The 57,671-nt window shown below is 43.2% G+C and carries 41 protein-coding genes, 2 tRNA genes, 1 other RNA gene and 1 pseudogene (2 of these 45 only partly in view); 31 read left to right on the top strand and 14 right to left on the bottom strand.

Annotated elements, in window-relative coordinates; genetic code table 11:
• From V6252_RS01125 to V6252_RS01115, 3 genes are all read right to left on the bottom strand, one after another.
• Positions 1-273, bottom strand: partial view of a 3-oxoacid CoA-transferase subunit B gene (locus V6252_RS01125; protein WP_341608942.1) — the 5' portion only. The gene continues 357 nt to the left of window position 1, outside the view; the window shows 273 of its 630 coding nt (coding positions 1-273); it begins with the start codon at positions 271-273; the stop codon falls past the left edge of the window.
• A 142-nt stretch (positions 274-415) separates the two neighbouring features.
• The gene (locus tag V6252_RS01120; protein ID WP_341608941.1) at positions 416-1,129 is read right to left on the bottom strand and encodes a CoA transferase subunit A; all 714 of its coding nucleotides are present in this window, start codon (positions 1,127-1,129) and stop codon (positions 416-418) included.
• 263 nt (positions 1,130-1,392) lie between these two features.
• Entirely contained in the window at positions 1,393-2,733 is a 1,341-nt protein-coding gene (locus V6252_RS01115) for a short-chain fatty acid transporter (RefSeq protein ID WP_341608940.1), read from the bottom strand.
• A 409-nt stretch (positions 2,734-3,142) separates the two neighbouring features.
• Here V6252_RS01115 and V6252_RS01110 point away from each other — a divergent pair, with 409 nt between their 5' ends.
• Both V6252_RS01110 and metG read left to right on the top strand, forming a co-directional pair.
• Entirely contained in the window at positions 3,143-4,558 is a 1,416-nt protein-coding gene (locus tag V6252_RS01110) for a GntP family permease (RefSeq protein ID WP_191115025.1), read from the top strand.
• A 365-nt stretch (positions 4,559-4,923) separates the two neighbouring features.
• Positions 4,924-7,017 (top strand): methionine--tRNA ligase, encoded by a 2,094-nt coding sequence (metG, locus tag V6252_RS01105; RefSeq protein WP_341608939.1) that lies wholly within the window; start codon positions 4,924-4,926, stop codon positions 7,015-7,017.
• A gap of 113 nt (positions 7,018-7,130) precedes the next feature.
• Here metG and V6252_RS01100 read toward each other — a convergent pair whose 3' ends face one another.
• On the bottom strand, positions 7,131-7,532 hold the full coding sequence (locus V6252_RS01100; protein ID WP_341608938.1) for a hypothetical protein: 402 nt from the start codon (positions 7,530-7,532) through the stop codon (positions 7,131-7,133).
• 604 nt (positions 7,533-8,136) lie between these two features.
• Between V6252_RS01100 and V6252_RS01095 the strand changes: the two genes are divergently transcribed.
• The 10 genes from V6252_RS01095 (at position 8,137) to V6252_RS01050 (ending at position 19,338) form a co-directional block, all read left to right on the top strand.
• Positions 8,137-9,186 (top strand): ABC transporter substrate-binding protein, encoded by a 1,050-nt coding sequence (locus V6252_RS01095; protein WP_102094939.1) that lies wholly within the window; start codon positions 8,137-8,139, stop codon positions 9,184-9,186.
• Between the two features lie 77 nt (positions 9,187-9,263).
• Positions 9,264-10,304, top strand: a complete 1,041-nt coding sequence (locus tag V6252_RS01090) for an ABC transporter substrate-binding protein (RefSeq protein ID WP_341608937.1) — start codon at positions 9,264-9,266, stop codon at positions 10,302-10,304.
• Positions 10,305-10,745: 441 nt separating this feature from the next.
• Complete coding sequence (locus V6252_RS01085; protein ID WP_101204314.1) at positions 10,746-11,645, top strand: ABC transporter permease; 900 nt, start codon at positions 10,746-10,748, stop codon at positions 11,643-11,645.
• Between the two features lie 64 nt (positions 11,646-11,709).
• Complete coding sequence (locus V6252_RS01080; protein ID WP_057759272.1) at positions 11,710-12,504, top strand: ABC transporter ATP-binding protein; 795 nt, start codon at positions 11,710-11,712, stop codon at positions 12,502-12,504.
• Between the two features lie 216 nt (positions 12,505-12,720).
• Entirely contained in the window at positions 12,721-15,042 is a 2,322-nt protein-coding gene (locus tag V6252_RS01075; protein ID WP_341608936.1) for an FdhF/YdeP family oxidoreductase, read from the top strand.
• Positions 15,043-15,136: 94 nt separating this feature from the next.
• Positions 15,137-16,219 (top strand): formate dehydrogenase accessory sulfurtransferase FdhD, encoded by a 1,083-nt coding sequence (fdhD, locus tag V6252_RS01070; RefSeq protein ID WP_341608935.1) that lies wholly within the window; start codon positions 15,137-15,139, stop codon positions 16,217-16,219.
• Positions 16,220-17,003: 784 nt separating this feature from the next.
• Entirely contained in the window at positions 17,004-18,653 is a 1,650-nt protein-coding gene (locus V6252_RS01065) for a sodium:solute symporter family protein (protein WP_341609149.1), read from the top strand.
• Between the two features lie 84 nt (positions 18,654-18,737).
• On the top strand, positions 18,738-18,872 hold the full coding sequence (locus tag V6252_RS01060) for a putative transporter small subunit (protein ID WP_211181310.1): 135 nt from the start codon (positions 18,738-18,740) through the stop codon (positions 18,870-18,872).
• A gap of 181 nt (positions 18,873-19,053) precedes the next feature.
• Positions 19,054-19,127 (top strand) — tRNA-Cys (locus V6252_RS01055).
• A gap of 124 nt (positions 19,128-19,251) precedes the next feature.
• A tRNA-Leu gene (locus V6252_RS01050) sits at positions 19,252-19,338 on the top strand.
• A gap of 277 nt (positions 19,339-19,615) precedes the next feature.
• Here V6252_RS01050 and V6252_RS13845 read toward each other — a convergent pair.
• The gene (locus V6252_RS13845) at positions 19,616-19,798 is read right to left on the bottom strand and encodes an AlpA family phage regulatory protein (RefSeq protein WP_394124242.1); all 183 of its coding nucleotides are present in this window, start codon (positions 19,796-19,798) and stop codon (positions 19,616-19,618) included.
• 782 nt (positions 19,799-20,580) lie between these two features.
• Here V6252_RS13845 and V6252_RS01045 point away from each other — a divergent pair.
• The 4 genes from V6252_RS01045 to V6252_RS01030 are packed head-to-tail and all read left to right on the top strand — an operon-like array spanning position 20,581 to position 25,244.
• The gene (locus V6252_RS01045; protein ID WP_341608934.1) at positions 20,581-21,087 is read left to right on the top strand and encodes a Csu type fimbrial protein; all 507 of its coding nucleotides are present in this window, start codon (positions 20,581-20,583) and stop codon (positions 21,085-21,087) included.
• Positions 21,088-21,092: 5 nt separating this feature from the next.
• Positions 21,093-21,854 carry a fimbrial biogenesis chaperone gene (locus tag V6252_RS01040; protein ID WP_341608933.1) on the top strand — a complete coding sequence of 254 codons (762 nt, stop codon included), beginning with the start codon at positions 21,093-21,095 and terminating at the stop codon, positions 21,852-21,854.
• Complete coding sequence (locus tag V6252_RS01035; protein ID WP_341608932.1) at positions 21,805-24,249, top strand: fimbria/pilus outer membrane usher protein; 2,445 nt, start codon at positions 21,805-21,807, stop codon at positions 24,247-24,249. Before V6252_RS01040 ends, V6252_RS01035 begins: the two co-directional genes overlap by 50 nt.
• On the top strand, positions 24,246-25,244 hold the full coding sequence (locus V6252_RS01030; protein WP_341608931.1) for a Csu type fimbrial protein: 999 nt from the start codon (positions 24,246-24,248) through the stop codon (positions 25,242-25,244). Before V6252_RS01035 ends, V6252_RS01030 begins: the two co-directional genes overlap by 4 nt.
• 438 nt (positions 25,245-25,682) lie before the next feature.
• On the opposite strand, the gene V6252_RS01025 is transcribed toward V6252_RS01030, so the two are convergent.
• From V6252_RS01025 to V6252_RS01015, 3 genes are all read right to left on the bottom strand, one after another.
• Complete coding sequence (locus tag V6252_RS01025) at positions 25,683-27,311, bottom strand: long-chain-fatty-acid--CoA ligase (RefSeq protein ID WP_341608930.1); 1,629 nt, start codon at positions 27,309-27,311, stop codon at positions 25,683-25,685.
• A gap of 291 nt (positions 27,312-27,602) precedes the next feature.
• Positions 27,603-27,961, bottom strand: a transfer-messenger RNA (tmRNA) gene (gene ssrA / locus V6252_RS01020).
• Positions 27,962-28,046: 85 nt separating this feature from the next.
• Positions 28,047-28,718, bottom strand: a complete 672-nt coding sequence (locus tag V6252_RS01015; RefSeq protein WP_341608929.1) for an alpha/beta hydrolase — start codon at positions 28,716-28,718, stop codon at positions 28,047-28,049.
• Positions 28,719-29,163: 445 nt separating this feature from the next.
• Between V6252_RS01015 and V6252_RS01010 the strand changes: the two genes are divergently transcribed.
• The 4 genes from V6252_RS01010 to V6252_RS00995 all read left to right on the top strand — a co-directional run bounded on the left by V6252_RS01010 (position 29,164) and on the right by V6252_RS00995 (position 33,683).
• Entirely contained in the window at positions 29,164-30,528 is a 1,365-nt protein-coding gene (locus tag V6252_RS01010; protein ID WP_341608928.1) for a glycerophosphodiester phosphodiesterase family protein, read from the top strand.
• A 231-nt stretch (positions 30,529-30,759) separates the two neighbouring features.
• Positions 30,760-31,539: a response regulator gene (locus V6252_RS01005; RefSeq protein WP_341608927.1), complete on the top strand. Its 780-nt coding sequence runs from the start codon at positions 30,760-30,762 to the stop codon at positions 31,537-31,539.
• Between the two features lie 16 nt (positions 31,540-31,555).
• The gene (gene creC / locus V6252_RS01000; protein WP_341608926.1) at positions 31,556-33,352 is read left to right on the top strand and encodes a two-component system sensor histidine kinase CreC; all 1,797 of its coding nucleotides are present in this window, start codon (positions 31,556-31,558) and stop codon (positions 33,350-33,352) included.
• Positions 33,353-33,482: 130 nt separating this feature from the next.
• Entirely contained in the window at positions 33,483-33,683 is a 201-nt protein-coding gene (locus V6252_RS00995) for a hypothetical protein (RefSeq protein ID WP_191114958.1), read from the top strand.
• Between the two features lie 134 nt (positions 33,684-33,817).
• On the opposite strand, the gene aroC is transcribed toward V6252_RS00995, so the two are convergent.
• Positions 33,818-34,921, bottom strand: a complete 1,104-nt coding sequence (gene aroC / locus V6252_RS00990) for a chorismate synthase (RefSeq protein ID WP_341608925.1) — start codon at positions 34,919-34,921, stop codon at positions 33,818-33,820.
• 145 nt (positions 34,922-35,066) lie between these two features.
• On the bottom strand, positions 35,067-36,239 hold the full coding sequence (gene prmB, locus V6252_RS00985) for a 50S ribosomal protein L3 N(5)-glutamine methyltransferase (RefSeq protein WP_341608924.1): 1,173 nt from the start codon (positions 36,237-36,239) through the stop codon (positions 35,067-35,069).
• Positions 36,240-36,579: 340 nt separating this feature from the next.
• Here prmB and V6252_RS00980 point away from each other — a divergent pair, with 340 nt between their 5' ends.
• Positions 36,580-37,983 carry a L,D-transpeptidase family protein gene (locus tag V6252_RS00980; protein ID WP_341608923.1) on the top strand — a complete coding sequence of 468 codons (1,404 nt, stop codon included), beginning with the start codon at positions 36,580-36,582 and terminating at the stop codon, positions 37,981-37,983.
• Between the two features lie 152 nt (positions 37,984-38,135).
• Here V6252_RS00980 and V6252_RS00975 read toward each other — a convergent pair whose 3' ends face one another.
• Entirely contained in the window at positions 38,136-38,348 is a 213-nt protein-coding gene (locus V6252_RS00975) for a hypothetical protein (protein ID WP_238053175.1), read from the bottom strand.
• 275 nt (positions 38,349-38,623) lie between these two features.
• Between V6252_RS00975 and V6252_RS00970 the strand changes: the two genes are divergently transcribed.
• From V6252_RS00970 to V6252_RS00950, 5 genes and pseudogenes are all read left to right on the top strand, one after another.
• Entirely contained in the window at positions 38,624-40,339 is a 1,716-nt protein-coding gene (locus V6252_RS00970) for a DUF389 domain-containing protein (protein WP_341608922.1), read from the top strand.
• A gap of 154 nt (positions 40,340-40,493) precedes the next feature.
• Positions 40,494-43,166 (top strand): alanine--tRNA ligase, encoded by a 2,673-nt coding sequence (gene alaS, locus V6252_RS00965; protein ID WP_341608921.1) that lies wholly within the window; start codon positions 40,494-40,496, stop codon positions 43,164-43,166.
• Between the two features lie 357 nt (positions 43,167-43,523).
• Positions 43,524-44,810, top strand: coding sequence for an aspartate kinase (locus V6252_RS00960; RefSeq protein ID WP_057759246.1), 1,287 nt, complete (start codon positions 43,524-43,526; stop codon positions 44,808-44,810).
• Between the two features lie 423 nt (positions 44,811-45,233).
• Positions 45,234-45,401 (top strand): annotated as a pseudogene (csrA, locus tag V6252_RS00955) (carbon storage regulator CsrA); the annotation flags it as partial.
• A gap of 179 nt (positions 45,402-45,580) precedes the next feature.
• Positions 45,581-45,955, top strand: coding sequence for a HopJ type III effector protein (locus tag V6252_RS00950; protein WP_057759243.1), 375 nt, complete (start codon positions 45,581-45,583; stop codon positions 45,953-45,955).
• Positions 45,956-46,086: 131 nt separating this feature from the next.
• On the opposite strand, the gene V6252_RS00945 is transcribed toward V6252_RS00950, so the two are convergent.
• The gene (locus V6252_RS00945; RefSeq protein ID WP_102094259.1) at positions 46,087-46,398 is read right to left on the bottom strand and encodes a YeaC family protein; all 312 of its coding nucleotides are present in this window, start codon (positions 46,396-46,398) and stop codon (positions 46,087-46,089) included.
• A 55-nt stretch (positions 46,399-46,453) separates the two neighbouring features.
• Positions 46,454-47,458 carry an NAD(+) kinase gene (locus V6252_RS00940; protein WP_179798759.1) on the bottom strand — a complete coding sequence of 335 codons (1,005 nt, stop codon included), beginning with the start codon at positions 47,456-47,458 and terminating at the stop codon, positions 46,454-46,456.
• Between the two features lie 319 nt (positions 47,459-47,777).
• On the opposite strand from V6252_RS00940, the gene V6252_RS00935 reads away from it, so the two are divergent.
• Positions 47,778-48,500: a Bax inhibitor-1/YccA family protein gene (locus V6252_RS00935; protein ID WP_057759239.1), complete on the top strand. Its 723-nt coding sequence runs from the start codon at positions 47,778-47,780 to the stop codon at positions 48,498-48,500.
• A 119-nt stretch (positions 48,501-48,619) separates the two neighbouring features.
• Here the strand turns inward: V6252_RS00935 and V6252_RS00930 are convergent, their stop codons facing one another.
• Entirely contained in the window at positions 48,620-51,433 is a 2,814-nt protein-coding gene (locus V6252_RS00930) for a heavy metal translocating P-type ATPase (RefSeq protein WP_341608920.1), read from the bottom strand.
• A 437-nt stretch (positions 51,434-51,870) separates the two neighbouring features.
• Here V6252_RS00930 and mrcB point away from each other — a divergent pair, with 437 nt between their 5' ends.
• The 4 genes from mrcB to V6252_RS00910 form a co-directional block, all read left to right on the top strand.
• Complete coding sequence (mrcB, locus tag V6252_RS00925; protein WP_425355834.1) at positions 51,871-54,375, top strand: penicillin-binding protein 1B; 2,505 nt, start codon at positions 51,871-51,873, stop codon at positions 54,373-54,375.
• Positions 54,376-54,438: 63 nt separating this feature from the next.
• Entirely contained in the window at positions 54,439-55,251 is an 813-nt protein-coding gene (locus V6252_RS00920) for a tetratricopeptide repeat protein (RefSeq protein WP_341608919.1), read from the top strand.
• Between the two features lie 133 nt (positions 55,252-55,384).
• Positions 55,385-56,311, top strand: a complete 927-nt coding sequence (gene prmA / locus V6252_RS00915; protein ID WP_341608918.1) for a 50S ribosomal protein L11 methyltransferase — start codon at positions 55,385-55,387, stop codon at positions 56,309-56,311.
• A 307-nt stretch (positions 56,312-56,618) separates the two neighbouring features.
• A protein-coding gene (locus tag V6252_RS00910) for a DUF3426 domain-containing protein (RefSeq protein ID WP_341608917.1) crosses the window boundary here: on the top strand, positions 56,619-57,671 show its 5' portion. Its footprint extends 69 nt past the window's final position; only the first 1,053 of its 1,122 coding nucleotides appear in the window; the start codon lies at positions 56,619-56,621; its stop codon lies beyond the right edge, outside the window.

The following is a 57,671-nucleotide window of genomic DNA, read 5'->3' as shown; positions in this document are numbered from 1 at the left end:
CATTGAAAAAGACTCTGAGCTACTAAAATAGCTAGCACCAGCTTCTGCGGTTACTGTTTGCTTGCCCGCATTAATCAAGTCCGCATCTACGTTTTCTGCTGTAGGGAACTCACCAATACCTAGCAAGCCATTCTCTGATTGTAGCCATACGTCCACGCCTTCAGGAATGTAGTTGGCGACCAACGTTGGTAGACCGATGCCTAGGTTCACATAGTAGCCATCTTGTAGCTCTTTTGCAGCGCGTTGCGCCATTTGCTCTCTTGTCCATGCCATGCTGATTTCCTTATTTTTTTACGATATTCTATTTTTATTCATTTAGACAGCCAGTTATTTAATCAATTGGCTGTCTAAACTATTATCCATCTAAAATTAACTGTTGATTTCACGTATGATTAAGCTCCGACCACGTTTTTATTTACGCGCCTTCTACAGCTTTAGTCGTGGTTTTTTCGATACGTTTTTCAGGGCTAGTGTTCAATACAATGCGTTGAACAAAGATACCCGGTAGATGCACTTCGTCTGGATCAAACGTACCTGTTTCGACGATTTCTTCGACTTCAACGATCGTGATTTTACCGGCCATCGCACAGTCTGGGTTGAAGTTACGAGCGGTTTTGTTAAAGATTAGGTTGCCCGCTTTGTCAGCCTTTTGCGCTTTTATCAAGGCGACATCAGCACGTAACGAATGCTCTAGCACATAAGTACGACCATCAAAATCACGCGTCTCTTTACCTTCAGCAACTAATGTACCCACGCCTGTTGCGGTATAAAACGCAGGAATACCAGCGCCGCCTGAGCGCAGTTTTTCAGCCAATGTCCCTTGCGGAGTCAATTCAACCTCTAGCTCGCCTGCCAAATACTGGCGCTCAAACTCTTTGTTTTCACCCACATAAGACGAAATCATTTTTTTGATTTGGCGTGTCTGTAGTAACAGACCAAGACCGAAGTCATCGACACCAGCGTTATTACTGATACAAGTCAGCTCTTTAACTTTGCTATCACGCAGCGCTGCAATTAATGCTTCTGGAATACCGCATAGACCAAAGCCACCGATCGCGAGCGTTTGCCCGTCACTAACGACGCCTTTTAGCGCTTCTTCGGCATTGTTGTATACTTTTGACTGACTCATGCTTGTCTCCTATGACTGTTATTTATATTTTTAATCCGTGCATAACCTAATGCTGAATTAAGTGTCTCAATTATCCGTTTGATTGTTGATTGTTATAAAAAATTAAGAACTAAAAGCGAAAATAAACCACGCTTATTTTTCTTTTGAGCGTTATAACGCCATATAGTCGATTCAATTTAAAAATAGTACAAGGCAACCGAGTGTAGATGTATATCTAATACTTCAAGCGAGGTTAACGCAGTAATATTTTTATAGTGGAATGACTATACCAATAGCCAAAACACACTCATGATAATGGCACCCGATACTGCCAGTACTATCAGACAGTAACCCATGATAGCGCGTGCATCCAAACCTGCTATACCTAGTAATGGCAAGGCCCAAAACGGCTGAATCATGTTGGTCCATGCATCACCCCACGCAATCGCCATCGCAGTAATAGCTGGACTAACACCTAGCTCAATACCAGCAGGAATCATAACAGGACCCTGTACCGCAAACTGTCCACCGCCCGACGGTACAAAGACGTTGACCAAGCCAGCACTTAAAAATGCAAAGATCGGAAAGCTGTCTGCGGAAGCGGAATTGACAAAAAACTCGGTCACTTGCGTACTGATAGAGTTACCATCCGCATTTGCTCCCGTCATGATGCCCATGATGCCGCCGTAGAACGGGAACAATAGCACAATACCTGTGATGCCACCTATCCCTGAGTGTACGGCACGATAATAACGCTCTAGCGTGCCATGCGATAGCAAACCTATGAATAAGAATAGCCCAATGACGATGTTTAGCCCGAGGTTAAAACCGTTACTACCAAACTCGCTGATATAGTACATCAGTGCTAAGGCCAATAAGATGACAGCAATAATACGGCTATCATCTAATTTTTGTGCAGGCGTGTCTCTTTGTGGCGCGACGTAGATCTCTTCTTTGATCAGCTTAGGATCAATAACTGTAGGGTTTTTTGGATGCATAAAGCGATTGACGAGTGGCAAAATAACGATAAGCAAACCTACTAGCAGCATGTTGTAGCCTGCAAATACCGTCTGCGACAAAGGTACCGCTTCCGTCATGGTATTGCCTGACAGCGTCAGTAGCGTATCACCGCCCGAGCTAAGTGTCAGCGGTATCGAACCTGAAAAACCACCATGCCAAATTACAAAACCTGAATAGGCAGCCGCGACAAGCAAAGGGTAGTCGACATTAGCCACTTTTCTAGCCAGTGCCTTTGCAAAGATTGCCCCGATGATTAAACCAAAGCCCCAGTTTATCCATGAGCCGACTAGCCCAACCAAGGTTGATACGATAATGGCGGTCGTAGGAGAGTGAACTCTACTAGCGAGATTGTCCAATAAGCGCTGAATAAATGGTGCGCTAGCAAAGGCATAACCGGTCACTAGGACCAACGCCATTTGCATGGCAAAGCTATGCAGTGACCACAGTCCGTTGCCCCAGTGCCCTGCCATAGCAATCATGTCCTGGCCAGTAGTAGCCAGTCCTACAGCAAACGCGATAAGGGTCAAAACGATCGAAAATACGAATGGGGATGGTAGATAGCGATTGACTAACTGCACGCTCATATTAGTGATGGCACTAAACATATTCACATTCCTTGTAAATTTGATGTTTGGTTTTGAGAGTTGTTATTAGCGCTTTGTTAAACGCTTATCAGATTTAAGTGAGGTTACTGCCACTACGTCTGATAAAGGGCAAGCATTATATTTTACATTGGCGTTCATAACAATACATTCTATCTCGCTATATCATGCGTGAAACACTTGTGCTAACTTAACATATTATTTTCGTAGCGACTAGAAAATAACCATCAGCGCATGTGAGTCAACGCTGTGCAGGAGTTAAATTGTCGAGATATTAATGATTAGCAGTCTATGAGTCTAGATTTATGTTTGATAAAACAGATGACATAGGCTTATTTTGATTAATTTTATTGACCTACATCGACAAGCACGGCATACTCGCTGCCTTATTTTTTTGCCAAGGAGGGCCGTCATGTTTAGTACACTTGCTATTGTCATTACCCTATTATTACTCATGTTCTTTGCTTATCGCGGTTATTCTGTGCTGATCCTAGCACCGATTATGGCGACATTAGCAGTCTTACTGTCAGGTGACTTCTTAAGCACCATACCCGCTTATACCGATGTCTTTATGGGCGCGTTGAGTGGATTCTTACTCAAATTCTTCCCGATATTCTTGCTAGGCGCACTATTTGGACGCTTAATGGCAGACTCTGGCGCAGCAACCGCCATTGCCAATACGGTCGTCGAAAAACTCGGTGCTAGCAAAGCCATTCTTGCGGTAATTTTGGTCTGTGCTATTTTGACCTATGGCGGCGTATCGTTGTTCGTTGTGGCTTTTGCTATCTATCCAATCGCCAAAGACTTGTTTAGAGCAGCAGATATTCCAAAACGTTTGATTCCAGCAGCGATTGCTTTAGGGTCATTTACGTTTACGATGACTGCACTGCCAGGCACGCCAGCTATCCAGAACGCTATTCCAATTCCTTATTACAACACCAATGTATTTGCCGCGCCTATTTTGGGCATCATCGGTGGTACGATCATGTTTGTTTGTGGTTGGATGTGGCTTCAGTCACGCGCCAGAAAAGCCAATGCAGCGGGCGAAGGTTATGGTCAGCATGACGAAGAAGATGTAGGCGGTGTTGGCGCAACGGCAAAAGAAGCTGAGGTGTTAAACACTCACCATACTTCTTTTACCATTGCGATGATCCCACTCGTACTAGTCATTGGTTTAAACGCTATATTGACCTATATCGTATTCCCGTCGATAGATTTCAGTAGTTTACAAACTCAGTTCCCAGACTTAAATGTCGCAGGCTCACTTGGGTTATGGTCAATTATTATCTCGTTAGTCGTGGCTTGTGTAGTGTTAATTCTGCTGCGTATCGGACATTGGAATAATCTGCAAAAAACCATTAACCGTGGTACTTATGATTCTATGTTGCCGATTTTTAATACTGCATCAGAAGTGGGCTACGGTGCGGTTATCGCGTCGCTCGCAGGCTTCCTTATCATTCGTGATAGCATTCTAAACCTAAACCCTGACAACCCTCTGATCTCAGAAGCGGTCGCTATGACTACGCTTGCTGGTATCACAGGTTCCTCGTCTGGCGGTTTGAGTATTGCGCTGTCTACATTGGGTGAAGATTATCTAAGAATGGCGGTCAATGCCGGTATCGACCCTGAGTTGATGCACCGCGTAGCAGTTATGGCGGCAGGTGGTCTAGATACGCTTCCGCACAGTGGCGCTGTCATCACCTTACTAGCGATTTGTGGTCTGACCCACAAACAGTCTTATTTGAACTTAGCGATGGTTACAATGGTCATTCCATTGGTCGCTGTAGTCGCTGTGATTATCTTAGGTACGATGTTTGGTTCATTTTAAGCTAGCTTAATCATTTAGTCACTTAGCCATTTATTACTAACCACTGGTATCTAAGCGAATAATGGATAAATAAAAAACCCACTTAGCATACTGCTTGGTGGGTTTTTTCATGGTCGATTGATAATCATTCTATAACTATCAAATACGATGCAAGGCTATTGTTTATGGTTAATAAATGCCTGCCAAATGAGAAGTAATTACCAAGGAATATCACAAATTTATTTGATTTACGGTATCATAGGCACACTTTTTGAATTTTTATTATTTTTAGAAGTTTTTAGCATTAACGATGTCGCATCGATGAGCGATGAACCGCTTGCGATGTTCGATAACTAACCCGTTTATATAAAAATATAGGTGATTTTGTGCGTGAGATTCTAGTAACCAGTGCGCTGCCCTACGCCAATGGTGACATCCATTTGGGGCATCTTTTAGAGCATATTCAAACTGACATTTGGGTACGTGCGATGAAAGCACAAAGCCATAAAGTCACTTATGTCTGTGCAGACGATGCTCATGGCACTGGTATTATGCTCAAAGCAGAGGCCAATGGCGTAACGCCAGAGGAACAAATTGCGGCAGTCAAAGCCTCACACGAAGCAGACTTTTCAAAATTCCTCATTAATTATGATAACTATCACACCACCCATTCAGAAGAAAACAAACAGTTCTCTGAGCTAATTTATCGTCGTCTTAATAGTGCTGGTCATATCAGCACAAAGGATGTTGAGCAGCTGTTTGATCCTGAAAAGCAATTATTTCTAGCTGATCGCTTTGTTAAAGGCACTTGTCCAGAATGTGGTTCACCGGATCAATATGGCGACAACTGTGAGGTTTGTAGCACAACTTATAATGCCGTAGAGTTGAAAGATCCACGCTCAACTATTTCGGGTGCAACACCCATACTTAAAACCTCCAAGCACTATTTCTTTGATCTGCCAGAGTTTGAGCAGTTCTTAAAAGATTGGACGCGCAGTGACAACCGTTTGCAAACGTCAGTCGCCAACAAATTACAAGAATGGTTTGATTCTGGACTAGCCAGCTGGGATATCTCGCGCGATGCACCCTACTTCGGCTTTCAAATTCCAGACACCCCAAGCGATGAGCCAGACAAATACTTTTATGTGTGGCTAGATGCGCCAGTGGGCTACATGGCAAGCTTTAAGAACCTATGTGATAAGCGTGCAGGGACAGATCAAGCACTTGATTTTGATCGCTACTGGGCACAAGAAAACGAGCACAAAACTGAGGTTTATCACTTCATTGGTAAAGACATTGTTTACTTCCATGCCTTGTTTTGGCCAGCCATGCTAGCTGGTAGTGAGTTACGCACGCCAACTGGAGTCTTTGCCCATGGTTTCTTGATGGTCAATGGCGAGAAAATGAGTAAGTCACGCGGCACCTTTATTAATGCTAAAACTTACGCAGAGCATTTACACCCAGAATACCTGCGTTATTATTTCGCCAGTAAACTGTCTGACAAAGTTGAAGATATTAATTTCGATCTAAATGACTTTATGCAAAAGGTCAACTCTGACTTGGTTGGCAAAGTCGTCAATATTGCCAGTCGTAGTGCAGGGTTCTTGGTTAAGAAGTACGACGGCATGCTGTCAGAAGTTTGCGTCGAGTCAGAGCTATTAGAAGACATCACTAAAACGGGCGATGAGATTGCAGCTGCTTATGAGAATCGTGAATTCTCGCGTGCTATGCGTTTAATTATGCAATGTGCGGACAAGGCAAACGAATATATCGATGCCAAAAAACCATGGTCACTAGCGAAATTGGAAGGTACTGAGCAAGAAGTTCAAGACGTCTGCTCGGTCGCTATCAATATCTTCCGTCAATTGATGGTTTATCTTGCGCCAGTATTACCTGAGCTGACTAATAATGCCAAAGAGTTTTTAAACCTTGATGATTTAAGTTTTGCTAGTCGTAATGAGTGGTTACTAGGTCATAAAATCAATAAGTTCAAACCACTGATGCAACGTATCGAAGAAAAAGATATTGAAGCAATGGTAGAAGATTCCAAAGCATCATTAGCTCAAGCAGACGCTCCTGCTGCGACTGAAAGTATCAAGTCTACCGCAAACGAAAAAGCACCTGCAACAAATGCAGATGCTGAACAAACTGACTACATTAGTATCGAAGACTTTGCCAAAGTTGAGATGAAAGTGGCACACGTTTTAGAGTGTAACCATGTAGAAGGTGCTGATAAGTTACTGCAATTCACGCTCGATGTTGGCGAAGACAAACCTCGTAACGTATTTAGCGGTATTCGCAAGTTTTATGAGCCTGAGCAATTGATTAATAAGAAAGTCATTTGCGTGACCAACCTTGCCCCGCGTAAAATGAAATTTGGCATATCAGAAGGCATGGTATTGTCAACTGGCGAGCCAAAGACAGGCTTAACCGTCGTTACCTTGCCAGATGCTTGTGTTGTTGGTGACGTATTGGCTTAACGGTTATTTTTAGGATTAAAAAATAAAAAAAGATGCCCTAAGTGGCATCTTTTTTTATGGTTGATTTAGCAAATGACTAAAAATCAAGCATTATATTTATCTGCTCAAAATACTTATCTACTCAAAATATCGATAATCTGCAACGTATCATTAATCACCGTCACAATGTTATTTTCTGGCGTACGAATACGAACGTAACGGTCATCATAACGGTCTAAAACGACAGAGCGGTCATAATCCCTTCTATCAATCTTGCCGACTACTCTATAGCCGTATCTATCAAGATCACGCTTAAATGAGGCGTTTGGGCTAGCATTGCGATAAGCGTTAATGCTTGGGTGGGCATTGCCATTATGCTTATAGCTTTTACTGATATGGGCAGAGTTACCTTTGCTATTACCATGTCCATTACCGTGCCCGTTTCCATGACCATCTTTTGCCATAGCAGGCAATCCAATCAAAGAAGTAGCAGTGATACCAGCGATGGTTAATAATTTAAGATTAGCAGTGTTCATAATATTATCCTTAAAATAGTCATTCAAAAAAGTTAGATAAATAGTAAAGTCTATTTCACATCCACTATGGCAGCACAATGTCACCAAAATGACTGGATTATCTTTAGAATTATCATGTTTTTCGTATGAAAATTAGCTTACGTTAATTATGAAGTGAGTACGTAATAGATGCGTTGCTAGGATGTAAGCGTTTTGCATATGGTTTCAGCAAACAAAAGTACCCTAGCGGCATCTGTTATATTTAGAGCTACATAAGAGCTTCAATGCATCACGCGTCTTGATAAGATAAAAAGAAGTGATGATTTTTTTATTATCCATCACCATGACCGCTCCACATTAATTTCTTATTGCGATAACTTACATTACTGTCATAATATGAACATAATAATCGATGGAACGATTACTTTATTTAACTGTTAGCCTGCTATCTCAGCATCAACATAGCATTGACTTGGCTAATCTGCATTCTTCAATATCATGGTAAAAAACCAAAGTACACCAAACAGATGAGCAAAATTACTACTATATAAGTTAGTAGGCTCAGTCAGTCTGGCAGTATCTACTTGGTTTTTGCGATTGATATAACCTATGAGTTAACCTAATAATGACTATCGCTTCTACTCTACGCTTAAGCCTATATGGCGTTGCTCTTAGTGCCATTAGCACACTTGGACTAATCGGCTGCTCAAACTCCTCTACCGAGACCGCAGCGACTGCTGAAAATAGCACGGCTACAGACAAACCTGCCAAATCAATTGCCATTACTCAAATCGTTGAGCATCCATCATTAGATGATATGCGCCGCGGTATTATTGATGAATTGGCAGATAATGGTTATGTCGAAGGTCAAAATCTAACTGTTAACTTTCAAAGTGCACAAGGGAATACAGCGACTGCAGGACAGATTGCCAAGCAATTTGCAGGAGACAATCCTGATGCGATCGTAGCAATCTCAACGCCTTCTGCGCAGTCAGTGGTAGCCGCGACCACCACTATCCCTATTATCTACACTGCTGTATCAGATCCATTGGGTGCCAAGCTCATCACGGCAGATGGCAAGCCTTTTCAAAGCAATTTGACTGGACTCTCAAGCCAGTTGCCACTAGAGCCGCAGTTGGATTTGTTACAGCAGATAAAGCCTGACTTAAAGACCATAGGTTATGTCTATAGTCCAGGTGAGGCAAACTCAGTATCATTGCGTGAGAACCTAAAACAAGCTCTGCCAGCGCGAGGTCTGTCACTATTAGACATTCCTGCCAATCGTCCAACGGATATCGGTATGGCGACACGCAGTTTGCAAGGACGCGCAGATATCATCTATACCTCATTTGACAACAATGTTGCCTCTGCCTTTGAGGCCATGACTCAAGCAGCAAATGAGCTCAAGTTACCGATTATCGCGTCTGATGAATTCAGTGTAAAACGCGGCGCGACTGCTGCGCTTGGTGTTAATGACTATGATTTTGGTCGTACTACTGGCAAGATGGTATATCGCGTGTTAAACGGCGAAGCGGTTAACACCATCAAACCTGAAGTCATGAATGATCTGACCTTATATGTCAGTCCTAAGCATGCCAAAACACAAGGTGTCAGCTTGCCAGCAGAGTTACTAAAAAACGCCATCAATGTTGATATTGATGCTGAAACCAAATAAAAAGTAGTAAGCTATCTATTAGCTCGTCAATTATTTATATAGTGTACGGACACACTATTATTTTAGGAGTAAGACCCATGTTGTCTCAAAATCGTTTTGGTCGTTTTAATTTCGGTAAGGCTTTATTATTAGGCGGTGTATGTACGGCTATCTTGACTGGTTGTAACCAATCAGCACAAGATGATGGCTCCACGGATGCTGCCGCTAGTGGTGATGCAGCGGCGGCTGTGAAGACCGTTGCTATTACTGCTATCGTCGAACATCCAGCGCTTGATGATGTACGTAAAGGTGTCATCGACGAGCTAAACGAAGCAGGATTTAAAGATGGTGAAAACCTAACCGTTAACTTCCAAAGCGCGCAAGGAAACACTGCTACTGCTGGTCAGATTGCCAAGCAATTTGTCGCTGATGCGCCAGACGTTATCGTCGCTATCGCAACACCGTCTGCGCAGTCTGTTGCCGCTTCTACTAGCAGCATTCCATTGGTATTCTCAGCAGTTACTGACCCAGTAGCAGCCAAACTGGTACCTAAGCTAGATGGATCTGGCACCAACGTTACAGGCGCATCAGATGCCCTACCGTATGAGCCACAAATTGATTTGATGCGTCAAATCATTCCATCATTAAAGAACGTCGGTTACGTCTATAGCCCAGGTGAGGTCAACTCAACGATTATCTTAAAAAATCTTAAAGAGAAGCTAACACCACTCGGTATCAATGTATTAGAAGCGCCTGCACAGCGTAGTAATGACATCGCGATGGCAGCCCGTAGTCTCGAAGGCAAGGTCGATATGATCTACACTTCAACTGACAACAACGTGGTATCAGCGTACGAGTCACTCTATCAAATCGCCAAACAAAGTAAGATTCCTCTAATTGCCTCAGATACTAGCTCAGTTGAGCGCGGTGCTGTTGCTGCTCTAGGCGTGAACTACTATGAGCTTGGCCGTGAAACTGGTAAAATTGTCGTACGTATCTTAAACGGTGAAAAAGCAGGTGCTATCCCTGTTTACACTCCACAAGCGCTTGATCTATACGTCAGTCCAAAACACGCTAAAGAAGAAGGCATCACATTGCCACAAGCGGTTATCGATAAAGCTAAAGAAGTGGTAGAATAACGCACCTTTGTATTTGGCTCAAAATAGCAGGTATAAATAGGATAGCGACACTACTTAATACTGTGTTGTATACCTTAGATATACGGCTAATGATTAAACAAGAAACCCAGCTATGAGTCATTAGGCTGGGCTTCTTGTCTAAACAGAGTCTTTTTTGAAAGCGTGTTTAATAGTACTGTATTTGTCTGAGAATTTATCTGATACTTGTTAAGTAGAGGATAGGTCTATTGATTGCACTGCAGTGCCTTGAACCATCGCCTCAAACCAAGGTAGCTTATGATCGTTGTTAATCGTGATATGTTTTGGTTTACCCTAACCGCAGATTGCTTAATCTGTTAAATTCACCGCTTAGCTGTTTAGCAGATAGATGATTTTGGCAATTGCCATTTACTTATCTTGGTACCATACGCTAGACACTTGGTTATGACTTACTGATCTCTTATGTCTTTAATTGCTTTTTTTGGTGCGCTTGAAAGTGGTCTGATTTATGGCCTAGTAGCACTCGGTGTGCTTATCTCATTTCGTACGCTCGACTTTCCAGATTTGACCGCTGACGGTAGTTTTCCGTTAGGTGGCGCAGTCGCTGGTATTTCTATCATCGCTGGTATCAACCCATGGTTGGCCTGTGCTTTTGGGATGTTAGCAGGTTCAGTCGCTGGTATCGTCACGGCATGGTTGCATGTCAAACTTGGCATCTTGCAGCTGCTTGCCAGTATCTTGGTCATGGTTGCTTTATATTCTGTCAACCTACGCATCATGGGCGCGCCAAACCTACCCTTGCTTGGCGAAACCACAGTATTTAGCACCTTGGTGACCGATGGTAATGGTTATTGGATGCGCTGCCTGATTATTGGTGTCGTTGTCGCAGCTGCCATGTTATTTTTGAACTGGTTCTATAGCACTGAGACAGGTCTGTCGATGCGCGCTACTGGCTCAAACCTAAGAATGGCACAGGCGCAAGGTATCAATACTTCTTGGATGACCATCATCGGTATGGCGATTTCTAACGGTTTGATTGCCCTAGCAGGTGCGCTGTTTGTGCAGACTCAGGGCGGCGCAGATATCTCGATTGGTATCGGTACAATCGTCATTGGTCTAGCAGCAGTCATCATTGGTGAGACCATCATTCCTGCCAAGCGTATTTGGCTGATCACCTTTGCCGTTGTTGTCGGCGCGGTATTGTACAAACTGTTTATTCAGGTCGCATTATCAAGCGATACGCTACGTAGCATCGGCTTTGGTCCACAGGATTTGAACTTGATTACCGCATTGCTCGTGGTATTAGCCTTGGTATTGCCAAAAGCGAAAACCAAGTTTTTATCACGCAAAGTTCGCGCCTAATGACAGTCAAAGCAGGTATTTATAATACTTGCGATGCTTGAAGAGACAATAAGGAATAACGATTATGATGCAAGCCACCGATTTACGGTTGACCTTTAACCCAGGCACGCCTATCGAAAACCCTGCCCTACGTGGTATCAGTTTAAATATCGCTGACGGTGAATTTGTCACTGTCATCGGTACCAATGGCGCAGGTAAATCTACTTTTTTGAACGCGGTAAGCGGTACGACACGCGTCGATAGTGGCTCAATCTTGCTAAATGGCATTGATGTGACCAAAAAGTCTGCTCATCAACGCGCGCATTGGGTTGCTCGTGTCTTTCAGGATCCGATGGCGGGGACTTGTGAAGCGCTAACGATTGAAGAAAATATGGCTTTGGCCTACAAACGTGGTGGTAATCGCGGTCTGAAATTTGCATTGAACCAGAATAACCGTGATTTGTTCCGAGAAAAACTATCCGTTTTAAAATTAGGTCTAGAAAATCGTTTAACCGATCGTATGGGTCTACTCTCTGGCGGTCAACGTCAGGCAGTAAGTTTGCTAATGGCATCATTGCAGCCCTCTAAGATTTTGCTACTCGATGAGCATACTGCAGCTCTCGATCCTAAGACTGCGGCGTTTGTCTTAGAATTGACTGATAAGATTGTCACGGACAATAAGCTGACTACGATGATGGTCACCCATTCAATGCAACAAGCCTTAGCACATGGCACACGCACCGTTATGCTACACCAAGGTCAAGTAGTGCTAGATGTGGCTGGTGACATTCGTAAAGGTATGACCGTACATGATCTACTCGATATGTTCGAGCAAACACGTGGCGAAAAAGTTGAAGATGACAGTTTGATTTTAAGCTAAGTTTTTGAGCTAATACTGCCCATAACTTACGATTTATAAATTTGTACCTGTCGGATATAACCATGTCCGACAATCTCAAAAACCTTCAAGAGAATTGATTTTTCTTGGAGGTTTTTTGTTATCTATAGTTAATGATCATATGAACTTTCCACTGACCATTATATAGTTGTCGTCTATCAAAGCTTCGCTGTTGTCACTTACTATATGAGGTCTATCATGCGCAAAATCCCTATCTACTCCCACCCTGCTGCTGGTTGGCCTGCGCTGATCTCATCTACCCAAAAGCTAATGGACTATAAGACATTTTTGCGCGGCGGTATAAGTGTATTCAAAAGCAATCAGCCCCAAGGCGGATTTGACTGCCCAGGCTGTGCATGGCCTGATCATAAGTCACACAAAGCTATTGATGTTTGTGAGAACGGTATTAAAGTCATTGCCAGTGAGACCATGACCCACAAAGCAGATGCTGACTTTTTTGCAAGGCATACCGTCACTGAGCTACAGAGCTGGACTGGTTACGAGCTGGAGCATAGTGGTCGTTTATCAGAGCCGATGTATTACGATGCAGCGCAAGATCGCTATGTCCCTATCCCTTGGGAAGCCGCTTATAGCTTAATCGCTGAGCAGTTAGAACAGCTAGATTCACCGGATGAGGCATTATTTTATACGTCAGGCCGGGTGACTAATGAGCCTGCCTTCTTATTTCAATTGTTCGTACGCTGCTTTGGTACCAATAATTTGCCTGATTGCTCAAATATGTGTCACGAGCCAACCTCAGTAATGCTAAGCAGACAGCTAGGTATTGGTAAAGCGACGGTCATGCTAGAAGATTTTGAGCAAGCCAAGCTGATATTGATGTTTGGGCAAAACCCAGCGACTAATCATCCACGTATGCTAGAGATGCTCGCCCATGCGCATGAGCAAGGCTGTCGAATCATCTCAATTAACCCAATGCGTGAGCAAGGTTTAAGCAAGTTCAGAAATCCGCAAAAACCAACACACATGGCAGCCGGTCAAAGTGCTGATATGGTCGATGACGTTATTCAAATTCAAATCGGCGGTGATGCAGCCTTATTGACGGGCATTGCCAAGTGGTTAATCGAAAACGATAAAATAAATTATGAGTTTATTACCACTCATACTTCAGGCTTTGAACCTCTAAAACAGTGGCTAACAGAGCAATCATGGTCAGATATCACACTTGGCTGCGGTATTTCTCAGACAGATATTATTAATCTCGCTGAGCTCGTGGCTGATAGTCCAGCAACGATTTGCACTTGGGGCATGGGCATTACTCAGCATGTGCAAGGTGATGACAATGTCGCGATGATTACCAACTTGCTCCTGTTGATGGGCATGATTGGTATCGACGGTGCTGGTGCATCTCCAGTGCGTGGGCACTCCAACGTACAGGGCGATCGCACCATGGGTATCCATGAACGCCCTAGCAAAAGCTTATTAGACAGTTTAGAGCGTGTGTTTGAGCACCCTATGCCGCAAGAGCACGGCTATGATGTCGTCACAGGTGCCAAGGCTCTTATCTCAGGTAAATTAAAAGTCTTTATGGGCATGGGTGGTAACTACGCCGTAGCTGCCCCTGATACCAGCGCTATTGAGCAAGCCTTAACCACTACTCAGCTTAATATATTTGTCGGTACTAAGCTTAATGAGACTATGCTATACCCCGGTGCAAACAACTTGATCCTGCCCTGCCTAGGTCGTACCGAACGTATTGTCACAACAAAGGGTGAGCAGTTTGCCACTATCGAAGACTCTATGTGTCAGATCGTACCCACTCAGGGTAAGCTCAAACCTGTTAGTGATACGCTAAAATCTGAAGCGCAAATCGTAGCGGATATCGCGACTCATGTAATCGGCGCCGACTCGTCTATTCCTTGGCTGGCGATGAGTGAGGATTTCGATATTATTCGAGACTATATCGCTCAAGCTATTAACGGATTTGAAGACTTTAATCAGCGTATTCGCACCTCTGAGCGTGGCTTTCATTTGTATCATGCGGCGCGTCATCGTGTATGGAATACCGAGAGCGGCAAAGCTCAGTTTGAAGTACCACAATATCCGATTACTTTTGTCGCTGCACAAATGGCAGCTGCAAACGATATCGATGACCATGCAGCTACAACACAAAAGGTTTGGCAATTGACCAGTGTCCGCAGCCACGATCAATTCAACACTATGATTTTTGGGTTTAAAGACCGCTATCGTCAAACGGATCGCCGTGATGTGCTATTCATGCATCCAGATGAAATAAGTCGTTTAGGTTGGCAAAAAGGTGACCGTGTTATGGTCACTCGCCAGCGTGCTAAAGATAGTCTAGAACAGTCACGCATATTAGGCCCATTGGTATTAAGCGAGATGGATATTGCCTCTAACGCTGTTGCCGCTTACTACCCTGAGTGCAATGATCTCTTTGATTTGGAGACACATGCGCCAGATTCTCATATTCCAGCGTACAAATCGACGACCGTCGTTTTAGAGCGCGTAGAGGCAAATACATCGATCGCTACGCCTGCGTAAACCATACTGCGGAGGGCCAATGAGAATGAAAATTTCATTGGCTCTACCTCTAGATGACCATAAGCACACTCATAATTTTAGGCCATAATAAACCGTGATAACCATTGAAAATAAAGCTGCACAAAGTGAGGCTTTTATCGACCCTACTATGATAGATAATCCAACTAGCACTAAGATAGTTACACCTGAGCTGTCTAACGATGATAGGTTGTCAGAGACACCACTCGCTCGTGGTCATTTTGCACACAAGCATCATTATCCGTCAATTAACAATAATCCTAATCATGACTCTCACCTTCAAATTGAACCTCAGAGCACCAGCTTAGCCGTAGAAGCTGCGGTCTCTATCATCATTAATGGAATTCATTATGCTGTGTTGATGGCCAGTCCACTTCAGCTAGAGTATTTAGCAGTTGGGTTCTTATTTAGCGAAGGATTAATTCAATACAGTCACGAGTTACTCGACTGGGAAGTGACTCACCTTGCAGATCTAGCTAGCTATCAGCAGTTTGCGCAAGATTCGAATGACGAAGATTTTGATTCAGTATCAATTGAACAAAGCTTAGAACAATTTCAAGATTACGATATCTATGTCGTGGAACTAGTATTAAGCCAACGCTGCCATCAACGTATCCAAGCACAAAAACGTCAGCTCGCAGGGCGCACAGGCTGCGGTATGTGCGGTATTACTGGACTAACGCAAGCTTTACCTGATTTAAGCGCTTACTCTCAAAGCAGTCTACAGTCCGACCATAATCAATCGACAAGTAACGATAGTGCTAAGACGACTGTTCCAAGCCTTGACTCCCTATTGGCACTGCGTCAACAAGTGGATGCCGCGCAGCATACACATCAGCTGACAGGTGCGGTACATGCCGCAGCAACGATACACAATCAGCAGCTATACCTATTTGAGGATGTAGGCCGCCATAATGCACTTGATAAACTCATCGGTTGGCAATTACGACAAAAAGCAGACGTTAGCTGTGTGCTCATGACTTCGCGTCTCTCTATTGAACTGGTTCAAAAGTCTATTCGAAGTCAAATCCCGTGGCTAGTTGGCATGTCAGCACCCACCAGTACAGCAGTGCGCGTGGCTGAGCGTTACGGACTTGGATTGGCTGGATTTTTACGTGATAACCGAGTCACTTACTATACCAAACAAGATAATATATAAAAATTCACTTCTACTTGTTCATTGGGAACACCCGTCTATCGCTCGTTATCTATTTCTTTTTAATGAAAACTTCAGCTAACTATCTACAGTTATAATTTAGCTAATAGCGATATATCACTCGATGCTACTCATAATAAAGCTCTATCTTTCAATGCTTTATTAAACATTTTACTAAATCTCTTTAAATAAATACTTATATGTTATCTTCAGTCATTGTCTGGTAAATATCGGATAATGTTTGAGGTTGGTGACATAATAGGTTACTCTTACCGCGCAAATATGTTACAGGTACTTAACAAATATGTAGTTTTATTTATTAATGCCGCTTAGTAATACATCAATCGCAATAGATAAGTAGAGACTTCCTACCTATTGCTTGTTACAGCTGATAAGGCTGTCTAAATCGAGTTCGGGTCATGCCATCATGGCTTAGTGCTTATTCGTAATTCCGCTATAGACCCTCATCACATGAGTTTTCTTTAGCATGTAGCTACCTTTGTGTATGCCTATTAATAGCGTGATGGTTTACCCATTAACTGACGCCTATTGAAAGTAGTCCCTGTCTTTTTGATTTGACACTATTTGTCTTATCAAGATTTGGGCGCGACACTTAGCATTTGCTTACCACTACAGTTGGTATTTTCGCTATTTATATTAGCCACATACGTTCGGTATGAGGGCTGTGTAGGCTATGCTGTATTCCTAATGGTTTGGTATCTTTCATTTTTACTGAACTTTATTCATCAACTAACAATTGCGAGGTCTGAGTTTGAAAACTGAGTCATTGTTCCAATTTTCATCATTAACGATTATTTTATTATTATTAGCATTTTATGGCAGCACCTATTTACTGTCTCTATTAATCAAAAAAGATAAAGAGACAACTTCTGGGTTTATGGTCGCAGGTCACGGTGTTGGCTTCGGTATGGGTGCAGCCAGTATGACCGCCACTTGGATTTGGGCCGCCTCATTTTACGCTGCGGCTACCTCTGGCTATAAATACGGTGTATCAGGGCCAATACATTATGGCTTTTGGGGTGCATTGATGATTTTATTTATCTACCCTTTCGGTATGCGCTTTCGTGAATTGGCACCAGACGGTCATACACTAGGTGAACTGATTCATGCCCGCCACGGTTCATCAAGCCAATTAATCTTAGCCATATCCAATATTATGGGCAGTTTAATTAGCTTGATGGTCAACTTTACCGCTGCTGGAGCATTGGTGTCAGTTTTATCACCATTATCGTTCCAAACAGGGGTAATGATCGCAGGTATCGGTGTACTGAGTTACACATTGACATCAGGGTTTAGAGCATCTGTCTTTACGGATTTCGCTCAGTTGGTCGCTCTAATGGCCATTGGTATTGTCATTATTCCCGCCGTATTATTCGCTATGGGTGGCCCTGAGGTCATGGTCAGCGGCCTATCAAACCTGACATTAGAGCAGCAGAACTTCTTCTCCTCTGAGGCATTCTTTCAACAAGGTGCGCCTTACTTCGTCGCTGTATTAGCATATGCTATCGGTAATCAAACCATCACTCAGCGATTATTCGCGATTGATAAAACTAAGATTAAAGCGACGTTTATCACTGCTACAGTCGGCTATGCTGGTATCGTTATTGGTCTTGGAATGATTGGACTAATGGCTGTAACGATTGGCGTCGAGCCACTCGATGGCAATATGAACAACCTTATCCCTCAAATGGTCAGTACTTATCTGCATCCCGTCTTTATCGCCTTATTCTTCATTTTAGTGATTGGGTCGTTGTCCTCGACCGCTGACTCAGATTTATCAGCGCTATCAACCATTATGATGGCAGATGTCTACGGTAAAAACATCGCCAAAAAAGGCCATGTAAAACCTAAAACGATGATGCTAATTGGTCGAGGCACGATGATTGTTGCGACAGCAGCTGGACTAATTTTTGCGAGCTTTAAGCTTGATATTCTCGTCATGCTAGTGTTTGTGGGTGCACTATGGGGTGCTATTGTCTTCCCTGTAATTGCCAGTGTGTTTTGGAATCGCGTCACCAATACTGCTTTTACCTCAGCAGTGATCGTCGGACTACTCTTATTTTGCGTTGCCCGTTTCGAATTCCTTCCAATCACTGGTGTCACTGCCCTATTCTTTGAAATACTGGCTAGTGTCGGTGCAGCAGTCGTTATTGGGCTAATGGTCTTTGGATTCTTAGGTCGTAAGATTGGCATGGTCGCCGCAACCATTACGCTAGTGTTGATGCTTATCTTCGCTACTGGCTTTTTACGTCAATATATGGTTCTGCTGGCTTCTCTAACAGCTTACGGCGCTAGTACCGTCGTCTGTGTGATTATCAGCCTGATGGGAGACGAACATTTCGACTTCGACTTAATTAAGCAGCGCGTGGGCAATTACGATAAAAAACCGGAAATACCATCGTCACTTAAATCTTAAACCAAAGTCGCTTTATCCGAGTACCGATTGGCCAGTAGTATTTGGCTAGTCGCTACTTACTTAGCAATATTATAAGGAGATATCATGGACAACGTTTTTATCTACGGCTTATATATCTTAATTTGGCCCGCCATTACTCTTGGCGTACTCGTATTAATTTGCACGGCCACTTATCGCGATGTTAAGAGTGCCAAACGTGACAATAGAGATATTGTTTAACGCATTATATTTTAAACCATTATCATTAAACGCTGGTTTACTGACGGCTTAAAAAAGCCTATTAATAGCATAAATGTCCTGAAATTGGGGCTAAATATAGACAAGATAATAAATAAGCTGTTTTTAATTAAAAAAGGACTTGTAATTTACTATATTTTTGCTAATATAGGCGACCTTGATTGGCTGGATGGCAGAGTGGTCATGCAGCGGACTGCAACTCCGTTAACGCCGGTTCGATTCCGACTCCAGCCTCCAATTATTTATTAACTTTACGTTAATTTTGGCTTGCATTATTATCACAACCGATTATAATAGCGACCACTTATCTAGTAACTAGATGGTCTATCAGCTAGTTTACATTTTAGATAAAACAAGTTTTGCCCGGGTGGTGAAATTGGTAGACACAAGGGATTTAAAATCCCTCGCTAGCAATAGCGTGCCGGTTCAAGTCCGGCTCCGGGTACCATTACATAGTCCTATACTATCTTATAGAACAGCTAAAGCCCCTGATATCAGGGGCTTTGTTGTATCTGAAATATAGATAAATAAGAGTGACTAGTTTAGACTCAAAATATAGAATTAAGCTTTCTTTAGCTAGCTAATACGAATAGTATTATCCACATTTACCAAATATCATAATACGATTAGTTAAATTCAGCCTATATTATATATAGAATAATTAAACCTTATAAAAAAGATAGCCGTATTACTTAAAAGTAATACGGCTATCTTTTTTGCTCAGCCTACCTTATCTCAATCTCAATATTAAACTTATCTTCTAATTCACTCCACACTACCCTGACCTTCGTAAACTGTACTTTCTTGGGGAACACTGGCTCGCTACGATCTGAATTTCCATTAATTATTTTATAAATTGCACAGCGACTAAGAGGAGTATGACAGCTAATCCCCTTAATATTTAACATCTACAAAATATGATTGATATACAGACCGACAGAATGTGTTCTATTGGCTCAAGTTTTTTATAATTATCTATTTTGTAAGTTAATAAAGTTTTCCGTCCTCTACAGTTACTACATCCTATGTTCTTATCGCTCCCCATACACTCCAACTATTGGCCCTAGTAGCAGTTATAAAAAGTGCTAAATAAATAGTTATTTTTCTAGGTCAGCTATATACCTTAACTGCTTTGATAAAACATTGTTATCTTTTCCTGAAGATTTGTTCTAAACCAATCGCACTATGCATTGTGTAAAACTCTTTATTGACTGCTATTAATATTTATCGTTTTCAACTGTTAAGAATATCTAGCCAACTAGCACTCATTTAGGTACAACTAAAATCTATATGCAGGTACTAGGATATAATATAGAAATTTTGTTTGTAATTATTATAATTCTAAAGGATGAGTTTAGATAAAATTAATTAACGTCAGTATGAAGGTGAAATTAATTGTATATTGGTAAAATCTGATAAATCATAATGTTAATCAAACATTTAACGTGCATTATTATGACAACTGTATTACAATGCGATTACAAAAAATGACAGGTGGTATATATTTAGAGATAAAAGGTTTATATTTCTATTGGCTATTGTTGAGTAAGTTCCTATAAAAACCTAACTTTAGTAAATTATGAAGATCTATAATTCTCAATACTTTATGAAATATAAGCTATATATCTATTTGGTATTACCCCTAACTTATCGAAATACTAAAAGCGCTTATATTTTCTGGAGAATTACCATGACATTTAACAAACAACTACTTACCGCTGCGTTTCTCACTGTTGGTGGCTTCGCAGCTATCTCTAGCGTGAATGCTGCGACAGACGCTGGTGCTTTCGATGTCAAACTAGATATTACCTCATCTTGTAAAGTTACTTCTGCTTCAGGCACTCAAGATATTAACTTCGGTAGCTTCGCTGCTGGTGTTGATGTCAGCGAAGCATCATCTGGTACTCCTATCTCAGTCAACTGTTCTAACGGCACAACTTACAATATTGGTCTAGCAGGAACAGGTGTCTTAACTGATAGTGCTACCCCAGCCAATACAGTGGCTTATCAACTGCTAAAAACAGCAAGTGGTGACGCTTGGGGTAACACTGGTGAGGACGTTGGAGGAATAGGTACAGGTATGGCGGTTGACCAAGCAAAAGAGCATACCGTGTACGCCTCTTTAGTTGCCGGTAGTACAGATAACCTGCCAGTAGGTACTTATACAGATACTGTTAATGTCACTGTAACTTATTAATTGCTATGCTAAGTATTTGGTTACGCTGCGCTGCCCGACCTATTTTTATTTCAGCCTTGCTATTGTCATCTAGTTTGGCAGTGGCGAGTGGATTACAGGTCTCTCCCATCTCGTTGAGCCTACAAGCTCGCGAGACTGCCAATGGTCTGACCCTTAGTAATTCCGGTAACAATATAGTACATGCGCAAGTACGCGTGTATCAATGGTTACAGGATGAACAAGGCGATCAGCTTACTCCCTCTCGAGGACTATTGGCCAGTCCACCGATGATTGAGCTGAAACCGGGTGAAAAACAACTCATTCGAATCATTCGTGCGAAAGCACCACCGCAAGGTACAGATGCTGTGGAGGCCGCTTATCGTATTTTGGTTAATGAATTGCCAATCAAGTCTGCCAACCAAACGACAGGCTTGCAATTTGCGCTAAGCTATTCACTCCCCGTCTTTGTACAGCCGATAGGGGTTACTGAAACCAGTCCACAGTTGCAGTGGAGTACACATCTGCAACCAGATGGCAAAGCGATAAAACTCCGCGTCAGCAACAGTGGCAATGGTCATGCCCAGTTGGCTAAACTGAGCTTTGTGGATACAGCAGGTAATAGCACGGTGATCAATCCAGGGCTGCTAGGTTATGTCTTACCTGATGCTACTATGAACTGGACGCTGAAAATACCGCCCTCTGCCTTGGCGGCAGGCGGTAAATTCAAGGTTATGATGAATGGCACTCAGACGACACCAAACGTCACGATGGACACATCCATTCGCTAAAGCAGTTTTTCTACAGTGCGTGGCAGTATCAGCCAGTCACGCCGTAGACCTAAATGATGTTGCTATAGGCATTGACGAAAACGAACTTACCCAACTCAACTTAGACAGCTACAACTCTGGCGACGATGAATTTGGGTTAGATCTATATCTAGACGTTACTCTAAATGGTGCTAGTGCAGGCTTGACTCATTTCTATTATCGTGATGATCAACTCTGGGCTAGCAAGACCATTCTACAACAGCTTGGCTTTATAGTACCTGCCGATACGACCGACGCCATACTCCTGAATAGCTTACTTGATCTCAATATTGATTATGATGCTCGGCAGCAATCCTTGCGACTTATCGCGCCTCTAAGTATGCTCAATTTAGACACCACTGTCCGTAACACGCGTACCAACAAGCGCCCTCAGCCCACATCATCTTCTGGTATATTGCTCAACTATAATGTTTACGGCACCCAAACTCAAAATAGCGCGAGAAATTTAAGCGTTTATACTGAACTGCGCGCGTTTAACACGTTTGGTGTACTCAGCTCTACTGCTTTGACTAACGCGAATAGTTATACTGATAGCAATGACTGGGATAGTCGTAGCGTACGTCTGGATACTAGCTGGAGTCAGTCATTTCCAGATAAGCTAATTACGGTTCGTGCAGGCGATATTCTCACGAGTGCGTTGTCATGGACACGACCTACGCGCTTGGGTGGTCTACAAATTGGCACCAATTTCTCCCTTCAACCCTATAGATCAACCACACCATTGCCTTCATTTTTTGGCACAGCCACCCTACCCTCAGCGGTAGAGCTTTATGTCAATGGTCTCAAACAATACAGTGGTGATGTACCCGCTGGACCATTCGAGCTTAATACAGCGCCAAGCTTTAGTGGGGCAGGCACCGCCCAGCTGGTGGTGACCGACGTGTTAGGGCAAAGCACGACGCTTAATTTTTCTTTATATGATGCGCATCGGTTACTACAGTCCGGCCTGTCTGACTGGTCCATAGAGCTTGGCGCAGTGCGAGAAAACTATGGCATTGATTCTTTTGATTATGGTAGCAATATTGCTGCTAGTGGAACGTGGCGTTATGGCATGAATGACCGCTTTACTGTAGAAGCTCATGCTGAAGTCACCAATGGCCTGAGTAATGCGGGTGTTGGTGGCACGTGGCTGCTTGGTAGATCAGGCGGTATATTATTCGCCTCATTAGCGGGCAGCAAGAGCCAAGGTCAAGATGGCATACAATACAGTACAAACTACTCATGGAATAACAGTCGCTTGAATATTGGTATCAATGCCATGGGTACTATTGACGATTACCGCGATGTAGGCACACAATACGGCTCTGCTTCTGCTCGTCGAAGTGAGCAAGTCTCAACTGGTTATAGTACAAAGTCTTTAGGCCGTTTTGGTGTGAGTTATAATCAGGTAGCGCAGGCTGAGCATGAGACCACACAATTTGCTAGCGCCTACTGGTCTAAATCCTTTGGTCGCAGATTAAGCTTAAGCGCCAACTACAATCATGATATTAATGATTCTGCTAATAACAGCGCCTCTCTTAGCGCATCCTTATCACTGGATCGCAATATTTCGCTGAGCAACAGTGTACAGCACACCGATAATAGCACCGTTTTCTCATCTGATGTTTCGCGATCTGCTCCGAATGCAGGTGGTATTGGGTGGCGGGCTCAAGCACGTCATAGCCTAGAAGGTAGTACGGATAGAGAGGATGACACTAGCGGTCTTGCCGAGCTGAATTACCTTGGACGCTACGGTCAAGCACGAGCGGGTATCAGTAGCAACAATGGTGACTACGCAAGCTATGCAAGTGCTACAGGCGCCGTAGTTGCGATGGGCGGTGGCTTGTTTGCTGCTCGACAGATAAACAGTGGCTTTGCCGTAGTTTCTACAAATGGTATCGCCGATATACCTGTCTCTTTACAGAACAGTCCCATCGGCACGACCAATAGTAAAGGTCTATTGTTGGTAACACCATTGAATGCCTATCAAGAAAATAAGATTGGCATTGACCCTATGCAACTGCCAGCAGACCTGCGTATTGACAAAGTAGACATAAATGCCACACCGACCGAGCTTGCTGGTATTCTTGTCGGTTTTGATATCACGCCCGTACGTTCGGCGTCAGTTATCCTAACAGATAGTAATAAACAACCGCTCTCACTTGGCAGTCAAGTACGTCAGCTTAGCAACAAGGAAGTGCCATCGACCATCATTGGCTTTGATGGTGAGGTATATCTCGACACGCTTGATGAACACAATACGCTTGAGTTAACTACCCCCTCGGGTGATGTTTGCACGGTTAGCTTTGATTATTCCAAGCAGGGTAATGAGATTCCACTCATCGGCCCCCTCATTTGTCAAAAGGTACAACCATGATGAAATTACTTCAATGGCGTTACGGTTTGTTATTGCTGCCAGTTGCGTTATGGCTCCCATCAAATGCGCAAGCACTTACTTGCCAAGTAGACAGCTTTGTCTCATCTAATCTTGGTACGATTACTCTTGGCAATGCCAACAATGCAAGCGTCGAGCAAACACTGACTTACAGTTGCACTAATACGTCTAATGTCACCCAGTGGGCATCCGTCTGTATTGGTGTTGATGGTGGTACCAATAATACTTCTCAAATCAGTCCACGTCATCTGACTGGGGGTGATGGTTCAAATTTAAATTTTGACATGACACTTAATGATATGAGTAATGCTACTTGGGGCAATCGCATCGTGGGTGGTACGGAGTTTATTGATTTCTTCAGCGTAGCGCCAGGTACTACTACACCAACCATTAAAACAACCGTTGTTGGAGTATCTCTACTATATAACAATAATGCTGCTAAAGCAGACAAATATATTGCCACTTTTGCTGATGTTAATACAGCATTGACGTACGTAACCGTTGGTTCTAGTAGTGACACAAAACAATGCTTATCAGAACCCCAAGGAACCAGTTCCTTCTCATTTACCGTTGAAGCCAATGTTGTTAATGAATGTAAAATCACTACCCCTCCCGCCAATGTCAACTTGGGAAATGTCCCAGCAAACAAGCTTAATATCGAGGGTAGTAGTAGTATCGGTGTGACCTGTACAAATACTGCTCCCTATACAATCGGCTTGACTCTTTTCAACGCTGCCGGAAATAATGATGGGAGGAGCTTCATGAGTGGCACCGGTAACAATCCCGACCAAGTACCCTATCAACTGCAGCGGGATAGTGAAAGTGGACGCATACCTTGGGGCGATGGAAAAGGAAATTGGGCAGTAGATGTTGGTACTGGCGAAGTTAAAACAAAAAACATATACGTTATTGTGCCTAGCGCCGACTTCACCCCAGATAGCTACTCTGATACGGTAACGGTTCATGTAAACTATTAATATTTGTGTTTTCAATGTTTAGCAGTCAATTAGATTAGCTGTTCTATAGTATGCTGCATGGGTAATTTTGAGGCATACTTCAAGCGAAGAATAAAGGCAACCTAGTTACACTTGTGAAGCAATTAAATCCTGACAAAAAAACAAACTGCCTTACTCTGTACAGTCCAAACTGTTAGATAGCTTCAGTCTATACAAGCAGCTATCTGACTGTCGATCCATTATTCGATCCTGCTAATTTTTTATATCACTCTTATTTTTGTCACTCCTATCTACTTAAAGTGACATTACATAATATTATGCGACTTTGTAAAACAGCACAGCCCCTAATATTAGAGGCTGTGCAATATTTAAGACCATATGATAACTTTAAGAAATTTATCTAACTTATATACCAAGCTCTTCAAATGGTATTATCAGTCTTCACTTTTAACAGCTAAATCAGCTATCCAACAATACGTTGCCATAGTCATCACGCAAATCCTTTTTGACCATTTTCCCAGCGCCATTCAGCACGATGTTATCTACAAATATGACTTTATCGGGTATTTGCCAGCTGGCGATTTTACCTTCGTAAAAGCTCAGTACTTGCGACTCGTCGATTTCTGAATCTGGTTCTTTCACCACAATCAATACTGGACGCTCGCTCCATTTTTTATGCTTTGCAGCAATAGCGGCTGCCATTCTTATCTGCGGATGGGCGACTGCGATGTTTTCTAGCTCTACTGACGATATCCACTCTCCACCAGATTTAATCAAATCTTTTGAGCGATCCCGAATATTCATATAGCCATCAGCATCAATGGTTGCAATATCACCTGTGTCGAACCAACCGTCTTCAGTTATCGCATCAGGATTTTCTGTGTAATAATCGTTGATGATCCAATGCCCTTTGATTTGCAAACGTCCTTGAGACATACCATCTTCTTCGACTCGCTGTAGCGGCTCGTCAGTATCTATGAGACGTAGCTGAACGCCGTAGGGTGGACGACCTTGAGAGTTACGCAACTCATTAATCTCATCTTTACTCAGCGATTTATGCTTGGCTTTTATTTGATTCATCGTTCCAAGTGGGCTGGTTTCTGTCATACCCCAACCATGTACTGCATCACAATTAAAATCCTCTCTAAACGTTTTGATTACCGATGGTGGACATGCCGCTCCTCCGACAATGGTACGCGTCATACTATCAAGCTTACTGCCTCTGGCTTTGGCAGCGGTCAATAGACTTTGCCAAATCGTTGGAACCCCTAGAGCAACCGTGACATGACAATCATCAATGAGAGATACTAGGCTGTCACCATCGAGATTTGGACCAGGAAGTATGAGAGAGCAACCAGTCAAGGCAGCCGCGTAAGGTGTGCCCCACGCATTGACATGGAACATCGGTACCACGGGTAACAAAACATCTTGTGCAGAGAGCGCGGAGACATCAGGCATGCATAATGCCATTGCATGTAGCACAGAAGATCGATGCGTATATAAAATCCCTTTAGGGTTACCAGTAGTTCCTGAGGTGTAGCATAAAGAGCTGGCTGTTGCTTCATCGAATTGAGGCCAGTCAAAGTCAGTCGAGTTTTCTGCTAATAACTCATCAAAGAACAGTACATTAGGCAGTTTTTCGACAATACTATCATCTCGATCACTTAGACAAATGAAGTGTTCAACACTTTTGATATGCTCTTTGATTGCCATAATTAACGGTAGGAAAGTAGTATCAAAAAATAGCACACGATCATCAGCGTCATTGATAATGTAGCTAAGCTGCTCGGGGAACAAACGTGGATTGATAGTATGGCAAACCATGCCACTACCTGAAATCGCATACCAAGCTTCTAGATGACGACGATTATTCCAAGCCAAGGTCGCTATGCGTTCTGATGATTTAAGTCCCAGTGTAGCCAACGCATTGGCCAATCGTTTTGAGTTATCTGAGACAGTACGCCAATTGGTATGAGTCATCTGTCCGTCGACTTCTTTGGACAAAACCGCCGTATCGCCATGATAACGGGCAGCGTGTTCGATTAGACCACTGATCAGCAATGGCTGATACATCATTTTTCCTAACATAATACATTCCCTGTAGTTATTTGAAAGTCCGCTTATTCTTGCTAATGCATCGCCTGATGCAAAGAATAGGCCTCAACTAAGAATAATCAGAATTATTCTTTAAGACAAGTTAATATTATGTTCTCCATAGGCAACAAAAAATTGCGATTCAACTTCAAAGACGTAATGATTACTCTATATAAATAGTTTTTATTTTCTTATCAAAAATTTGTCAGCATCATTGTTTTTTAATTAACCATAAAATTTAGACAAAAAAAATCCGACCACCTAAGTGATCGGATTTTTAATATTTGGTGGAGATGGCGGGAGTTGAACCCGCGTCCGCCAGCATTACGCTCATGAATCTACATGTTTAGTTTCTGTCTTTAGTTTTAATCCGCACCGATCCGACAGTCAGGATGGATTGGACGATTCTCTACTTTTGAACCCAAGCAATTGAGACAATCACTTGTGGCGAGCCTACATGCGGACGCTTCAACTTAGTTAACCAACTGTAGGTGATCAGCAACTAAGTAAGCAGGGTTTAAGCTGCTAGAGCGTAAGTTTCGTCGTTTGCGACTATAACAATATATGTTTGATTAACGAGAGGACATACACTCTCGACATGCATCATTGAGTTTCATCACCAGCGTCGAAGCCAGAACATCCCCAATAAGACTGGCTATTATATAGGAGATATCGGTTAGGTTTCAACCTATAAGTAGCCTGCATTACATTACGTTACAGCTTAATAATTTACGCCAAAACAGTGTTTAACCATTTACCGATATTTTGGATCTGCGGCATACAGACCTGATGCGCCATTGGATAAGTATTGTAAGACACATTATAGTCCTTTGCCGACAATAACTGCTGGGCTTGCTCACCTAGGATGACAGGCACGACTGGATCATGAGAACCATGTTCAATCAAAATCGGCATGTCTTTATTGGCAGCACTATATTCAATATTGTCATTGGTCGCTAAGTACGTAGAGAGCGTCATCAAACCAGCCAAACGTTTTGGATAGCCAAGTGCCACATGATACGCAACTGCCCCGCCCTGCGAAAACCCTGCGATGACGATATGCTCTGGTAACACGCCGCGCTCTATCTCACGACTGATCAAATCTTGTATCTGCTGAGCAGACTCTTCAATCTGAGCCACATCTACTTTACGCTCCAGACTCATCTCTATGATGTCGTACCATGCTGGCATCACCATGCCACCATTTACCGTGACTGGACGTTTAGGGGCATGTGGGAAGATAAAACGTACTGCCATATCATCAGCCAACCCAAGCTGCGGTACAACTGGCTCAAAATCATGACCGCTAGCACCTAGGCCATGTAGCCAAATCACTGCGCGATCTATCTTTTTTTGAGAGGGGTTGTGCTCAACGACGACTGCGTCTAAATAGTTACTCATAGTTATCCTTAATAATGTAGTGAGATATGCCTTAAGCATTTCTATCTTTTTTGCCAAAATAATGTGTGTGTCATTATATGGTCAATATCATCTGTTAGTTTGAGAGCATGGTCAATAGTGAGGTACTAAACGGACAATAGCAAAAATGAGAACAGTACAAGAAGACACGTATGATCTTACGACCGATAAGCTCAATACTATCAAGCTTAAAACTGTCAAGCTCAAATACTGTCAGCTGCTTATTCTTTAGTACATGTGCCTACAATTGTATCCGTATTAATGCTAAGTTCTTACAAGACTAAGCTCTTACCAAACTAAGTTCTTACAAGAACGCACAACTCTTTATTTCTTTTGGCAAGTAGCAACCAATAGTCAAACGTTAATTTTTCAATTCCTATCCATACGTCCGATGGGATTTTTTTATAATTTTGCAGGAACATTTTACATGACAATTTCTAATAAATCAGCGCTTGAGCTGAGTAAGCAGACGCTGGCTAAGGTTAATAAGATTAATCTCGCCTTACCTTTAACGCTGATCAGCTCATTACTGATAGTAGGCTGCACTACCGATAGCCGCTCAACGCTCACATCAAAAGCCTCTTTATCGACAGCGCAACCACAATCACAATCGTCCTCACCTGTCGCCTATACCTATGGAGTGCGACCATTTTATCTGATAAATGATATGGATGAGGGACCACTAAAAGAAGAGCTACAGGCATGCAGAGGGCAACTGCCAAGTAAGACAGACTTCTCTATTGCGCATCGAGGTGCGCCATTACAGCTTCCTGAACATACTTATGATAGCTACGTGGCGTCAGCACAAATGGGTGCTGGCATCTTGGAATGTGATGTCGCTTTTACCAATGATGGTGAGCTTGTCTGTCGTCATGCCCAAAATGATTTACACACCACTACCAATATTCTAACCACGCCAATAGCCAAGCAATGCACTGTACCGCCCATATTGGACGCTACAGGCAAACTTACCAATGCCGATAGTATCGAATGCCGTACCTCAGATATCAGTGCCGCTCAGTTTAAAACCTTGACGGGTAAGATGGATGCTGCCAATAAAAAAGCAACCAGTATTAGTGAATATATGAATGCAACCGCGCCTTGGCGAACGGACTTATACTCGCAAAACGGCAAAGTGTTAACCTTGAAAGAGCATATCGCGTTGGCTCGCAAGCTGGGTATGAAGCACACGCCTGAGCTAAAAGCACCTGTAGTGACTATGCCGTTTAACGGCTATCGTTTGGACGATTATCGCCAACAGCTGATAGATACTTATAAGGCAGCAAATGTACCTGCAAGCGATGTATTTGCCCAGACATTCAATATAGAAGATCTGGATTACTGGATCAAAAACGAGCCAGCTTATGGGGCTAATGCCGTTTATCTGATTGATGATAGCAATGAGACCGCTAAGAATAAAACATTTGATAAAAATGACGCAACCACTTGGAAGCACTCATTGGCTGATATCAAAGCACGCGGCATTAACACCATTGCTCCAGCACTTTGGTTGCTAGTCACTACTGATGGTAAGGGAAATATGCAACCATCAGAATACGCAAAACAAGCCAAAGCCAATGGTCTAAAAATCATTACTTGGTCGATAGAGCGTTCAGGGCCATTAACGGATGGTGGCGATTGGTACTATAGCGGTCTTGGTGATGCTATCAACAATGACGGTGATATGATGAATTATATTGACGTACTAGCGCAGGACGTCGGTGTCCAAGGCATTTTTTCAGATTGGCCCGCTACAGTGAGCTACTATGCCAACTGCAAAGGTCTTAAATAGGTTTTCGCTTAGTCTATTAATAGACAGTCATGCTTAATCTTCGTTACCAAGGCCAGCTTATCTATTGAGCTGACCTTTTTATTGAATGTATTAAAATAATTACATCGCACGCTATCTACTGAGCACCCTACTTTTCCATTAACTTTTCACACCATTTAACTCGTGGCAGCAAGAGCAGTCTGCTGTTTTGTGCTACGATAATTTACTAAGCCTATAGACGATGTAGAGACTATGACCCATATTTTACTGGTAGAAGATGATCCTGCGATCGCAATGTCGCTTAAGGTTACTTGCAAGCGCGAAGGCTGGCAGATAACTTGGCTGGACAATGCCAGTAGCGTGCTACCCATGCTGCATAGTCATGAAGCACAAGATCTATCGGCGATCATTATGGATGTCGGTCTGCCAGACGGTGACGGCTTAAGTCTATGTCAGAAAATACGTCATACACCTGATATCGACGCCTTAAAAGATTTGCCTATCGTGTTTTTGACCGCGCGTAGCGATGAGATCGATCGGATTTTGGGATTGGAGATGGGCGGTGATGATTATTGCGCCAAACCCTTTAGTCCACGTGAGTTGGTCGCGCGTTTAAAAGCCATTTGGCGACGTGAACAGCTGATTCAGCAGTCAGGCTCTCATACCACAAACTCAAATGAAAGTACGGATAATACTTCCTCGAATAATCTTTCAGGACAAGCATTAACGTTTGATAACCAATCTGGCGTTTGGCATTATCAACCGCTGAACTATTCATTAACGTGGCAAGAGCAAAAGCTTGAGCTTAGTAATACAGAACGCAAAATTTTACTGACACTATTACAAGCGCCGCAGCAAGTCTTTAGCCGTGAGCAGTTGCTTAGCGCAGTAAGCGACTATCCTGACCACCGTTTGGCGCGAACTATAGACAGTCATATTAAGTCAATTCGTAAACAGCTCGCTATGGTAGATGCTAATGTCGATGTCATTCATACGCATCGCGGACTGGGTTATGCACTATGTCCAGCTTAACAGTGGCTGCTAGTTTATGAATAATAAAACCAATCCTGCTGAGAATGATATTCATAACGACCAAAGCAATTGGTATGCCAAACTGCACCCCATTGGTACTGCTCAGCAAGCTCCCAAACGCAAACGACTGCTCAATTTAAGTATATTTTTTAGAATTTGGCTAGCCGTTGCGTTGGTGCTTGTCATATGCGGCGTGGTCGTGTTTACTCAATTGTTTGGCTACGTCAAGCCAACAGCGCAACAAGTCATCGAAGACACGCTCCTAGACACCAGTAAATTACTCGCGGCCAGTTTACAGGTGCCTTTATCTACAGGACAATTATATGATGAGGAGTATCAAGCGCAACTTGATGCTGCATTTGTCGGCATGCCAGCGATGGATGAAATACTCAGTCCTGTCGATCAAACCAAAAGCTACAGTAGCTTTCGCGTATATGTGACAGACAGTAGCGGCATAGTCATTTATGATTCTCTACCCAAACCTGATAATAATGAAGGGCAAAACTACGGGCGCTGGAACGATGTCTATCTCACGTTAAAAGGACAATACGGTGCAAGAAGCACGCTGCGAGACTATCAGCGGCGCGATGGTTCAGTCATGTATGTGGCTCAGCCCATCAAAAATCCGTCTGGAGATATCATCGGTGTGGTCAGTGTGGGTAAGCCTGTCGCTAGCGTATTGCCTTATTTAGATGACACACGTAACCGTATGCTCATCACCGCACTACTTATCAGCATCGCTGCCCTTATACTGGCAGGTCTAGTAGCATGGTGGCTTAAGCAGAGCATTACCTTGGTGACTCAATATACTAGTGCATTGGCAGAAGACACTAAAAAGCCCTATTTCTATCTGGGTCATGAATTAAATAGCCTAACAGATACCATCGAGGCCATGAAGCATCGATTGGAAAATCGAGCTTATGTCACCGATTACGTCCATACTTTGACCCATGAGCTAAAAAGCCCTTTAACCGCCATACGCGCTAGTAGCGAGCTGTTAGAGGACGATGGACTAGATGGCAATAAACTGGATAATGAAGATCGGCAGATGCTTATTGAGACGGTTGGTGAACAAAGCGTAAAGATGCAACAACTCATCGACCGCCTACTGTTGCTGGCTAAAGTAGAACAGCCTACCTTTAAACTTAACCGACAATTGACTCCCCTATTACCGCTTTTGCAAAGTTTGATCAAAGATAATACAGCCAAGCAGCAACAGCAGAATCTATACCCTATTGATATATATATTGATAATAAGAATGTGACCAACATTACAAACTTGCCAGCAGAAATACTGGCATCGACCAGTGTGTATGCTGACCAGTTTTGGTTAATACAGGTACTGCAAAACGTGCTTGATAATGCGATACACTTTGCAAATTGTACTGTTAGTATTTCACTACACAGCACTGCTCGAACCGTCACTATCGATATATTCAATGATGGTAAGCTGCTACCCGAATATGCTGTCGCAAAAGCATTTGAGCGTTACTTCAGCTTGTCTCATCAAAGCCAACCCTCATCTCAAACAACGAATCGCACAGACAACAATGATCTATATACAGAGTCGGCAGATCCAACGACTGAGCCGAGGCAAACTGACCATAGTAGTAATACACTTAAAAAAGGCACTGGCCTTGGTCTAACACTAGTGAAGCAAGTAATTGAACATCATGGTGGTCAGGTAGCCATCAATAATGTCCATGCCAATGATGATAAAGCTGGCACTGATGAAGCTAGAGCTGATAACACTGATACTGGTAAAAACCAGTGTTCTGGTGTGATGGTTAGTATCACCCTACCACTAGCTTAAGCATAAACATTGATAACAGTTCATCAATTTTCCATCATGACTGCACAGGATTTCTACTTCATTGTTTTACGATAGCACTAGGATCTGTTGAACCGTCAAATTCGTAAAGTAAATTAGGAGTAGAAATTTCATGTCACATCAATTAACGGATAACCCTATCGTCAAGAGCCTAATCGGACTTAGCCGTCATCACTGTGCACAAACCTTATCAAGCCAAGGCGTCGATAGTATTGAGTTTGGTCATTGGCTAGCGATTCCTAGTCAGCGATTGTTACTGGTCTTTCGACATCAGCAGTGCGTGGCTATCGATGAGTATCAACTGGCAGCCTGATATCTTGCTCGCTCAACACATTAATTGTATTTAGGTAACACCTATATTTTATTTAGACATAAAAAAGCCCTTTATCATTTCTAGTAACAAATCACTGGAAACAACAAAGGGCTGATTACTCTAAGGCAAAAATACTAAGTAATCGATTGTACTGGCGGCTGCACATCGGCGTTTTGACCACGGTGACGCAGATAATGATCAAGCACTACAATCGCTAGCATCGCTTCGGCAATGGGCGTAGCACGCACACCAACGCAAGGATCATGACGCCCCTTAGTCAACATATCGACTGCTTCACCTTGAGTGTTGATGCTCTTGCCAGCAGTAGTAATGCTAGATGTTGGTTTTAGAGCAATACTCACACGGATATCTTGACCTGATGAGATACCGCCCAAGACACCGCCGGCATGATTGGCTGCAAACCCATCTGGGGTCAGCTCATCACGAGCGCTATGTCCGAATTGACCTGCCACCGCCATCCCATCGCCAATCTCGACGCCTTTAACCGCATTGATACTCATCATCGCATGAGCAATATCTGCATCTAAACGATCAAATACTGGCTCGCCTAAGCCTACTGGTACACCGCTCGCAATGATATCAAGGCGCGCGCCACAGCTAGTGCCTTCACGGCGCAAGTTATCAATCAAAGTTTCAAAACGGCCAATCGCTTCTTTGTCTGCACAGAAGAACGGATTGCTATTTACAAACTCCCAGTCAATTTGGCTCGGGTCTAAGACATTACTATGCTCATTGCCGATTTGGGTAACGTGACCACGGATTTGTACGCCCAAACGTTCTTGCAAGTATTTCTTGGCGATAGCACCAGCTGCTACACGCATAGCCGTCTCACGCGCTGACGAACGACCGCCACCACGATAGTCACGGAAGCCATATTTCATACTATAAGTATAGTCAGCGTGTCCAGGACGGAAAGTATCTTTGATATCGCTATAGTCTTTGGATTTTTGATTGGTATTGCGAATCAATAAACCGATAGACGTACCTGTGGTTTTGCCTTCAAATACGCCAGAGATAATCTCAACTTCATCAGACTCACGGCGCTGGGTTGAATACTTAGACGTACCCGGTTTGCGACGATCTAAATCTACTTGTAGGTCTTCTGCAGATAATGCTAAACCTGGTGGTACGCCATCAACGATGGCCATAAGGCCTGCCCCATGCGACTCACCGCAAGTGGTAACCGTAAAAACCTGCCCAATACTATTGCCTGCCATAACTGTCCTTAAACAAGTAAACGCTACTGATGACTATGTGACCAATCACTCATGGTTGTTAATTATACTGCTTGTAATGAGTGATTGTATTTGTTGCTTATAGTTTCGACTCATGAAGCCGATGTCTATTTAATCTAATATCTGTCTATTGAAGGCTATCTAATAGCTGAACGTAAGAGGCAAACAATTGACGGTTTGAGACTAGCTCATCATAGGTAATCGCAAAGACACCATGCCCACCATGTGCAAACTTCAACCAATCAAATTGAATTTCAGGATAGGCTTGTTTTAGTGCCCATTCACTGTCACCCACTTCACAGATCAGTAAACCATCTGGGCTAAGGTAATCTGGCGCTTCAAATAAGATACGATGTACCAAATCTAAACCGTCTTGACCAGCTGCTAATGCATGCTCAGGCTCGTATAAGAACTCAGGCGGCAAATCTGCCATGATAGCAGCGTCTACATATGGTGGATTGGTGACGATAAGCTCATACTGGTTCTCAGCAGGTATCTTGGCAAACAAATCAGACTCAATTACGTTTACTTGATGGCCAAGGTCATGATGATCTACGTTGACCATTGCCACTTCTAATGCGCCTTTATCGATATCAACAGCATCGACCAACGCATCAACGAAACGAGTAGCAAGCGCGATTGCGATACAACCAGAGCCAGTACACAAGTCCAAGATACGCTCAGGCTGCGACAACTGCTTTACATCCAAGCCATGATCATAAAATACCGCTGACTTTTCGTTCGGACTGACGCCCAGCGGTTTGGCCAATTCGGTAACTTCAAAGTATGGATGGAACTGCTGACGAATCAACTCTGCAATCGGTGAACGAGGGATAAGAACCCGCTCATCAACATAAAAAGGCAAATCGCAGAAATACGATAAGTTAATCAAATAACTGAGTGGCTTACGCTCAGCGATACGCTCTTCTAACAGTCCTAGTACCAACTGCTTTTCAGAGGTGGTCAGACGACAGTCTAAAATCTGCTCATTGGCAGACCAATCGAGAGACAAAGAATGCAGGACAATGGCTGACGCTTCTGCAAACTCATCGGTCGTGCCTTGTGCAACAACTACATCGTAGTTACGCAGCTGCGTGACTGAAAAACGAATAAAGTCGCGAATACTGACGAGCTGCTCACGTGCTTCGTTTAGCTCTGCATGTAAATTAGCAAATTTATCGTGCTCACCAAGAAGTCCAGTCTCTAAATCATACTCCATCTCACCGTCTAAGCCTTCAGACTCATCGTTGAAGTATTGGTTTTGAAACTCTTCTGCACTCATTGTTTGGTCTTCTGACATATCGCACCTTGTGGATTAACTGCTAGCGGGTTAAATTGCTTTTTGCTAAAAATCGTTATATTAAATAAAATTCAGTCATACATTATAGACGTAAACCTCTAGTAGCGCCAATAACTGTCATTTTTACTTGCACAAAAAATAGTGCGAATAATGAACAGTTTGCGTAAGGATCGAGCACGACGCCATACACACCTTCGTTAAATTATTACCCAACTGTAGCGAATACGTCAGCAGTTGACGTTTGGCAAGTCTTAAATGCAAAAAGATGTGTCAAAAGTTTGCGATGCAATCAAATTATGCGCATAATAGCCGCATTAGTAGCAACCACAAGTGACTCAATATGATGAAAATAAAGCCAATTATTACTGCCATATCTATCGCAGCTGTAAGTGCCAGTGTAGCCGCACTTGCTGCACCTGCCGATAGTACTCGCACATTGCCAGTACGCATGGCTGACGCTATGCCAGGTCTTGCCAAAAAGGTTAGCCTTAATGTGCAAGAGAACCGTAGTCGCTCAGATGGCGCTGCTACTGTACAGTTAAATACAGAGAAAGCGAAACCAGTCGACAGCATGAACCAGCTTATCAATAATAAGCAAGAAGCCAATCAAAATGTGCCAGCCCCAGCTGCTGACAATATGAGTGCAGCAGAACTGACGCGCAAAGATGAGCAAGCTGACCGCAATGATGATATTAGTGAAGGTCAAGCTGTTGCTGCGCCTAGCGACCTATCATCTATCGACTCGTCTGATCCACTCGCTTTTGAGTTACCAGAGAGTGAGAAGCGTCAAGACTTCAGTGATGATCCGACCATCAAAAACATCGAAGACAAAGATGGTAAGAAGCACACAACGCTGAACTTGTCGAACTATGCCAAGCAAGTGAACGGTGCTGTTTGGTCACCTAATATGAAAGTCAACTCAGCGATGACGATCAAAATGCAGGCGCTGCTCGATTGGAACCATGCTTCTCCTGGTCCTATTGATGGCGGTTGGGGTATGAACAGCAAAAAAGCCCTTGTTAACTTCCAAACGATGAAAGGCTTGCCAGCGACTGGTAAAATGGACCAAAAAACTTGGGATGCCTTGGTTAAAAACATCCCTGCGAATAAACCTGTCCTTGTCACTTATACGTTGACCGCAGACGATATCAATACCAATTTTGCGACCACGCCTTCTGGTTCAGAAGCGAAGTCAAAAATGAAAGGTCTTTATTATCAAGATATCAAAGAGATGCTAGGTGAACGTTTCCATATGGATGTACGTTACTTAGACAAACTCAACAAGAATAAAAAGTATGCTGTTGGCGAGACTATCACAGTGCTAAATACTCGTGACAAGCTGAACCAACGTATCAATCGCGTAGTCGCCAACAAAGCCGACAAAACATTGTATGCCTATAATGGTGATAAATTGGTTGCTACTTATCCGACGACCGTTGGTAGCGATGCCACACCGTCTCCAAAAGGCACGTTCAAAATTATCAATAAAGTAAAAATGCCTTGGTATAAATCAACCGTTGGTGAAGGCGCTCAAAAGAAAGTTCATATGATAGCACCAGGACCAAACAACCCAGTCGGTGTCGTTTGGATGGGATTATCTAAGCCTTCTTACGGTTTACATGGCTCACCAGTACCTGAAGGTATCAGTCGTCAAGGCTCAGCAGGTTGTGTTCGTTTGACCAACTGGGATGTGTTAGAAGTTTATGCCAATATCGAAAATGGCGCAGTTGTCGAACTTCAATAAATAGAACTTTATTGAATCTAGCTTCGATGCTAGTTAGCAGATATTTTTAATGATAAAAAAGACCTCAATATTGAGGTCTTTTTTTATTTGCTGATGGGCGGTTCCACTTTACATCGATAATACTACTTGTCTTTATATTTTACTGTTCGCCTTTATGTCTTATAGCCTTCCTCATTCCCAGTAATACTGCCAATTTTTTTGGTAAAGAATAATCCTGCAGGTATCGAAGCCAAAACACCCAATCCAACTGCTATTTGAATATGAAATATCTCATTGAACCCTGTAATGAGAGCACCAATCATAAAAAGTCCGATAGTCACGGTAGCTGCCATTGAGTAGATGACAGAAAATAAAGGCCAGTTCATAAGTTATTCCTTATCTTTATTGTGGATATAATATATTTAACCTTAATTCCACAAAAAAAGTAAGTATTTACCGTGAACCCTTGTAGCATCTATATTGAATGACTTTTGAATAAAAACCATGCTATTATTAAGGTTTTAGACTTAATCATAAGAAACATCAGTTCCTACTTCCATTTTCTCTCAACTCTTTTTTATATTTTCAAGAATCCCCTATATCCTTATCTATTTATCATTACAATAATGACTTTCTTTATCTACTAAGAACGCTATCTGCTATGTCCTCATCTGAAAAAAATACTGCGCCTAACTCAGTGGATCAAAATGATTCACCAATCATTACTGACGCCTCTCACAATCAAAACGCAACAAGTGACCCAGTAGTTGATGATGCCGCTGTAGACAATGATGAAAGCGAAGACAATCAACATAAACAATCGACTGATACAGATGACGAAGTAGACACTGAATGTGCGCAGCCACCTGACGCTGAGATAACCATGGAAACTATCAGTGACGATGTGGTCGTAGCAACCTTAGAATCGACAGAACCTGAGTCACAGTCAAATACTGAAGCATCAGAGAGTGTAGAATCAGAAACTATAGAAGCTAAAGAAAAGTCCGATTTCTTCCAGTCGGATACGGCGGAAACAACAGAAAAAAGTGCTCAAGATGATAGTGATGCTGAAGTAACGGTAGAAGCAGAAGACGATCTTGCTGATGACCTTGCTGATAACACAAATATCGCAGCACAGTCATCAGATAACAAAACAGCCAATCAACAAAAGACAAAAAATGCATCTAGTCGCGATGATAGCAATCAAAATAATGACTCAGAAGATGGTAACCAAAGTAAAGAAACCGATCTAGAAAACGAAAGTGACGAAGATGAGGTTCAAGAGGAAAAAGAAGCCAAACTTGAGTCTTACAAGCAATTTGTCGCCGAACAATTTAGTAATCAAAAAGTAGATTACCCAGAAGTACGGGTTAGGATTGAGGCAAACGCCCTGCCTAGCAAGATGTACTTCATCATGAACATCTTATCTGCCATCATTGCCAGTTATGGTCTAGTGACCAATTCAGCAGCCGTGGTCATCGGAGCGATGTTGGTTGCGATGATGCTAGGCCCTATCACGGGTATAGCGCTAGCGATTATCGATCACCGTATGCCACTGCTACGTAAGTCGCTCTTTACCGTCATCATCGGTGTCTCATTAGTGGTGCTGGTCGGCTTTATTGTTGGTTGGCTACATAAGGATCAACCGCTAACGGCAGAAATCCTATCACGTACCCAGCCTACTTCCATGGATCTGATGATTGCCTTAGCAGGTGGTACTGCTGGTGCTTATGCGATGGTATCTCCGCATCTTTCAGTCGCTGTTGTTGGCGTTGCGGTTGCCACAGCCTTGGTGCCACCACTGGCTGCTAGTGGTATCTTGCTCGCTAATGGCGAGATGCAGCTTGGGCTTGGCGCGCTGTTATTGGCAGCAACCAACATTCTTGCTATCCAGTTTACCAATGCGCTTGTATTATGGGTATTAGGCTTCCGTCGTTTGGTCGATGACGACTATAAATCCAATACCTATCTGACTTTTTTGCAGCGTAACGCGGTGACTTTATTACTACTTGGCGGCTTAGGTGCCTACTTAACCATCAACCTACAGACCAATGCCAAGCAGCAAGTATTTGAAAGTAGTGTAAAAGAAGCCATCAACAACTACTTTATCGATCAAGGCAATGTATTAACCAATACACAGTTTGATACCTCAGAAGAAAATCAAGTGGTGCGAGCAATCGTGCGTGGAGAGACTTTGCCGAGCTCATATGATGTTCGCCAGATTGAAACGCTCATTACCAATGATATGGCAGAGAATTTCCCAGAGTACTTGCCAATCAAGCTCCAATTACGCTATCTACCCGTGCAAGTGATTGAGTCCAATCCAACCACACAAGACAAATTGGATGAAACTGATGCGGCCATTTTGACCAATTAATCTTAATACTCTATAAATTAGGCAATGACTAGCATACGTATAATAACCTAGTAGTTATAACTCTTGTACCAAGAGCTTGGGCGTTTGTGCTAAAATCGCTTGCAAAATTATTTTATGTCATTTACTCAATTCTATCCGTCAGTAAGGAGCCGCTGTGAGCCAGCCATTTCGCTCAGCCGATATTCGCCAAGCCTTTATCGATTTTTTCATAAGCAAGCAGCACACCCAAGTTTCATCGTCTAGCTTGATTCCACATAATGATCCGACATTGCTATTTACCAATGCCGGTATGAATCAGTTTAAAGAAACCTTTTTGGGTATGGAACCACGTGACTATACACGTGCTGTAACCTCTCAAAAGTGTGTACGTGCTGGCGGCAAACATAATGATTTGGATAATGTCGGCTATACCGCCCGTCATCATACTTTCTTTGAAATGCTTGGCAACTTCTCATTTGGTGATTATTTCAAGCAAGCAGGTATCGAGTATATCTGGGAGTTTTTGACCTCAGATAAATGGTTAGCGATTGATAAAGATCGTCTCTATGTCACTATTTATGAGACTGACGACGAAGCCTTTGAGATTTGGAATAAAAACATCGGCATCCCGAGTGAGCGCATCATTCGTATTGGTGACAATAAAGGTGCTCCTTACGCTTCTGATAACTTTTGGACAATGGGTGACACTGGTCCTTGTGGCCCTTGTACCGAAGTCTTTTATGACCATGGCGCCGATATCGAAGGCGGCCTGCCAGGTACGCCAGAAGAAGACGGCGATCGCTATATTGAGATTTGGAACTGTGTATTCATGCAGTTCAATCGTCAAAAGGACGGCACACTATTACCACTGCCTGCACCTAGCGTCGATACAGGCATGGGGCTTGAGCGTATTAGTGCCATCATGCAAGGCGTTCATGGCAACTACGAAATCGATTTGTTTGTTCATTTGATGGATGCAGCAGCTGAAATCCTAGAGATCAATAATGAGCAACAATCATCACTAAAAGTCATCGCCGACCATATTCGTGCGGTAGCATTTTTGATTGCTGATGGTGTCACGCCAAGTAATGAAGGTCGTGGCTATGTATTGCGTCGTGTCATTCGTCGTGCGGTACGTCATGGCAACAAGCTTGGCGCTGATAGTGAGTTTTTCTATAAGATGGTAGCCCCTCTTGTGGCTGAAATGGGCAGTGCCTATCCTGAGCTACAAGACAAGCAGAGCGTCATCGAAAACGCCATTCAAAAAGAAGAAACACAGTTTGCTAAAACACTGGCACAAGGCTTACGTTTACTTGCCAGCGAACTTGAAGGCTTGCAAGATGGCGATACGCTATCTGGTGAAGCGGCATTTAAGCTTTATGATACCTATGGTTTCCCACTTGATTTGACCGCCGATATCACTCGTGAGCGTGGTATTGCTATTGATGAAGCCGAATTTGATGAGCATATGCAGGCACAACGTGAGCGTGCGCGTGATGCTGGCAAGTTTGATGTCGATTACAGCAGTGTCATCCAAGTAGAAACGCCAACGACATTTATTGGCTATGAGCAGCTTGAAGAAGACGGCGTGACTATTGACGCGCTTTATCAAGACGGCAACTCAGCAGACAGCTTAACAGAAGGCATGGAAGGCGTTGTGGTATTGGATCGCACCCCATTTTATGCTGAAGGTGGTGGTCAAGTTGGTGAGCTTGGTGAAATTCGTACAGCATCTGGCGTCTTTGAAGTGCAAGATACCAAAAAATCTGGTCAGGCGATTATCCATTATGGTGTCGTGACCATGGGTGATATCAGCACTAAGCAAACCGCTGAAGCACAAGTACTGTCCAGCATTCGTGCAGCCAGTGCAAAAAACCACTCGGCCACTCACCTATTGCACGCAGCGCTAAGAGAAGTATTGGGCGACGCAGTCACGCAAAAAGGCTCACTAGTCTCAAGCGAAGTGCTACGTTTTGACTTTGCTTACGATAAGCCTGTTAGCGCCGCTGAAATCATGCGTGTCGAACGTCTCGTTAATGAGCAAATTCAAGCCAACACCCCTGCCCTTATCGAGCATATGTCGATTGACGAAGCGATGAACCAAGGCGCTATGGCACTGTTTGGCGAAAAGTATGGCAGTGACGTTCGAGTCCTAACCATGGGTACAGACCGTATCATCGATGGTCAACGCAAGCCTTTTTCTATCGAGCTATGTGGTGGCTTGCACGTACAGCGTACGGGCGATATCGGTATGCTAAAAATCACCAGTGAGTCTGGTATTGCGGCTGGCATCCGCCGAGTTGAAGCCGTCACTGGCATGAATGCGGTCAAAAATATTCAGCAAAGCGAGCAACAGCTAAGTGAGTTGGCAAGTCAGCTGAAAGTAAAACGTCCTGAAGTGGCGCAGCGTGTGCGTACGATGGCAGATAAGCAACGCGACCTAGAAAAACAACTAGAGCGCTTAGAGCAAAAAATCGCCAGTGCTCAAGCAGCCAATCTACTTGATGATGTACAAACGATCGCAGGTACGCCAGTTCTTATCAGTACCTTAAGCGGTATCGATGGTAAGTCGATCCGTACGCTGATGGACGATATCAAATCAAAACTGCCTGATAGCGTGATTGTATTGATTGGTGATAAAGATGACCAGTTAGCACTCGCAGCGAGCGTCGCAAAATCTGTCACTGCCAAAGTGAAGGCTGGTGATATTATTCGTCATTTGGCAGGTGAGCTTGGCGGTAAAGGGGGTGGTAAGCCTGACTACGCACAAGGCGGCGCACCGAAGTCTGGCAACAGTACAGCGGTTATCAGCGCTCTACCTGCTTGGATTGAAACCCAGCTTAGCTAAACTAGTGAATATTAAACTCGCGAATATACTGGTATAGCGCTTCACAATGTCCCTTATATTTATCACATAGCTTTACTCTACTACGCATAGAATACGTGATTGGTTATAACTACTATAACCAATCGCCATACATCTAAGCGCTCCTGAGGCTTAAAGTTATGCGGTAGATATGGTATAAAGGTCAACGTTTGGGCATATTGTTCATTCCATAAGGTTGATAGATACCATTAGAAGAATGAAAAACCTAAAGGCATAACTCTTATCATCTGGCTTTATCTATACAAGCATTGACGAGCATCACATTGACTCTCCTCAATGACAATAAAAAGTCATTATTGAATAAATAGGTAGATTTTTATGGCGTTAATAGTACAGAAATACGGCGGCACCTCGATGGGCAGTATCGACCGCATCAAAAACGTCGCCAAACGAGTCAAACGCTGGCATGACAATGGTCATCAAGTGGTCGTCGTGGTCTCAGCCATGAGCGGCGAAACCAACCGTTTGATCGATCTAGCTCGCCAAATTAGTACGCAGCCTGATCCTCGCGAATACGATCAAATGGTCTCAACAGGTGAGCAGGTTTCTATCTCACTACTCGCTATGGCGATTAAAGAGCTTGGTATTGGTGCGCGTTCAATGACTGGTCGCCAAGTCGCGATTAAAACCGACAATGCCCATAACAAAGCCCGTATCGAAAGTATCGATGATAAAAACATACGTGAGCAATTAGATGCTGGCAATATCGTTATTGTGGCAGGCTTCCAAGGTATCGACGAAGAAGGCAACGCAACCACATTAGGACGCGGCGGTTCTGATACCACAGGTGTGGCGATTGCTGCTGCCTTGGGCGCTGACGAATGTCAAATTTATACCGATGTCGATGGTGTTTATACCACTGACCCTCGTGTAACCTCAAAAGCCAAAAAGCTTGAAAAAATTACATTTGAAGAAATGCTCGAAATGGCCAGTCTTGGCTCTAAGATTCTACAGATTCGCTCAGTAGAATTCGCTGGTAAATACGGCGTGCCGCTGCGTGTACTTTCTAGCTTTGATGAAAACACAGACGGTAGCTTTGACCAAGAATTTCAAGACAACGTGGGTACCCTAATTACGATAGACGAAGGAGACAATATGGAACAGGCAATCATCTCAGGTATCGCGTTCAACAGAGACGAAGCAAAAATCTTAGTACGCGGCGTGCCTGACCATCCTGGTATCGCCTCTGCTATCTTAAGCCCAATTGGTCGTGCTAATATCGAAATCGATATGATTGTACAAAACCTTTCGGATAACGGTACCACTGACTTTACTTTCACAGTTAACCGCACTGATTTAGATAAGACGCTAAAAGTACTTAACGAAGAAGTAAAAGATGAAATTGGCGCCAAAGAAATACTAGGCAACAGTGAAGTCGTCAAAGTATCATTGGTTGGTGTTGGCATGCGTTCACACGCTGGTGTTGCTAGTCTTATGTTCCAAACGCTGGCTGAAAACAACATCAATATCCAAATGATTTCAACCAGCGAAATTAAAGTGTCGGTTCTGATTCAAGATCAACACTTAGAAAAAGCCGTTAAGTCATTGCACACGGCATTTGGCCTAGATCGTGAAGACGGCGAAAGCAAAATCGCTGGGCTATAAGACACAAAAACTGTTAAAATATAGCATTAGCATTGATGGTTATCTATTAACTGCTATTAATTACTTTATAAAGTATGTAGATAAACAGTATTTAAATTAATAGCGTTTGAATTAATAGTATCCAAATAAATACAGTACTTAAATAAAATAGGATCTTTTTAGGTCCTATTTTTATTTTTTAGCATAGTTGAAATGAGCATTTACCTAATAGTTTTGTGAAAAACCGTGACAGTATCTGTTATGCCGCCTATAATGGGGCTTTCATTTGGGCTAAATGAATCTACCTATCATTACCGCTATTGGCACGATATCGAGCATCGTGATAATGGTTATATTGCATGTTTGGTGCTGCGGTAATGTTCTGCAATTGAGAAGTAATCTGATGAGTAATAATTTGTTGATGCGACATAAGGAGTGTGACGCATGTTAATTTTGACACGCCGCGTGGGCGAAACGCTAATGATTGGCGACGAAGTAAGTGTGACGGTTCTAGGCGTCAAAGGCAATCAAGTACGTATCGGTGTAAACGCACCTAAAGATATTGCAGTACACCGCGAAGAGATTTATCAACGTATTCAGCATGAGCGTTCTGTACAGTCGCAAATGCAGCATCTTGAGCAAGGCAACTTTTCGCCTTCGTTTGATGACGAAGACTACTTTAATCGCTAAGCTAGCTAAATTATAATGCTGAACGCTCAACGGCTATTATCATCATTGAGCACACATAAATATTATATTGTTTTTTTAATCTGCTCTGAGGTCATTTATTTATGAGTATCCGCCAATCAGATGTATCGGCATTACTCAATGGTTTGAACAAAAAAGCCATTGGATTCAATGATGTCATCAGCTTTATCGATGATTTTTATCGCTATGCACCTGCCCCTTTTGTAAATGGGATGGTACATAATGCAGCCGGTGAGAACGAAGGTAGCGCAAAGATTTTTGGTTTTGCTAAGCACCATGGCCTGAACCAATTGGACACGCTTAAGCTATTTGGCGAACATTATGCCAAAGTTCAAGCAACGCCTAACGGTACCGATCATGCCAATATCCGCAATTTTTTACATTGGGGCTGGCAAGGGTTTTTGATGCAAAAGAACCCGTTAACGGTTCGTCCTAGTGTCGATACGACTGCCATTTAATCGTTTATAGTGATTAAGCTATTTCTGATGATTTGATCATTGATAAAGTAAAAAAAGCCACGCTATATAGCGTGGCTTTTTTATGATAATTGTCTTTATAACAACCATTATGGACTTACTTATTTGTAGATCTATTTATCACGAAACTTAACAGGCTGTACCGCGCCTTTAGGATTTGGCATATTAGGGTAGTGATGCTCGTGCTCGACATCACATTCAGCGCCAACGACAGTACCATCGTCTTTTACGGGTTTATGAATATAACCTGTACGCTCAGCTGGCGGCAGATGCTCATGTTCCCATACCATCACAGCTTGCATACAAGTCTCACGCTGCTCAGCGGTAATCTTACGACCGTCAGGCCATTTACCTAGCTCAATCGCCATACGAAATTTATCAACCACTTCGGGCGTTAGACTTGCTAGTATTGTTTGTTTATCCATCTTGCCTACTCTCCACTACCATTTTTTATATCATATTTGGGTCTAATAGATACGCTTATTCATCGTCTATAATATCATCATCGACATCAAGACTGAATTCTTCGGCATGTACGTTCCAGTGCAGCTTTGTACGGCAGGCCTCATAAAAGTCAAACCCAGGCGGGTGCAACAAAGTAAGCTTATCAGGATGCTTACGAATATGTAAGCGCTGCTCTTGCTCAAGTGGCACGCTTGGCTTACCGTCCGCACTCACCATTGGCTGAGTACGATTGTCTTCGTGGATACGAATACAGACCTCACTATTACCGCTGACTACAATCGGTCTGCTAGATAACGTATGGGGATGCATCGGCACCAGACAAATAGCATCCATACTCGGATGAATGATTGGACCGCCACCTGATAAAGCATAAGCAGTAGAACCAGTTGGGGTTGCCGCTATCAAGCCATCACTATGCTGTCTATAAACGTCATGTCCATCAATTTTCATCTGAAAATCAATCATATGTACGGATTTACCAGCATGCAGTACGATGTCGTTCAGCGCCATATCTTCATGGATAATTTTGCGCCCTTCTCTTATCTCCATCGTCAATAAAAACCGATGGTCCAGTTGATAGTCTCCCATCAATACTTGGCGTAACTTAAAGGCAGCTTCATCAGGTTTTACATCTGCTAAGAACCCTAAACGACCACGGTTAACCCCTAATACAGGTACACGGTAGCGTGCTAGCGCTTCAGCGGCATGTAATATCGAACCATCACCGCCGACCACAATAACCAAATCACAAATCTCACCAATCAAACCACGTTTGACGATTTTGACTCTTTCTATATCTGTGAGGTCAAGCGTTGGTAAATTGGCTGTTTGTACATCCATTATCAAGGTCAAATTCATGTCATTGACGGTTTGGGCAATCTGTACCAAGCTTTGAGTGACACTACGTTTACCAGCACGGCCCATTAGACCAATACGCCTAAAGGCAGGGTTTTTAATAGCGTGGAATAGCTCTGATTCATGTAAGTGTGGCAATCTTGCTGACTGCGCTGAGTTTTCCATAAAACGACTCGGTATAACGGTGAAGTACAAGTTAATGATAGCGATAAATGCGCGCTTAGACTAGCATGTTTATGAATTATCGTTGTTAACTGTCGTAACTGACCCCATATATAAGCTATCGAATGTTTTACTTAGTCAGATCTTTCTGTTCAGTTTTTCAATTAGCGTATTGAGCGATACAGTAGCCCGATGCGCTAGCCAATGAGCAGCTTGAGGTTGCACCGCAGCAGTTGTCACGCAAACACAGTTGACAATAATGGCGGTTTTGCTAAAGTAACTAACATCACTATTTTTATATTTTATTATTAAGGACTTATGTATGGCCAATCCTATTGTCAGTCGCGCAGAACTTGCGATCGGCGGTAATCCAATGACGGTCAAGGGCGTAATTCAAAAGACCAGCTTGTTACTTGGTTTATCAGCCATTACTGGTGTGGGCTTTTTCTTTTATGCGCTTATGGCAGGTTTATCGCAAGGTTTTATTACGATGGCAGCCTTTGGTAGCATGATTGCTGCGTTTGTTCTGGCTCTTTTTATTACCTTCAAGCCACAAAAAGCAAAGACTTTGGCAGTGCCTTACGCCTTGCTAGAAGGTATATTTTTGGGCGGCATCTCATTATTTTTCATGAGAATGTATCCAACAGTACCAGTCACTGCAATGTGTGCAACTTTCGTCACAGCTGCGGTTATGCTGGGTCTATATCGTTCAGGTTTAGTTAAGGTTACTGAAAAGTTCCGCTCTATCGTGACCTCGGCGGTTATTGCCATTATGCTTGTCTATGTAGCACAGTGGGTACTTTCTCTAGCGTTTGGTTCATCACTACCGTTCCTATTTGAAGGTGGCGCTATCGCTATTGGCTTTAGCTTATTTGTCATCGTTATCGCTTCTTTCACCTTGCTATTAGATTTCGATAATATTGATCGCGGTGTTGCGATGGGTGTGTCTGAAGATTACGAGTGGTTGTTCAGTATTGGTATTCTTGCGACCCTAGTCTGGATGTATATCGAATTTATGCGTCTATTAAGCTATCTACAAGACTAATTGTAAGAGCTATCTAACAGTATCTCTGTATAGAAAAAACCGCCTTTCATTTGATGCAAGGCGGTTTTTTTATGGGCAAACTTTACAGACCTGTTTATATTAAATGCTTTTTAAAGAGACTAAGCACGTTTTAAACGCAATGCATTTAACACGACAAATAGCGAACTGAGCGACATACCAATTGCAGCGAGCCACGGTGGTACATAGCCTAAAGCCGCTGGTATCAGGACGATACTGTTGTAAGCGAGCGCCCAGCGGAAGTTTTGCTTGATAATACGTTCCGTCTTATCAGAGATGCGTTTAGCCGCAGTGATGGCTTCGATTTGTCCGTTTAAGATAATACTGTCACTGGATACTTGTGCTAAGTCTGCCGCACCTGCAATTGAGGTCGACACATCTGCCGCTGCTAACACTGGTGCATCGTTAATGCCGTCACCTACCATCAGTACCACGGCACCGTTGGATTGTAATTGCTGAATATGATTGACTTTATCAGTCGGTGATAGTCCATTATACGCAGATTGCATTCCTAAACTTTTAGCCATGACTAGCGCTTGCGGGCTTGGATCACCTGTCAACATAACAGACTCGATACCTAGTCCTTTGAGCGTATCGAGCATCGACTGCGCACTATCACGTACCTTATCATTGAAATAAAAACATGCCAGCGCCTGCCATGTTTTGCTATCAGTATTTTGATAAGACAATACTACTGCTGAGTTGGCTCGCTGAGCTACTAGATCGATGGGTAAGTCATCGTTTGCATCTATATCATTGGCGCTATTATCTGTTCTGTCTAACGCAAAGTCCTTGTGACCGATTCGATATACAGTGCCATCAATCATGGCTTCTACACCGCCTGCTGGGTAATGCTGTACGGCTTGCGTCGATGGTAGATGTAACTGATAGGCCGCCGTCAGTAACGCATGGGCAATTGGATGACGACTCCCTACTTCTAGTGCAGCTGCAATTGCTAACAGTGTATCTTTTTGCGCTGTTAATGATAAATCGTCAGTTTCGGTCTGGCTTTTTGGTGTGATTAACTCAATATTCAATAAATTTGGCTTACCATAAGTCAGCGTACCCGTCTTATCAAAAGCAACATGCGTGATTTCAGCTAGCGTTTGTAATGTATGTCCACGCGTCGTCAAAAAACCATAGCTAGCCAGACGATTGGTTGAGACGGTTAAGGCAATCGGTGTCGCTAACGACAGAGCACAAGGACAAGTAGCCACTAAGACTGCCACGGTTGCCCAAATGGCTTGGCTTGGATCAACGAGATACCAGCCGACAAATACCAAGACTGACAGCGCCAAAATGCGTGCGACAAACCAACGTGCTAGCTTATCTGCTTGCTGCGCCAATTTGGGTTTTTCGCTCATGGCACGATTCATCAATCGATCAATTAAACCTATCTGGCTGTCTTTTGGCAATGCTGTGACTAGCATCTCAAACGGCTGGCTATCATTTTGTGCACCGCCGACGATGTAATCACCTTGGGATTTGATGATTAAATCACCTTCGCCGGTCAGTAGACTTTGTGACACCGTTGCAGTAGAGCTTAGCAAGATACCATCACTGATAATCTCAGAACCTGCCTCAACCAAAATAATATCACCCACTTGTAAACTATGAGCGGTGACCATTTGCTTTGACTCTATATCGCCTTCGGGTTGTGATTGCGCATTCTGTTGATTGCGTGACTGCTGCCAGTCTTGAGCGATACGCAATGTGAGCTGATAAACATTGGCGTCCATACGCTGCATAAAATCAGGCATCGGCTCTACTGTAGCCGACTCACCTTTAGTAGTTTCATTTTCAGTAAGCTCGCTTTTAATAAGCTCATCTTGTTGAGACGTATTTTCTTTTAGCAGTTGTAACATATGCTCGGCAGCTGTTTTGTCTTCAGCGACTTTTTGTACTAATACCGGCTCAACCACGACCAAATCATTAGCCATAGTGGCGGCTTTTAGACGTGCGTTATGCTCGATATAACGCCCTGCTAGCAAAAAGAAAATAAACATACTGACCGAGTCATAGTATGTCTCCCCTTGCCCAGTGATGGTAGCGTAGAGACTGGCAAAGAAAGTAATAATCAACGCAAGACTGACGGGCACGTCCATATTGACTTGGCGGGCACGAATCGCTGACCATGCGGAGGTAAAGAAAGGAATACCAGCATAGAAGAAAACAGGCGTACTCACAAATAAAGATACCCAACGCAAAAAGTCACGTTGAAATATTAACATGTCGCTATATTCACCAAAATAAAGCGCAACTGCATACATCATCGCTTGCATCGAACCTAGTGCAGCGATGCCGAGACGCAATAGCATTTGATTATTATGACGTGCCAGCATGGCTTCGTGAGTATCTTGGCGATAAGGCTTGGCTTCGTAGCCGATTTCGTTGATGACCGCTAAAATGCGACTGATGGGTAATTTGTTTTCATCCCAAATGACCCGCATACGCTGGTTGGTCAAATTTACCTGACATTTACCAATACCCTCTAGCTCATCGAGACGCGACTCAATCAGCCAAGTACAGGCAGCACAGCGTAAGTTATTAACAGACAGCTCTGCTACTGACATGCCATCTTGCGCGTAAACGAACTGTGATTTTATCTCGTCATGATCGTATACCTCGAGACGTGTCAGCTGAGTTGGCAAACTTGCCGTACGATTAATTTCCGATCGGTCAAGATAATACTGCTCAAGACCAGCCTCTACAATGCTTTGGGCAGCTAACTGACAGCCCATACAACACATCTCTCGTGACTGACCTAATATCTCAGCATAAAACGGTGGCTGAGGTACGGGATCACCACAGTGGAAACAGTGATCAGCCAGCGGAAGCACTAATCCTTCGATGATAGAAATGTCTTCATAAGAATGATTGGTAGCAGATGATACTGATGATGGGATACTAGACATAGTCGCGCTTACTTCCTTTGACAGGCTTGCTTAAAATGCATTCATTTAAAGCAAACTTGCTCTTATTGACTGTAGTGTACGTCATGCAATAGAGCCGTTTTTAATCACATGAATATTACTACTGCTAGTAGCATAGTATTAATAACAAACGGCTAATAGCAAACAATTAGCAACAGCGAATTCATACAAAATACATCGTGAGGGCAATCGTAAATTGTTATCTTATATGGCGTTTATCTACCAGATTGAAAGTGACTGACGCTTTATTACAAGTATCGGTATTTTAATAGGGATTATACTATAAGCCGTCGCTATGAGCAGTACCATCACTCATGGTCTACGACCAATAAATGCCTGCGTTGACGATGATAGATTGAAAAATTTGTCAATTTGCGTCATTATGAGGCAGTTTTTTATCCAAAAATGGTGCGACATCCGTGCAAAAACCTAATTACAAGTTACCAAATACCAAGTTATCAGCGTCATCTAAGTCTGCTATGCACACGCTACCCTCGCAGCAGCGCGGCTTGGTCTTTAGTAGTCTGCTATTAATTATCATCATCGCAGGCATGGTGCTGTTGGCGCTATATTTGATCAAGCTTGATCGCACCATTACTCATAAGTTTGAGGGTAAGCGCTGGGACATTCCAGCCAAAGTGTATTCGCAGCCGCTTGAGCTGTATCAAGGTGCCAATGTCGATAGAGATACAATGAAGACATGGCTAGAGTTGCTTAACTATCAAAGCAATAAAGCTTATGACCGCACAGGTACCTATCATCGAACAGGTAATACTTACTTTATTCACACGCGCGGCTTTACGTATAGTGCTAATGATAAAGATGCCGAACAAGTCATCAAAATGACGATTTCTGGCAATAAAGTAGAGTCTATCCAAAGTACTCTACCTGCCAAAAGCGGCATCATTCGTCTAGAGCCTGTCAATATCGGTGGTATCTATCCAGACAGCAATGAAGATCGGATGGTTGTGTCTTTGGACGAAGTGCCTCAGCCGTTAATTGATGCCCTTATCGCTACCGAAGATCGCGCGTTTTATGAGCATAAAGGGGTATCGGTACGTGGTATCGCCCGTGCCGTAATCAATAACTTTACTGGTGGTGCCAGACAAGGTGGCTCGACCATCACCCAGCAGCTGATCAAAAACTTTTACCTCAATTCAGATCGCACTATCAAACGCAAAGCCAATGAAGCATTGATGGCCGTGCTACTTGAGCTGCACTACAGCAAAGATGAAATTTTGCAGACCTATTTGAATGAGATTTATCTGGGTCAAAATGGCAATCGCTCTATCAATGGTTTTGGTTTGGCTTCACAGTTTTATTTTGACAAACCTCTTAATGAGCTGCGCTTAGATCAGCAAGCGATGCTGGTTGGTATGGCAAAAGGCCCGAGTATCTACAACCCTCGTCGTAATCCAAATGACTCAAAAGCACGCCGTGATGTGGTGCTTAATAACATGCTGACCATGGGCACACTGAGCCAAGAAGACTACGACAAAGCCTTAAAACAACCGCTTGGCATCGTGGATAAGCCTGCTGAAGGCAAAAGTCAGTTCCCTGACTTCTTAGATATTGTTAAACGTGAGCTAAATACCGTTTATTATTCTGACGATCTCAAGAACGAAGGTCTGATTATTATCAGTACCTTAGACCCTATCGCTCAATTGGCCGCAGACAAAGCCGTTGATAGAAAACTTGGTGAGCTGCGCCGTAACAGTAGCAAAACTAAAGATTTACAAGGCGCGTTAGTGAGTGCCAACCCTGAGACTGGCGAGCTAGTATCTGTCGTGGGTAGTGGTAGTGAATTTACAGGGTTTAACCGCGCGGTCGATGCCAAACGCCAAGTTGGCTCGTTGCTGAAGCCTATCATTTATATGACTGCGCTTGAGAGCGGTCGTTATAACTTGGCCAGTTCAGTAGATGACTCCCCTATTACGGTCAATCTAAACGACGGTACTGACTGGAACCCTAAAAACTACGACAACAGGGATCATGGCTATGTACCATTTACCACGGCATTGTCTCAATCGTATAACCAAGCAGCAGTACGCTTAGGTATGGAGTTCGGTGTTAATACCTTTGCTAAGCAATTACAGCGCATGGGTATCAAAGAAAAAATCCCACCTTATCCATCAGCATTACTAGGCTCAGTTAATTTGAGCCCAATGGATATGCTTGGTATTTACCAAGTATTTGCCACTGGTGGTTTCCGTACGCCTATTCACAGTATCCGTACTGTTATTGATGATCGTGGCCGTATTTTACAGCGTACTGGGCTTAACACTCAGCGCAGTATTCCACCTGAAACCAACTTTTTGACCAACTATGCATTACAGCAAGTCGTCTCAAATGGTACGGCCAGACGCGCCCAATCGCTCGGCAGTAATTTAAACCTAGCCGGAAAAACGGGGACGACAAATGACTACCGTGATGCTTGGTTTGCAGGCTATAGTGGCAACTATGTAAGTGTCGTTTGGGTTGGTCGTGATGACAATAAACCGATTGGTTTGAGTGGTGGTACTGGCGCCTTACCAGTTTGGGTAGATTATATGAAACGCCTAAAATTGACTCCAGTTGCCCTACCAGAGCCAGAAGGTATCGAGTGGTTATGGTTAGAGAATAACTCAGGTAAACTGTCTAATGAACGCTGTGCGAACGCTCGCTACCTGCCAGTAATGTCAGCTCATTTACCAGAAGAAGCTAGCAGTTGTGCGCTAAGCCTGTATCAGCAAGATCGCGCTCGTGAACAGACACAGTTTCAGAACCAGCAAGGTGATATCAATCAACAACGTCGCCGCGAAGGTTTAGAGATTCCAAATGGCGAAGCTGTTGAGTCTGATGAGGCAGAAGGTAGCAGTGAGCAAAATGAAGGCGATGAAAACCGTGCTGATACTTGGTATGACCGCGCTGTTGAATGGTTCTAGCTGTTGAATGGCTTTAATAGTGTTTTTGGTATTTAGCTTTTAATATTTAAAAAAGGTTTTAACATGATGGTGTCATCTTTACGGACAACTACTTCAGTAAAACAAACCATAGTGCTATGGCGTAATAAAATTACGTCAAGCAATACCTTACTTGCAGGCAGCGCGATCATTGGCATGCTCAGCCTAAGTGCTTGTCAGACGGCCCCTAGCACATCGCCCACAGTGCAAACCACGCCTGTTCAAACATTACCAACGTCACAACCGACCGTGCCATCAACGACAACTGCTCAAGCGCCTATCACGGAAGCAAATGATCAAAGCAACTACCCAACCGAGCCTTACGATGCAGTTGAACAGTCCGAAACACCAAATCCGTTAACGCAAGAGACCCCTGTATTTACGCCTCCTGCACCAGAAGTGACGCAGCCTGACCCTATTATCATTGCGCCTTCTCGTAATGACTATATAATCTCTGAACCATCAGTACCGTCGCATAATGAGCTACTTGAGCACGCTAGAAGAAACTCGCAGCAACGTACTCAACAATCTGCCAGCAACAATAGTAATCTACCTGCATTTCGCAATTTGATGCAAGTAGGTATCAGTCAGTTGAAAGCGGGCAATCTAACCAATGCCGAGAGCAGCTTTACCCGTGCACAGCGTCTAGCGCCTAAGTCATCGGCGGTATATTTCTACTTGGCACAAGTAGCATTAAAAAAGAACCAACCTCGTAAGGCAGAAGCGATGGCACGTCGTGGTCTTAGCGTCTCTCATGATAGCAATCGTAGACGAGCACTATGGCAAGTTATATTGCAATCAGGACAAGCTCAAGGTAACTCACGCGTGGTCAATGAAGCAAAACAAGCACTACGCTAATAGCTGATATCTACACATTTCAGATTCATTAGTTAAAACATCTATATACAGCATGCATTTCATTGTATGTAGATTCATCTAGGGCATTCCCTAACACCTACATTTATTTTTATTTCCGCTTAAGGTTATCTTTATGGCATGGCAACAACTGCATTTACAATGTGAAAAATCAAACGTCGACTTGGCTGAAGCGCTTTTATTAGAGGCAGGTGCATTATCAATCGCTTTAGACGATGCTGGCGATCAACCTTTGTTTGAGCCACTTCCAGGTGAATCACCGCTGTGGGATGAGGTGATACTAACAGGATTGTTTGATGCGACTACTGATGCTGGTAGTCGTCAAGCGGTTGAGCAATTAAGTCATGAAATTGCTGCACAAGTACAGGCTACTCGTATTTGGCTAACGGCTGTTGATGATAAGGATTGGGAGCGCGAGTGGATGAGCAACTATCACCCTATCGAATGCGCTAATGACTTATGGATTGTGCCTGACTGGCTAACGCCGCCTAACCCTAAAGCCACCAATATCATTATGGATCCAGGCTTAGCATTTGGTACTGGCTATCATGCTACGACTCGCCTGTGCCTAGACTGGCTAACAGAGCAAGACCTAACAGACAAAGTGGTTATCGATTATGGTTGTGGTTCAGGCATTCTAGGGATTGCTGCTTTGCTATTGGGTGCACGTCAGGTATATGCAGTCGATATTGACCCGCAGGCAGTACTTGCTACCAATCAGAATGCGGTACGCAACAATGTAGGCGATCGTTTGCAGGCATTTTTGCCAGAAGAATTTACAGAGTATTGCGCGCAACATGACATTTTGCCTGTAGAAGTGATTGTTGCCAATATTTTAGCGAAGCCGCTTGTTGGTTTAGCACCTTACTTTGCGACACTGATTGCGCCAAAGGGCCGTATTGTATTAGCAGGTTTGATTGAGTCACAAACCGAGCAAGTCACTGAAGCTTATCAGCCATATTTTGCACTGGATCCTAAGCATGCTTTTACTGCGCAAGAAGACCAACATTGGCAACGTTTATCAGGTACATTTACCAGCTAGCAACATTTAATTACATCTGTTACGATAGAGGGCAGTCAAATGTTATGTGTTTGACGCCACTCTGTCTTTGCCCATAATTCATCGAAATTTAAAAAGTACAATGAGTATTGTGGGCAGCTATTGGTGAGTGGCTAAGCGGTATTGATAACCATACTTTTTTGGATTCGCCTCTATGACCACACCAATAAAAACCCAATGCCCCCTTTGTCAAGCTTGCTATAGCGTTAAACAAACTCAACTAAATCAAGTCAATGCTACCATCAGCTGTGATCGGTGCCAGCAAAGTTTTTTGGTCAATAAGCATCTTGTGGTAAATTCTGAGGTTATTCAAAAACCAACACCACAAAAAAATATTCCTGCTCAACAAAAAGCTCAAACTCAACCAATATCAAATGAGCAAAAAGCGAATACTAGTAGCAATCAGCATAAACTTCAGAATGTGCCAAATCGCCCTACATCTTCAATCAGTAAGAAAAAATCATCTGATATTTTGATTCATGACGACTTAATCTATGATGATATGGATATAGACGATCCAGAAGAGAACGTTCAAGAGTATGACTCATTAGATAGCATGGATGCATGGTTAACCCAAGCCAGTAATACCAGTCCTAGCGTAGCAACCACAGAAAAACCAAAAGCGCCCTCTTCTAAAGAAACTATCAAAAGCCCTAATCCATCAATAAAGAAACCATCTACTAGTACAATATCAGCATCAGCACAGAACATGCTCAGCTCGGCAGCGGCCAATGATATTCATGCCAATATTGAGAGTACTGATAACAATTCATGGCTGCAAAAACTATTAGAAGAACAAAATAAAGACGAAGAAACACCGCCAGATGACACAGACTTATCACAGCTTCTATCTGATATGGGAGTACCCGTTAAAGATGAAGACCCTACTGCCGACGATCGTTTAAGAAAAACACAGCTGCCGTTTGCACCAACCCAAACGACACGTTCAATTGCATCACTCTTATGGATATCAGGTTGTTTGGTCTTAGCACTGCTACTCGCGGCTCAGTATGTTATTTTTAACTTAGAAAATTTAGTCAAAAACCCAGCCTATGCTCAGCGTCTCCAATCGATCTGCTCTGTCGCTGCCTGCAGCTTGCCCAGTGCAGACTTATCAGCGCTTACCATCAACAATACCTTTCATAGAAGCAGTCAGATTAAAACTGTTGGTACATTTAGTGATATAGGCGCTACTCTAAATAATGGGAGCCCGCAATCACAACTATATCCCAATGTAAAAATAAGCGTTTATGGTAAAGATGAGATTATTGGAGAGTTTATTGCAGATCCAAACGATTATTTATTAGGCAAGCAAAGTCAGTTAGCTGCCAATACAGATAGA

Origin of the sequence: Psychrobacter proteolyticus, assembly GCF_038155145.1 — a bacterium.
Taxonomy (GTDB): domain Bacteria; phylum Pseudomonadota; class Gammaproteobacteria; order Pseudomonadales; family Moraxellaceae; genus Psychrobacter; species Psychrobacter proteolyticus_B.
The sequence above is the reverse complement of the archived record's forward strand: the minus strand, read 5'-3'. Positions and strand labels throughout refer to the sequence as shown.

Bases quoted from the DNA above. Each gene is read 5' to 3' on its own strand.
- V6252_RS01120 (WP_341608941.1), bottom strand. From the start codon at position 1,129: ATGAGTCAGTCAAAAGTATACAACAATGCCGAAGAAGCGCTAAAAGGC.
- V6252_RS01115 (WP_341608940.1), bottom strand. From the start codon at position 2,733: ATGTTTAGTGCCATCACTAATATGAGCGTGCAGTTAGTCAATCGCTAT.
- V6252_RS01110 (WP_191115025.1), top strand. From the start codon at position 3,143: ATGTTTAGTACACTTGCTATTGTCATTACCCTATTATTACTCATGTTC.
- V6252_RS01100 (WP_341608938.1), bottom strand. From the start codon at position 7,532: ATGAACACTGCTAATCTTAAATTATTAACCATCGCTGGTATCACTGCT.
- V6252_RS01095 (WP_102094939.1), top strand. From the start codon at position 8,137: ATGACTATCGCTTCTACTCTACGCTTAAGCCTATATGGCGTTGCTCTT.
- V6252_RS01090 (WP_341608937.1), top strand. From the start codon at position 9,264: ATGTTGTCTCAAAATCGTTTTGGTCGTTTTAATTTCGGTAAGGCTTTA.
- V6252_RS01085 (WP_101204314.1), top strand. From the start codon at position 10,746: ATGTCTTTAATTGCTTTTTTTGGTGCGCTTGAAAGTGGTCTGATTTAT.
- V6252_RS01080 (WP_057759272.1), top strand. From the start codon at position 11,710: ATGATGCAAGCCACCGATTTACGGTTGACCTTTAACCCAGGCACGCCT.
- V6252_RS01075 (WP_341608936.1), top strand. From the start codon at position 12,721: ATGCGCAAAATCCCTATCTACTCCCACCCTGCTGCTGGTTGGCCTGCG.
- V6252_RS01060 (WP_211181310.1), top strand. From the start codon at position 18,738: ATGGACAACGTTTTTATCTACGGCTTATATATCTTAATTTGGCCCGCC.
- V6252_RS13845 (WP_394124242.1), bottom strand. From the start codon at position 19,798: ATGTTAAATATTAAGGGGATTAGCTGTCATACTCCTCTTAGTCGCTGT.
- V6252_RS01045 (WP_341608934.1), top strand. From the start codon at position 20,581: ATGACATTTAACAAACAACTACTTACCGCTGCGTTTCTCACTGTTGGT.
- V6252_RS01040 (WP_341608933.1), top strand. From the start codon at position 21,093: ATGCTAAGTATTTGGTTACGCTGCGCTGCCCGACCTATTTTTATTTCA.
- V6252_RS01035 (WP_341608932.1), top strand. From the start codon at position 21,805: ATGGCACTCAGACGACACCAAACGTCACGATGGACACATCCATTCGCT.
- V6252_RS01030 (WP_341608931.1), top strand. From the start codon at position 24,246: ATGATGAAATTACTTCAATGGCGTTACGGTTTGTTATTGCTGCCAGTT.
- V6252_RS01025 (WP_341608930.1), bottom strand. From the start codon at position 27,311: ATGTTAGGAAAAATGATGTATCAGCCATTGCTGATCAGTGGTCTAATC.
- V6252_RS01015 (WP_341608929.1), bottom strand. From the start codon at position 28,718: ATGAGTAACTATTTAGACGCAGTCGTCGTTGAGCACAACCCCTCTCAA.
- V6252_RS01010 (WP_341608928.1), top strand. From the start codon at position 29,164: ATGACAATTTCTAATAAATCAGCGCTTGAGCTGAGTAAGCAGACGCTG.
- V6252_RS01005 (WP_341608927.1), top strand. From the start codon at position 30,760: ATGACCCATATTTTACTGGTAGAAGATGATCCTGCGATCGCAATGTCG.
- creC (WP_341608926.1), top strand. From the start codon at position 31,556: ATGAATAATAAAACCAATCCTGCTGAGAATGATATTCATAACGACCAA.
- V6252_RS00995 (WP_191114958.1), top strand. From the start codon at position 33,483: ATGTCACATCAATTAACGGATAACCCTATCGTCAAGAGCCTAATCGGA.
- aroC (WP_341608925.1), bottom strand. From the start codon at position 34,921: ATGGCAGGCAATAGTATTGGGCAGGTTTTTACGGTTACCACTTGCGGT.
- prmB (WP_341608924.1), bottom strand. From the start codon at position 36,239: ATGTCAGAAGACCAAACAATGAGTGCAGAAGAGTTTCAAAACCAATAC.
- V6252_RS00980 (WP_341608923.1), top strand. From the start codon at position 36,580: ATGATGAAAATAAAGCCAATTATTACTGCCATATCTATCGCAGCTGTA.
- V6252_RS00975 (WP_238053175.1), bottom strand. From the start codon at position 38,348: ATGAACTGGCCTTTATTTTCTGTCATCTACTCAATGGCAGCTACCGTG.
- V6252_RS00970 (WP_341608922.1), top strand. From the start codon at position 38,624: ATGTCCTCATCTGAAAAAAATACTGCGCCTAACTCAGTGGATCAAAAT.
- V6252_RS00960 (WP_057759246.1), top strand. From the start codon at position 43,524: ATGGCGTTAATAGTACAGAAATACGGCGGCACCTCGATGGGCAGTATC.
- V6252_RS00950 (WP_057759243.1), top strand. From the start codon at position 45,581: ATGAGTATCCGCCAATCAGATGTATCGGCATTACTCAATGGTTTGAAC.
- V6252_RS00945 (WP_102094259.1), bottom strand. From the start codon at position 46,398: ATGGATAAACAAACAATACTAGCAAGTCTAACGCCCGAAGTGGTTGAT.
- V6252_RS00940 (WP_179798759.1), bottom strand. From the start codon at position 47,458: ATGGAAAACTCAGCGCAGTCAGCAAGATTGCCACACTTACATGAATCA.
- V6252_RS00935 (WP_057759239.1), top strand. From the start codon at position 47,778: ATGGCCAATCCTATTGTCAGTCGCGCAGAACTTGCGATCGGCGGTAAT.
- V6252_RS00930 (WP_341608920.1), bottom strand. From the start codon at position 51,433: ATGTCTAGTATCCCATCATCAGTATCATCTGCTACCAATCATTCTTAT.
- V6252_RS00920 (WP_341608919.1), top strand. From the start codon at position 54,439: ATGATGGTGTCATCTTTACGGACAACTACTTCAGTAAAACAAACCATA.
- prmA (WP_341608918.1), top strand. From the start codon at position 55,385: ATGGCATGGCAACAACTGCATTTACAATGTGAAAAATCAAACGTCGAC.